Genomic DNA, 57,671 nt, shown 5'->3' on the forward strand with positions numbered 1-57,671 from the left:
CAAGCAATTGGGTAACCCAGTTACACCATTCCAGGCCTGTTTGTGCATTCATTAACCCTTTTTGTACCAGGATGTAGCTTCCAAAGTCTCGGTTGCCTACACGAAGATTATCCAGAGGTATACGTGACTTCAGTTCCTCGAAATAACGTATGCGTTCCATAAACCAGCTTTTACGCTCGTTAAGAATGCGTCTCATGCTTCCGTCTTCCGCAATGCCAACACACAAGATACGCAAATTAAACTCATCGCGTGTAACCGGTGCGGTAACAGGAGTAATCATCCATTCCAAGAGCTTTTCAATGCCTTTTTCCGTAACTGCGTACATTTTCTTGTCCGGTTTGTCAGACTGTTGTACCCAGCGGGAGGCCAATAACTCATCGTTTTCCATCTTGGACAGGAGTGGGTAGATCTGGCTGTGTTTGGCCTGCCAATGCGGCTGAATCTTCAGCATCAGATCATAGCCCGATGACTCCTCGCGGGTAAGCAGCCCGAGCAATCCGTAGGAAAGTATGTTCATGCACATGTCTCCTTAATATTAGGGCTGGATCAGAGAAAACAATCAATTTTGATTTCTTTGACCGCTTTCATAAAAGTGTACACTGAAACTGTATGGTTTGACAACCTGACAGAACAACTGCCTTAATTTAGACAAAAAAAGTGCGGACCATAAGGTCCGCACTCCAAACCATTTAGAGAGATTCCTGTTGTCCATACCCCTCAGCGACAAGATCAAGCTCACCTGTGGCAGAATCGATAACCATGCCGTGGACGGGTACATTGGGAGGAAGTAAAGGATGCTTCTTGATCACTTCCACAGTATGTTTTACCCCTTCTTCGACGCTGTCAAACCCGCGCAACCACTTTTGCAAACGGATGCCGGAGTTCTCCAGGGTTGTCATGACTTCTTCAGATACGCCACGCTCAACCATATGTCCAATCATTGTCTCTGCGTGAAGGGAAGCCATACCACATTCCGTATGTCCCACAACCAGGACTTCATCTGCACCCAGTTCATAGATGGCGACAAGCACACTACGCATTACACTGCCGAAAGGCTGAGAGATAATCGCGCCTGCGTTTTTGATGATTTTCACATCACCGTTCTTCAGATTCATGGCCTTGGGCAGCATTTCCACCAGACGTGTATCCATACAAGTGATGATAACCATCTTTTTGGTTGGAAACTTGCCAGCCGTATACTTTTCGTATTCTTTGGTCTCGACAAATGATTTGTTGTAAGCCAAAATCTCTTGAATGTTGTTCATGTCCATTGCCTCCTGTTATCCAATACGACGAGCACGGCCACTTGCAATCGATGCAGCTTGTCCTACGCGCCTTTGCTTTTTTGGTATATCACCGTCAGCAGACGGCATTACTCCAACCTTTTTAGAGGTTGTTCAAAAAGTCCACTTTTGATTACGAATCATGCCTTGGGCATCATCAGCATCGAAGATGAAATTCAGCTGAAATGTCCGTTGCTCACGTAGTTTTCCTACGCTCCGCTACTCCATTTCTTCTTCATTCCATCTTCTCGGTACTGAAAACCAGACTTTTTGAACACTCACTTGTAGTAGAATAATGCAATTTGCCTCTGTTAAAAGTTGATTATACTCAATGGGAAAAGTATCATCAATAGGTGTATAAACTTTTTTTGAAGAGGTGGACGTTAACAATGGATAAACAAACACAGGAACATTTGGATTCCTTCCGTAATTTGGCTCGTAAAATTAAGAGTTATCATGAAGCCATTGGTTTGCTTCACTGGGATTTGCGCACAGGTGCGCCGAAAAAAGGCGTTCCGACTCGTTCGGAGACGCTGGGTATGTTGTCCACCGAAGCATTCAAATTGCAAACTTCGGCTGACATGAAGACCTACCTGGATGCATTAACTGCTCCAGCGGTATTGGAACAACTCGAAGATATAGATCGTCGTCTGGTTGAAGATTGCAAGAAAGAATATGATCGCAGTCAGTCCGTACCACCGGAAAAAGTACAAGCCTATACTGTGCTTACAGCCAAGTCGGAAACGGCATGGGAAGATGCCAAACATAACAGTGATTTCGCAGGGTTCTCACCCTATCTGACAGATATCGTTAAGCTTAAACAAGAGTTTATTGATTATTGGGGTGTGAAAGATACTCGTTATGATACGCTGCTTGATATGTATGAGCCGGATCTGACGGTTGAAAAAGTGGATGCTGTGTTCGCTCGCCTCAAAGCACGTTTGGTGCCTTTGCAAGAGAAGATTAATGCTTCGGACCACAAGCCGAATACAGAGTTTTTGAACCAGCTGTTTGACACCGAACAACAGCAAAAGTTCAGCCTGTTCATCCTGGAACAGATGGGCTATGACTTTGAGGCAGGACGTTTGGACGAGAGCGTTCATCCTTTTGCAACAGGCCTTAACCCGGGTGATGTGCGGATCACCACACACTATCTGCAGGATGATGTAGCAAGCGCAGTCTTCAGTTCACTGCATGAGGGCGGACATGCCCTGTATGAGCAAAATATTGATGACAGTCTGGCGGGCACCCTTCTTGCCGAAGGAACTTCGATGGGTATTCATGAGTCTCAGTCTCGTCTATGGGAAAATATGATTGGTCGCAGCCTGCCATTCTGGACACGCTATTACAAGGATTTGCAGCAGCATTTCCCGCAACTGAACGAGGTTGAACTGGAAGACTTCTATCGTGCAATCAACCGGGTGGAAAGCTCGCTGATTCGGATTGAAGCCGATGAACTGACCTACAACCTGCACATTATTATTCGCTATGAGATTGAGAAAATGCTGTTTAACGATGGTCTTGAAGTGAAGGATCTGCCAGAGACCTGGAATGCAAAATACAAGGAATACCTCGGTATTATGCCAACGAATGATGGAGAAGGCGTTCTTCAGGATGTTCACTGGTCCGGTGGTGACTTCGGTTACTTTGCTTCGTATTCTCTGGGTAACATGTATGCAGCTCAAATTCTACATACATTGCGCAAGGAAATGCCGGAGTTTGATATCCATATTGCCGAAGGTAATCTGATTCCAATCAAAGAATGGCTTACAGACAAGATCTATCGCTATGGCAAAAGTCGTACACCTTCCGAATTGATTGTTGCCGTAACGGGCGAAGAATTGAACCCGGATTATCTGGCCGATTATTTGGAAGCCAAATATGCCGAGATTTACAAGCTGTAGTATCCAATAAACACTATATTGAATAGCATTTAGAAGAGCTGAAGAGTCGGACATCATTGCCCGGCTCTTTTTTGTATTTAAGTTCTTAACCTTTTGTTGGGCAGCGGCATATCCATAATAGAGAGAAACTGCTGAAACCAATGAAGGAGGGAAAGATCATGAAATACACGCCATGGTTCGTCCGGGGCATTGTTATTCTGCTGATTATCATTGTGGCGCTCACCAGCTGTAATAAGGAAGAGAATGAAGCCAAGATTACGATAGGCGAAGTGACTCGTTCGGTATTTTACGCACCGGAGTATGTGGCCGTGGCTCAAGGTTTTTTTGAGGAGCAGGGACTTGAGGTGGACATTCAGACGACGGCTGGCGGTGACAAAACGATGGCGGCATTGCTCGCAGGTTCGGTGGACATTGCGCTGGTAGGAGCGGAGACGTCCATATACGTCTATCAGCAGGGAGCAGAAGATCCAGTCATTAACTTTGCCCAGCTCACCCAGACGGATGGTACTTTTCTGTTCGCTCGTAATCCGGAAGGTAGCTTTGATTGGGATCAACTGAATCAGAGTGTCTTCCTTGGACAGAGAAAGGGCGGAATGCCGCAAATGGCAGGTGAGTTCACGCTGAACAAACATGGTATTGATCCGCAAAGTGATCTGGAGCTGATTCAGAATGTGGACTTCGCCAACATTGCTTCTGCTTTCGCTTCAGGCACGGGAGATTATGTACAGCTGTTTGAACCGCAGGCCTCCATCTTTGAACAAGAAGGTCGGGGCAAGGTTGTTGCATCGTTTGGAAAAGAAGGTGGTCACCTGCCCTATACCGTCTTCATGACGAAACAGAGCTATCTTAACGACAATAAGAATATCGTGCAGAAGTTTACGAATGGTCTGCACAAAGCGCAAGCATGGGTAGATTCTCATACGGCTGAAGAGATTGCGGAAGTCATTACTCCTTTTTTCAAAGACATTGATCCAGCCATTCTGGTCAGTAGTGTGAACCGTTATAAGGAACAGGGCACCTATGCAACGGACCCGATCATTGATGAGACAGAGTGGAACAATCTGCTTGATGTCATGAGTGCTGCCGGGGAATTGAAACAACGCGTGGACTTGAATGCAATTGTGGATAATGCCTTCGCGGAAGAAGCCACGACATCGAAGTAATGGGTATTCAGGAAAGGGAGTGAGCAGAATGCCTGAATCCGAAAGTGTGATCCGACTGGAAGGAATATCTCAAGTCTACGTTAGCGAGCGGGAAGCTTCATTGGTCATTGAAGACTTGAGTCTGGAGATCCAAAAAGGGGAGTTCGTGAGTCTGGTAGGACCGAGCGGATGCGGTAAAACGACGTTGTTGTCGATCATTGCCGGTCTGCTCACGCCTACCCGAGGAGAGGTTAAGGTTAAAGGCAAGCTTGTTGGCGGCCCTTCATCGCAGATTGGTTATATGCTCCAGCAGGACTATCTGTTTCCCTGGCGGACCATTCTGGATAACGCATTGATCGGACTTGAGCTGACAGGCAGATTGGATGAACGGAGTCGTGCGCGTGTACGTGAACTTCTGGTAAGTATGGGTCTGGCAGGAACGGAGAATCAGTACCCTTCAGAACTTTCAGGAGGAATGAGACAGCGAGTGGCGCTTGTGCGCACGCTGGCAACCGATCCGGGAATTCTATTGTTGGATGAACCATTTTCAGCGCTCGATTATCAAACCAAGCTGCAACTGGAGGATCTGGTTTCGGATACGTTAAAACAGTTTGGCAAAACCTCTGTACTCGTCACCCATGACTTGTCTGAAGCCATAGCGGTCAGTGACCGAGTCATTGTACTTGATCGCAATCCTGGCCGCATCCGTCGTGAATTTGTCATTCCCGATGGAATACGCAATTCTCAGCCGTTCCATGCCAGGGAGCAAGAAGGATTCAATGAGCTGTTTCAGGCGTTATGGAGTGAACTGGACCAGTTCGGGGGAGGTGAGAAAGACGCGTGAATCAAACGAATCCGAAGCAGGAAAAGCGTGACGAATGGATGGGGCAGCTGCATCGGAATCACATTCAGGAGGTGGCCAGATGGCGACATCAAGTGCTTGCTGTACAGTTATCCATGCTGGTATCTATGTTTTTGTTGTGGGAACTGGCAGGCAGACTTCGCTGGATTGATGTGCTGCTGTTCAGTTACCCAAGTAAAGTTTTTGCTCAGATCGGCAAGGACATCGCCAGCGGCGAGTTGTGGGCGCATGTTGCGGTAACCGTAGGGGAAACGGCAGTCGGTTTTTTGTTGGGAACACTCGTTGGAACCTTGCTTGCCGTTCTAATTTGGTGGTCTCCTTTTTTGTCCAAAGTGCTGGACCCCTATATGGTTGTGTTCAACAGTATGCCAAAGGTAGCACTCGGCCCAATCTTTATCGTTATGTTCGGCGCAGGTTTTACAGCCATTGTCATGACCACGTTGTCCATCACGGTCATTATCACGACATTGGTCGTGTATAACAGCTTCAATGAAGTGGATCCCAATTATATTAAAGTGATTCGTACGTTTGGTGGAGAACGTTCCGAGATTTTTGCGAAAGTCGTATTGCCAGCTTCTTTTCCAGCGATTGTATCGACCTTGAAAGTCAACGTGGGCATGGCCTGGGTGGGTGTAATCGTGGGTGAGTTTCTGGTCGCGAAACAGGGGCTCGGTTATCTGATTATCTACGGATTCCAGGTGTTTAACTTCACGCTCGTATTATCGAGTTTGTTAATTATCGCTGCAGTTGCCACAGCAATGTATCAACTGGTTGTGTATGCAGAGCGGAAATTGCTGGCTGGGCGCAGGTGATTTAATCGTGTTTAACTGATGATATTTTCGTTTATGATATGTATACAATTTCACAAGGGGTGTCACGTTGCCCGATACCGTAAAATCAAGTACCATATTTAGTATGAATATTCCGCGGAGATCCGGAATGAATGCGATGATTGGAGAAGAGGGCCTTGAGGTTCTGTCGCAACGATCTAACTTGCCAGCGTCCCTCATTCGGGGCGTGTTGCTGTGACCGGCATGCATGCGCATGTCGGTTGATGTCGTCTAGTTTACAGTTGGATGAGTCATACTAGTCATGATGGTTCGTATCCGAAGATCTCGTCAGAGATCAGACGATCGGACAAGTAGTTCATATGAATGAGGCGATGAGCTGGCTAAGAACTTTTTTGCAGCTTAGAGGAGATGGAATGTTAAATGGGTTTTAGGGTAATTAAAACCGCAATCGCCGCATTAATGGCCGTATTGATTGCGGACTGGTGCCGCTTGCCGGGACCGACATCAGCGGGATTGCTTGCTATTCTTGGCGTGGATGTAACGAGAAAAAGAAGTATCCGCACCATATCAGCGAGATTCTTCGCTTCAGTGGTCGGACTTTTATTTGCAAGTGTACTTTTTCACTTTCTAGGCTTTCATTACTGGGTGCTGGCCGTATACATATTGATCGCATTTCCGGTGATTGTCCGGGTAGGTTTCAAGGAAGGCATTGTGACAGGTTCAGTCGTGGTGTTTCGGGTGTTTGGCGGCGGGGAGATGGACATTCATGTCATTCTCGTGCAAATTGCATTGCTGCTGATTGGCCTTGGTTCGGCAATGGCGGTTAACCTGGCCTATATGCCGGCAGCAGATCCACAGATGCTGCGCATTCGCAAACGAATCGATGAACTTTTCTCGAAGATCTTCAAGGAATTCGCGGCGACGCTGCGTAATCCTAATGAAGCGTGGGCGGGGAGAGAACTGATTGAAGCAGATAAAGCGATTTTGGGCGGCATCGAAGCAGCCAAGCGTTCTCTGGAGAATCAGGTAATTCATCCGAATGAGGAATGGAGTGTCTACTTCTATATGCGCAAAACGCAACTGGACTCCATCCAGCACATGATGCATCTGGTATCCCAGATATATGAGAAGATGCCCCATGCGGAAATGGTATCGGAGCTGTTCGATCAACTTAGTCAGGATGTACTTACTGAATCCTATACCGGACGAACTGAAAAACTTCTTGCGGATGTGCAGGAAGAATTCAAACGTATGGAGTTGCCGGATACAAGGGAAGAATTCGAGATTCGTTCCGCAATTCTCCAGCTGTGCCGTGAACTCGCGCTGTATCTGAAAGTCGCGAAGAAGGACAAAGCACCGTCCCCAATCTCGGACCGGTCCCAATCTACAAACGAATAATAGAAAATAGTTGTCACCCTAGACGGATGCCCTGCATACACTTGTAGTGAATGATTGTATGGAGGAGGTTTAAAGATGTCATTGAGTCATAAACATCAATGTAGAGAGATTATCACGAAGGCGATCTGCGGCAAGGGTCGTAAGTTCTCTACCGTAACACATACCGTGACTCCGCCAAATGGTCCGACCAGTATTTTGGGGGCTTGGATTATCAACCACCAATATGAAGCCGTATCAGCGGGTGACGGAATTGAAGTTATTGGTACTTACGATATCAACATTTGGTATTCTTATGACAAGAATTCGCAGACGGATGTAGCCAAAGAAACGGTGTCGTATGTAGAACATGTGCCTTTGTCCTATCTGGACCCGAAACACCGGACTTCCACTGTAGAGGTATCTGCGGATGCAACGCAGGAACCTAGCTGTGTGGAAGCCACAGTATCAGCAGGTGGAAGCAGTGTAATTATCCGGGTAGAACGGGAATTCGCTGTGGAACTCGTTGCCGAGACTAAAGTTTGTGTGAAAGTCTGCACAGATGGTTGCGGTGATTACGAAGACAAGGACTATGACTTTGGCAGTGGCGATGGAGATTATGACGATCTCGATCCCGATCTGCTCGACGATGAGCTGTGAGATTGACGCCTGCATTTAATAACCTAAGGTATCATATGCGCCAGAAGGCGCGGTGAAGAGGGCGTAAGCCCTCTTTCTTCTTAATTAGTGAAAAATGGGTGGTAATGAGCCTCGCAAAGTGCCTGGAATACCTTTCACGAGAAGGCTCCGCATTGCGGGGTTATTTTTATTTTAGTTGGGTGAACCGGGAGGAGGGACGTAATGAATGTGATGGAACAAGCGGAGGAAGCAATACGCCAATATGAAAATATGACCTCAGGTGAACGTACAGAACGGTTGAAACAGGCAGGCATTGAAGTATTGTCATTGCGGGATCGTCGCAAGCGTGAACCGGGTTTGCGTGTACGCTATGATGTGGAGATAAGCTGTCTGCAAGCGATCCGGATCAAACGCAAAGATACTAGCGGCATGGGAGGAACAGAGGAAAGTCTGTTGGAGCGTGAGGGGAGTTCAACCTTGTTCAAGCGTGTTGAACGTCTTGCGATCAAAACGCTGTATACGTTAGGACTGGATCATGGGGCTGTTCGAATGGAATCCTCCGGAAGCGGTGGCTGTGCAGTAATTTCGATCGACCCGTGTCCATGGAAAGGTGTGACCAACCTTGCTGCTACCTACAGAGAAAGCTGGAGGCAGCAGCAAGGGCTTCTGGATGAGGAGCGGAGTCACAGACCCACGCCCATACTCGGGATGGACCCGGAGTTTCTTCTGGTACAGATGCCAGAATCCAAAATCGTACCCGCCTCCAGATTTCTTGAACGCACAGGAATTGCAGGTTGTGATTCCGTGACGGTTGGTGGGCGGCGTATATATCCGGTTGCCGAATTGCGGCCCGCGCCCAGCTCTGAACCGCGTGAGCTACTGGCTCACCTGATGAGGGCATTCGCAGCGGCTTCACGCAGCATCAGTGATCACTCGCTCATCTGGCAGGCAGGAGGGATGCCACAACGGGGGTTACCTCTAGGTGGTCATATTCATTTTAGCGGGGTGAATCTTACAGGGGAACTACTCCGCGCACTGGACAATTATCTGGCATTGCCACTGGCATTTCTTCAGGACCCGCGTGGATCGGGAAGACGGCCCCGTTATGGAGCGCTTGGTGACTTTCGCCTGAAATCCTATGGTGGTTTTGAGTATCGAACGTTACCCAGCTTTCTTGTGTCGCCCCTTGTTGCGAAAGGCGTAGTGGCCTTGGCAGGTCTGATCGCAAGCGGTTATACTCAATTACGGCAGCGTCCGTTGGAGAAGGCCGAGGTGCATACCGCTTTTTATGAAGGAAGACGCGAAGTAATCCAGGAACACATCCCAACTCTGGTAGATGATCTGAAGAGATTGGATGGATATGCACGTTATGAACGATATGCAACCCCGTTAATCCTTCAATTAAAACTGGGGAGAACCTGGGATGAGAGCCGGGATATTCGCAAACTCTGGAATATTCGGGCAGGTTCATGAAGAGTGGACGTTTTTTTGATATAATAAGAAACAAGTCTGTTTAAGTGCGTGTTCAAAAAGAACGGTTTTCAGTACCGAGAAGATGGGATGAAGCTAGAAATGGAGTAGCGGAGCGTAGGAAAACTACGTGAGCAACGGACATTTCGGCTGAATGCCATATTCGATGCTGATGATGCCACTAGGCATCCTTCGTAATCAAAAGCGAACTTTTTGAACAACCTTTTTAAGTAATAGCTACGGAAGATATGGAGCAGCAACCTTTGAAGGAAGTGGCGTATAGCCAACACATAAGGCGGAGGCGCAAATACAGTGCCTGACCGTCTTATTGTCCTTCCAGGGAGCGTTTCTTCCTGACATCATAGGAACGGGATGGAGGATATTCATCATGGCTCAATATACGCCAATGATTCAACAATATTTGCAAGTGAAGGCCGAAGCGCAGGACGCTTTTTTATTTTTTAGATTGGGTGACTTCTATGAAATGTTCTTCGAGGATGCGATTAATGCTGCCCGTGAACTTGAGATCACGCTGACCGCACGTAATGGTGGAGCGGATGACAAAATTCCGATGTGCGGTGTGCCTTATCATTCGGCTGACAATTACATACAGCGTCTGATTGAAAAAGGATATAAAGTTGCGATTTGCGAACAGATGGAAGATGCAAGTGTTACCAAAGGCATGGTACGACGTGAAATTGTACGTGTGGTCACACCCGGAACGGTGATGGAAGGCAAAACCCTGGGAGACAAGTCCAACAACTACATGGTTTGCCTGACAGGTAATCAGAATACGCTGGCGCTGGCAGCTTGTGATCTGTCCACGGGTGAGTTGTATGTGACATCGGTACCGTATTCCAAGGAATGGCTCAAGGACGAGATCGGCATCTATGAACCATCGGAGCTGGTTGGGGATGCAGCACTGCTTGAAACGGTAGAAGCCGAGGCATCTCCAATCGGTCGCCCAGTGGTGTACACATCGTGGACAAAGAATAAGGAAGATCTGGTCCGTCAGCAGTTTGGCGAGGCCGTGTGGGCCAGATTGGAGCCTGAGCGTCAAGCATGTATTGCACGACTTTTCTCCTATCTGAGTGAGACTCAGAAACGTTCTCTTGGGCAATTAACACAGATCTCAACCTATGAGCCGGATCATTATATGATTTTGGACCCGTTTACCCGTAGGAACCTGGAATTAGTGGAAACCGTGCGTGAACGCTCCAAAAAAGGTTCATTACTCTGGTTGCTTGATCGGACGGAGACATCCATGGGTGCGAGAATGCTACGTCGTTGGGTTGATAAGCCATTGCTACAAAAAGGGAAAATCAATGAGCGTCTGGAAGCGGTAGATACGCTGTACAACCAGTTTATACTGCGTGAGGATCTGCGCGCAGAGCTCAAAGACATCTATGATCTGGAGCGCTTGGTAGGCCGTATTGCTTTTGGTAATGCCAATGGTCGTGATCTGAATGCGCTCAAGTCATCGCTGGAGAAAATTCCAGGGCTACGCCAGCATTGCGCAGGATCATCCTCTGCAACACTGCAGCATATTGCCGAAACGATGGATGATTGCAATGATCTGCGTGAAGCGATCGGGCTAGCCATTGTGGACGAGCCGCCGGTATCGGTAAGGGACGGAGGTCTGATTCGTGAAGGATACCATGAACGTCTGGATGAATTGCGTGAGGCTTCGGTCAACGGGAAACAGTGGATTGCGGAGCTGGAAGCACGGGAGCGTGAGGCGACAGGCATTCGATCGCTGAAGATTGGATATAACAAAGTGTTTGGTTATTATATCGAGATCACCAAGTCCAATCTATCCTCGTTGCCAGAGGGGCGTTATGAACGTAAACAGACGCTTGCCAATGCAGAACGATACATTACGCCTGAATTGAAGGAAAAAGAGACGCTGATTCTTGAAGCTCAGGACAAAATGATTGATATTGAGTATGGGCTGTTCGCAGAGCTGCGCGAGCGACTGAACAAAGAGATCGCAAGACTGCAGAAGCTGGCCGAACAGGTTGCAGAGATTGATGTGTATCAATCTTTTGCGGTGATTAGTGCAGAAAGCAATTTTGTACGCCCTACGCTGACCGACGGTTATGATCTGGTTGTGGAAGAAGGACGCCATCCGGTCGTTGAGGCTGTCATGCGAGATGGTGCATTTATTGCCAATCACACCGCAATGACCAAGGAAGAGGCGCGTATTCTGCTGATTACCGGTCCGAATATGGCTGGTAAGAGCACGTATATGCGACAGGTGGCTTTAATCTCCATTCTGGCGCAAGTGGGTTGTTTTGTGCCTGCGGGTCAGGCGGAAGTGCCGATCATGGATCGCATTTTCACACGGATTGGTGCCGCGGATGATCTCATTGGCGGACAAAGCACATTCATGGTGGAGATGGCCGACATTCAGGTCATGACGGACAAAGCGACACCGCGCAGCCTGATTATTATTGATGAACTGGGACGGGGAACGTCGACCAGCGAAGGTATGGCGATTGCTCAGTCTGTCATTGAATATGTGCATGATATTATCGGTTGTAAGGCTCTCGTATCGACTCATTTCCATGAGCTTGCTCATCTGGAGGAGAGTCTGGACAAGCTAGCCAACTACTCGATGGCGGTACAGGAGAGCGGCGATAAGGTTAATTTCCTGCGCAAATTGATTGCCGGAGCTGCCAGCAGCAGTTATGGTATCTATTGCGCGCGCCTGGCAGGTCTGCCTGATAGCATTATTGAGCGGGCGAATGGACTGTTGCACGGGTTTGAACATGCGGCTGCTCAAGTAGCGGTGGGCAGTGAATACATCGGAAACGAGAAGCAGGAAGCAGGCCTGAATGGAAAAGGCGTAGAATTCCAGCACACGGACTCGGCGCCAATGATCCGGGAGCATGATACTGCGGAAAGTCCAGATTACACATCTTCTATTGAAGATTCGACCGCGAAGCCGCATGCCAAGAAACCAAACAGCAAGGTACAGTCCAGTGCGAGCCATTCGGATGTGGTACAACTGTCCATCTTTGGCGATGATGAGCCGAACGTGCCAACGAAACCGGACGTAATTACAGTGGATAAGCCAGCACGAGAATTCATCCGTACGATGAAAGATATCGATGTCATGAATATAACGCCTCTTCAGGCGATGCAGCTATTGAATGATCTCAAAGTGAAGGCACAGCAATTATCCTGAGTATATGGGAGGGGGAAAACCTGTGGCGAAAATACATGTACTAGATGAACATATTGCCAACCAGATCGCGGCGGGTGAGGTGGTCGAACGGCCTGCTTCAGTCGTCAAGGAGTTGCTTGAAAACTCGGTGGATGCAGGCGCCACCAAGATTGAAGTGACGGTGGAAGAGGGTGGACTCCTTAGTATTCGTGTCAAAGACAATGGTTCAGGTATTGAGCCAGAGGATATGGAAACCGCCTTTTATCGTCATGCGACCAGCAAAATAGCTAATGGCCGAGATCTGTTCCAGATCACAAGTCTTGGATTCCGCGGAGAAGCCTTGGCAAGTATTGCCGCGGTATCCAAGGTAGAGGTGTTATCGGCAAGTGGCAATGACGGGCGAGGGCGCCGCATCGTGATTGAAGGCGGGAACCTTGTCTCTCATGAAGATGCAACCTCACCCCAAGGTACTGATTTTGCAGTGAAAGAACTATTTTACAACACACCAGCCAGACTTAAATATATGAAAACGATCCAGACGGAGCTGGGACATATTTCAGATGTCCTATACCGGATGGCGATGTCTCATCCCAACATTTCGTTCCGACTGCGCCATAATGAGAATGTGTTGCTTCAGACGTTGGGCAACGGCGATTTGCTGCAAGTGGTTGCCGCGATCTATGGTACAAGTGCAGCAAAAGCGATGCTCCCCATCCAGGGAGAAAGTCTGGATTACCGAGTGAGTGGGCTGATCAGCCTGCCAGAATGGACACGGGCGAATCGTGGTGGCATGTCGACGATTGTTAATGGGCGATTTGTTCGCAATTACGGTCTCAATCAGGCGATTCTCAAAGCCTACCATACCTTGCTGCCTATTAACCGCTTCCCACTTGTCGTGGTGCAACTGGAGATGCACCCATCGCTTGTGGATGTGAACGTGCATCCGGCCAAGTTGGAGGTTCGCTTCAGCAAGGAACCAGAGCTGTATGAATTCGTAGAGACGACCTTGCGGGGAATACTCCGTCAGGAGGTATTGATCCCACAGGTCAAAAAGCAGCAGATCCGACGCGGAGACGATAGTTCGTTTATCCAGGAACAATTCCTCTTCCCGCGTGGTCCTCTGAAAGATCAATCTGATGCGGAAGGATATGGGCAACAAGGTCCACTCGGGAAATCTGCTTCTGCACCGGTGAAATTGATTGCGGAAGATGATGATCTGGACTTGGATGCTCCGGCGGATGTGTCCACAGTTCAGGGGGTATCTGAACAGGGTCAGTCGGTGCCATTGCCCGAAGCTCCACCTGAGATTACACACCCCCCTGAGCAGTTAGAAAGTTGGAACGGAGATATTTTGCAGAAGAGTGCTCGTAATGACGGAGGGTACACATCTGATAACGTGCAAGAAGGCACTAAGGATGTAAGTACAAGTTCAAGTACAAGTTCTACCGAAACTTTTCCCAGAACTGACCTCTCTTCTCAAGATGGTGGAGGTCGTGGAGCTACAGAAGAACCGCTGGCTGAGGGCACGCCGGCTACGTATCGTTCCGATTCGATGAATTCACCGGTTAGAGAAGCTCGTTCGTCGTATAATCCGTCTTCGGTTACGCGAAGTGAACGGACGTGGAAAAGTTCAGGATTTCCGGATGCTACTAAACTTGCTGCTGCCATTAAATCAGATGCATCCATGCCTGCTTTTCCAGAGCTGAGTCTGATTGGACAGCATCATGGTACGTATTTGATCGCGCAAAATGACCAAGGTTTATATTTGATCGATCAGCATGCTGCTCATGAACGCGTGAATTATGAGTACTATTACGAGAAATTCGGTAACCCTGCCCAGGCCTCACAAGAGTTACTGCTGCCTATTACGCTGGAGTATACACCTTCGGAGACGGAAAAGCTGAAAACAAGGCTGGCCTGGTTCGAGCAGGCAGGTGTATATTTGGAGCATTTCGGTGGACAGACGTTCCGTGTGCGTTCCCACCCTTTCTGGTTCCCCAAAGGGGACGAAAAAGACATTATCGAAGAGATGTCCGAATGGGTTCTGAGCGAACGCAGCATAGATGTTGCCAAGATGCGAGAAGCTGCATCGATCATGTGCTCCTGCAAGGCGTCCATCAAAGCCAACCAGAAGCTGACGGATCAGGAGGCAGAAATGCTGATTCAGCGTCTGGGTTCATGTCGACAGCCCTACACTTGTCCACATGGGCGGCCGATTGTGGTTTCATTTTCAACGTATGATCTGGAAAAATTATTTAAACGAGTGATGTAGCTATTTAGGGGGACATTATGTACATTACAACCGGTGACAAGGAGATTGCCTCTCAGGTGGAGCGTGCGCGTAAGCTCGCCGAAACGACAGGAGGTACCTACGTACCGCGCAATAGAACGTCTTTACCCAAACTGATTGAACATTATGGTATCAACGAAATCCTGGTCGTGCTCAACGGCAGAGCGCGCTTGTTTCGCAAAGATGCAACGGAACTGGAGTTTCACCCCAGTATGGGATTTGTTCGCGCAAAACGTGTTCTAAGAGGGGAAGCCGACCCCATGCTGGAAGCTGGCTCGGTACTTGAAGGCGACACAATTGTTGATTGTACCGCTGGACTCGGTTCAGATGCTCTGGTATTTTCGGTTGCGGCTGGTAAGAGTGGACGAGTCATCGCATGTGAGAGCTCTCAACCGCTCTATACATTGCTGCTGGAGGGCATGTCCCATTATAAGAGCAATCAACCTTTAGTGGATGAGGCTTTCCGGCGCATTGATCTGCGACATGTAGATCATCTTGAGTTGCTGCGGTCCATGCCGGATCGAAGCTGTGATACCGTATACTTTGACCCCATGTTCCGTGAACCGATGATGGATTCAAGTGCTATACAGCCGTTGCGAGATTATGCGAATGCACATGCACTGGATGAACAGAGCATCATGGAAGCGAGACGGGTCGCCCGTAAACGTGTAGTGATGAAAGAAAAGCGCGGCAGCGCGGAGTTTGACCGGCTCGGATTTAAAATACTTGATCGGGCGAATGCAAAAACCCTGTACGGAGTGATTAATGTTGAAAGTGGAAGTTAAACCAAAACCTAAACTGCTTGTGCTGGTTGGACCAACAGCAGTAGGCAAAACGAGAATGAGCATCGAGCTTGCCCAAGCATTCAATTGTGAGATTATCTCAGGCGATTCGATGCAGGTATATCGTGAAATGGATATTGGAACAGCCAAGATTACCTCTGAAGAAATGAAGGGTGTACCCCATCATCTCATTGATATCCATGAACCGGAGTACCCGTATTCTGTGGCCGAGTTTCAGGAGAGTTGCACACGATTGATTAGTGAGATCCATGAACGTGGTAAAATGCCTTTTATTGTAGGTGGGACTGGTCTGTACGTGGAATCGGTATGTTACGGCTTCCAATTTTCGGATAGCGGTTCGGATGAAGCGTTCAGAGAGCAACAATTCAGCTATGCGGAGCAACATGGAACACAGGCCCTTCATGATCGATTGAGGGAAGTTGACCCGGCAAGTGCGGATCGTCTGCATCCGAATGATCAACGGCGAATTGTACGTGCGCTTGAGATCCATCATCTCACAGGAGAGAAGTGGTCTGATCAGCTGGCAGTACAGAAGAAAGAATCGCCTTATGATCTTCTTATTGTTGGCTTGACAATGGATCGCCAGAAGTTATATGCCCGGGTAGAAGAGCGGATTGATCTCATGATCGAACAAGGTCTGGTGGATGAGGTGAAATCCCTGTTGGAACGCGGAGTGGCCAGAGGTCATATTTCCATGCAAGGGCTGGGGTATAAGGAAATTGCAGCATTCTTGCAAGGAGAAGTGAGCTGGGAAGCCGCAGTAGAGTGGTTGAAGAGAGACACGCGTCGTTTTGCCAAACGGCAGCTCTCCTGGTTCCGGCATATGAAGGATATTGAATGGGTGGACATGACGGATACCGAGGATTTTGAAGGCAATTTCAAGCAGGTAAGTGACTTGATTACACGAAAATTTAACTGATTTGAGCAATGAATAGTATTGATCTGACCACTTGGAAAGATCGTGACATATGAACCTCTATCTTTTTGCAATTTAAAAAGGGTAGAGGTTTTTGTATATAACTACAACTGATGGAAGAGTTGGAGGGTTCATCAAACAAGCAAGGAATGTGTTTGGAAACGAAGAATTTGTGCCTCTTTTGCAAATCTGGCAAGCGGTGTATAATGGATAAGTCTTCTAGTTATGCACCACGTCAAGATTGGGTGAAAACAGCAGGCAAGGGGTTTTTGTGGATTATATGAAACTGTTCATGATATAATAGCACGAAAGCTACTCAGCGATATTGAATATTACTCGAACACAATTCAAATGAACCAATGGGGGTACGGCTAATGAACAAGTCCATCAACATCCAAGATACGTTCTTGAACCAACTGCGGAAAGAAAATATTCCAGCTACGGTCTATCTGACTAACGGCTTCCAAATCCGCGGGACGATCAAGGCATTTGACAATTTTACGATCGTCATTGACAGCGACGGACGCCAGCAAATGGTCTACAAGCATGCCATCTCCACGTTCACGCCGCAACGCAGCGTATCGCTGATGCAGCAAGATAACAGCGGCGAAGCTTAAAAAATTACGAAACCTTTTCACCAACCATTTCGTCTACAAGTATAGGCAGTGAAACAGAGCAACCTGAATAAAGGGTTGTTCTTTTCATTCCGGGCAAAATATGTTTAATATATGTCTGAGCCTAGAGACGAATAGAAATTACGCAACCGAAAGGGAGTCAGGAGGTAACATGCCAAACGATCCGTTGTCGAGGTCTAACAATCGCAACAACAATAACAAGTCACCCAAAAAAGCGAAACCAAAGACCTCTAAAAAGAAAAAAATTACGGGTAAACGCGTTGGATGGACACTGTTTTTCACAATGGCAATCGCCATATTCTGTGCACTTGGCGGATATTTATTTATTATGGTGAGTGGCGAAAATCTGCTCAAAGCCAACATGGATAAAACCACAATTAATGAAACTTCAAAAGTATATGATCGCAATGGCCAATTAATGGGGGAGCTGTCCATTCAGAAGCTGGAACCCGTCAAAGAAGATGATATTCCTGAGCTGGTGAAGCAAGCCTTCATCGCAACGGAAGATAAACGATTCTACGATCATCAGGGTGTGGATATCTGGTCCATTGGGCGTGCGGCGGTTAAAGACGTCATGGCCCGTTCCATGGTGGAAGGTGGTAGTACACTCACCCAACAGCTTGCCAAGAACATGTTCTTGTCTCGTGACAAGACGTTCTTCCGGAAAGCAACGGAAGTTTCGATTGCAATGGCATTAGAGCGCAAGTACACAAAAGACGAGATCCTGACGATGTACCTGAACCGGATATTCTTCGGTCATCAGCGTTACGGGATTAAAGCAGCATCTGAATTTTATTTTGGAGAAAAAGATCTGAATAATCTTGAATTATGGGAAATTGCCACACTCGCCGCGATGCCCAAGGGGCCTTCTGCCTACAATCCGGTGAGTAATCCGAACGATTCCAAGGCACGCCGTGGCGTTGTTCTCCAGCTGATGTATGAACAAGGATACATCACGAAAGAAGAGATGGATAAAGCTAAAGCGGTAGATTATAACTACAAGCGACCAGAGAAAGAGAAGAAGTATCAGGCCTTTATCGATTATGTACTTCGTGAAGCTGAGCGAGTAACAGGCAAAACGGAAGATGATCTGAATATCGGCGGATACAAAATCTATACAACCATGGATGCTCAGGCTCAAACAGCGATGGAAACTGCCTTCACAGATGACAGTCTGTTTGAGGCAAGTAAAGATGATCAACAGGTCCAAGGCTCCATGGTTATTATGAACCACGAGAATGGCAGTCTCGTTGCCCTCCTGGGTGGACGGGATTATCAGACCAAAGGCTATAGTCGTGTAACGCAGAGTCGAAGACAACCAGGTTCAGCTTTTAAACCGATTGTGTCTTATGCACCGGCTCTTGAATCAGGCAATTACAGTGCCAACTCACCGCTAAGTAATGCGAAGCAATGTTTTGGTAACTACTGTCCTGGTAACCTGCATGGATATTCTTCAACGATCAGTATGACGGAAGCCATTACGAAGTCGGAAAATATTCCTGCGGTTTGGTTACTTGATAAAATAGGCGTTAACACAGGCATTAATTTTGCCAAGAGTGTAGGCATACAGCTGACGGATGAAGACAAAAACCTGGCGATTGCCCTCGGTGGTCTAAGTAAAGGTACAAATACACTGGAGATGGCGCAAGCCTATAGTGCATTTGCCAACCTCGGAGAATACCGACAAGCCTATGCGATTAAAGAAATTAAGGATAGCGCAGGCAAAACCACTTACAAACATGATAACTCGGACACAACGCGTGTCATGAGTGAGCAAAATGCATATCAGTTGACACAGATGCTGCAAAACGTCGTTAATGACGGTACGGGACGTTCAGCGCGTCTGGATCGTCCTGTAGCGGGTAAAACAGGAACTGTTCAAAGTGGCATCTCTGGCAACAGTGCCAACCGTGATGTATGGTTTGTTGGATATACACCGGAATGGACTGCCGCAGTTTGGATGGGGTATGACAATCCGGATGCAAATCATATGCTTAAGAACAGTAGCAAGCTGTCGGCATCTTTCTTTGCCAAAGTCATGGGAGATGCATTGAAAGGCGTACCTGTGAAGCAATTCAAAGCACCAGCTGGGGGGCAGGCACCTCCGCCAGTAGAAGAACCAGAGCAACCGGCTCTGTCCGTTAGTGGGCTGAGTGGATCATATGATCCAACTGCACAAACCGTCTCACTGAATTGGACTGGAACGGGTGACGGGAGCACACAATATCGGGTGTATCGTAAAGAAACCTCTGAAGCCCAGTTCAGTCATCTCATTGATGCAATAGGAGCGACCAACGCACAAGATTTAAGTGCGTTGCCTGGTCTAACCTATGAGTACTATGTGACAGCTTACGACTTGGCATCAGGACTGGAGACGGATCCTTCCAATACCATTTCTCTGATGATTGAAGCGCAGGAAATGCCACCGGAGGAACCTGATCCGGGTATAGACCCAGGAACAGAGACAGATCCTGAGCAGCCAGGTACAGAGAATCCGGACAATGGTTCACCGGATAATGGCAACTCGAACGGTAATAACGGTAACGGTAATGGGAATGAAAATGGCAACAGCGGAAGTGGAAATGGAAATGGTAATAACGGAAACAATGGAAATAACGGTGGAGCTGGTCAAGGAAACGGTCAACCTGGGGGAGGCAACACGCCCCCACCTGATCAGGGTACAACGGAACCAGGAGGCACCGGAGAAGGTTCCGATGATGGGTCCGTAACGACGCCAGGCGAGGTTGTAACCCCGGACAGCGGAACGAATGGTGATACTGGAGGAACAGATACACCTGCAGATTCTCAAGCTGGAACTGGCGGCTAAGCCATCTGAAACACTAAATAGTTACACCAAAAAACTGCTTCCCGAAATATCGGTGAAGCAGTTTTTTTGTACTATACGGAACCTCTTTAGTAGAAGCTGATTTGACGAATAGGTGGGACAAAGGTTGATTTTGAGTGTATACCTTAAATATGGTAAGCTGTAACTATTCGTAATACGTTGTGCAGGCAGGTCCAGAGCGCTGGAGGCTATCATGCGGATGTTATTACATTGTTCACCAATATCAGAGCAGGTCACGGACCTGTAGTCGGCAAAGAGGGGTTCGTATGAAACGGAAATTCGGGGACCGCGCGAACTGGCGCCGGATTACGAACCGACAATTCACATGCCGGTTCGTTCAATCCAAGATTTTCACAGGTTATATTACGTTGTACACCATACAGGATTTGAAAGAACCTCTGTGGAAAACATATGGAGGCAGTACCTTCTGTATCGCAGATAAAGGTTACTCTTGGCTGCAATATTATCCGAAGGGAGAGCACTTCGTGGTTACGGCGATGTTTGACGATCAGGAACGGATTGTGGAGTGGTACATTGATACATGTCGTAGTCAGGGGATAACTGATCAGGGTGTCCCTTGGTTTGATGACCTGTATCTGGATGTCGTTGTACTGAAAGATGGAGAAGTATTTTTGTTGGATGAAGATGAGCTTGAAGATGCACTGTCACGGAAGCATATTACGACGGGTGATTATGACTTGGCGAACAAGACAGCAAAGGAACTGCTGCATGCCATTGACGCACATGTATTTCCGTACTTTCATTTATCACTGAAACACAGGCAGAGTTTGTTTGAGAACGGAGAGTTTCGAAAAAACATTCAGATTTGAGACATGTACTTCGCCGCAGAATTCTTCTTCTTGATCCTTCTAATATTGGAGCACCTGATAGAATACATTAATAATCAGGAGAGTTCAGCCCGATAAAATAGAGGTGATGGCGAATGAACGGACGGGTCATGGCTGCAGGAGAGCAACCAGGAGGCAGACCATCCAGACAAATTAATATTGTGTTGCGTAACCAGGAACCTCAGATGTTGGTCAAAGATGAAGCGGCGGCAGTCCAGGCAGCTAAGAGTATAACCAAACATACGCACTTCCAGGAGATACAGGGTGAATTGGAGCAACTGGTTGGACTTGAAAATATCAAAGACTTGGTATTTGAAATCTATGCTTTCTTACAGATTGCTCAGATGCGTACTGAAGCAGGTTTACTTAGTGGTGCGCACGTGTATCATATGATCTTCAAAGGCAATCCGGGAACTGGCAAGACCACCGTTGCCAGGATCGTTGCCAAACTCTTTCAAAAGATGGGTGTGTTGAGTAAAGGACATCTTATTGAAGTAGAGCGTGCGGATCTGGTTGGAGAATATATTGGTCACACGGCTCAGAAAACAAGGGACCTGGTCAAAAAGGCGCTCGGTGGGATCTTGTTTATCGATGAGGCATACAGTTTGGCTCGCGGTGGTGAGAAGGATTTCGGTAAAGAAGCAATCGATACGCTGGTGAAATCCATGGAAGATAATAAAAATCAGTTTATACTGATTCTTGCCGGGTACTCAGAAGAAATTGATTTTTTTCTCCAGACGAATCCTGGATTACCTTCCCGCTTCCCCATTCAAGTGGAGTTTCCAGACTATAGCATTGACCAGTTAATTCAAATCTCTGAGATTATGGCCAAAGAGCGTGACTATATTCTAATGCCACAGACCATACTCAAACTAAAGCAGCATTTGCTTCAGGAAAAAAATGATTCACTGCATGCTTTCAGCAACGCCAGGTACGTTCGTAATGCCATTGAGCGCTCGATTAGGCATCAGGCAGTTCGATTATTGGAACAATATACGGAGGGCAGTCCAGGAAAACTGGAGCTGATGACAATCCGAACAGAGGATTTGAACTTTGAGCGAAAGTAAGCGATAATATAGTTTTTACACCAGCCGGCCGGGCCAACCGGTTCGGCTTAAGGCATGCAATGGCATATTCGTGGCAATGAATATCAACAGATAAGCAATTAGAGGGAGTGAACATATACATGACAAATGGTACACATGATACAGATATGGTCAAAAAAGATCGCGCCGTCTTGGTGAGTTTAGTTACGGATGATGTAAAACGTACAGGCATCAATCCAGAGTACTCTTTAGAGGAACTGGTGAAACTTGCCGAGACAGCCGGAGTGGAAGTCTTAAGTGTACTTTCTCAGAACAGGGAAAAACGGGATACTAAATGGTTTATTGGTAAAGGCAAAGTGGAAGAACTCCGTGCGATTGCAGAGGAACTCGGAGCAACTACAGCTATTTTTGATCAGGAATTGTCAGGTGCACAGGTTCGTAATCTGGAAGAGACCCTGGATCTTAAGATTATTGACCGTACGCAATTGATTTTGGACATCTTCGCACAGCGTGCCAACACAAGAGAAGGTATCATTCAAGTGGAATTGGCTCAACATAGCTACTTGCTGCCACGTTTGTCGGGTCATGGCAAGAACCTGTCCAGACTCGGTGGCGGAATTGGAACCAGAGGTCCGGGTGAAAGTAAGCTGGAGACCGACCGTCGTCACATCCGTGGTCGCATCGATGATCTGAAACGTCATCTGGAAGAACTGACACGTCATCGTAAATTGCATCGTGAACGCCGTAAAAAGACAGGTATTGTTCAGGTGGCTCTTGTTGGTTATACCAATGCTGGCAAATCAACATTGCTCAAGCAGTTGACTGCTGCAGATGTTTATATTCAAGATCAGTTATTTGCTACACTGGATCCAACATCACGTACCATGGAGCTTCCGAGTGGCAAAGAAATCGTACTTACCGACACGGTTGGATTTATTCAAAATCTTCCGCATGATCTAATTGCAGCTTTCCGGGCAACGCTGGAGGAAGTAAATGAAGCAGATCTCATCCTGCATGTTGTGGATGCCTCATCGGCAATGCGTGAAGATCAGATGCGAACGGTTAACACGATTCTGCAAGAACTTGGTTCAGGGGACAAGCCACAGCTTGTGCTTTATAACAAAAAAGATGCATGCACACCTGAACAGCTTGAGATGCTTCCATTGGATAAAGACCACATCAAAGTAAGCGCATTAGACTCAGAGGATCTGCTTAAAATCCGCGAATTGATTCAGACAGAGCTTACAGGTGACACGAAGCGCTTCCGGATACCGGCAGAACGTGGTGATCTTACGTCCGTACTCTACAAAATTGGTGATGTAGTGGATACCAGCTTTGAAGAAAATGATGTGATTTATGAAGTGGAACTGCAAAAAGGTGAGTATGAGAAATTTGGTCATATGCTTGAAGATTTCATTGAATTGTAATACTCATGACATATTGATGTGATAAGTTGACACGATAATAGATATTTAACGTCAGATTCGTGCTATGAAGGGGAATGAAGTAAGATGGTAAGCTTTGATTCAGAAATATCTGAACTTCAACATCAAGTGGAGCGTCAGATTGAAGGACAACTACAACAGATTGATCGGATCACGGATCACAACCAATGGAAGGTCATTCATGCTTTTCAACAGCGAAAAGTAAGTGATTTCCACTTTGCAGGTTCAACAGGTTACGCGTATAACGATCGTGGGCGTGAAGTGCTTGATGAAGTATATGCTGATGTTTTCGGTGCGGAAGCGGCGTTGGTACGTCCTCATTTTGCTTCAGGTACACATACGATTAGTACAGCTCTTTTTGGAGTGTTGCGCCCAGGCGACGAATTATTGTACATCACGGGTAAGCCTTATGACACATTGCATAAAGTTATTGGCAAACCCGGCGATGGTACAGGTTCGTTACGCGATTTTGGCATCGGTTACCGGGAGACGGCCTTAACTGCTGAAGGTAGAGTGGACTGGGCAGAAGTTGAGAAAAGCATCACACCGGCTACGAAAGTCATTGGAATTCAACGTTCACGTGGTTATGACTGGCGCTCCTCCTTCTGCGTAGCCGAGATCGCTGAGATGGTTACACGTGTTAAAGCGCTGAAGGAAGATGTCATTGTGTTCGTGGATAATTGTTATGGTGAATTCACGGAGGAACGTGAACCGACCGAAGTTGGGGTTGACCTGATGGCCGGATCACTGATCAAGAATCCTGGTGGAGGCATTGCGGAAACCGGTGGATACATATGTGGGAAAGAACAGTACGTACAGCTGGCAGCCTATCGTCTGACGGCCCCGGGAATTGGGGGAGAGGTGGGAGCGATGCTAGGGACAACACGTGGCATCTACCAAGGACTTTACATGGCTCCGACAATTGTAGGACAAGCTATCAAAGGAAGTACGTTTGCTGCAGCGATGTTTGCTGAGTCCGGATTTGTAACCAAACCGGCTTGGAATGAAGCTCGTACAGATCTGATCCAGGCTGTTCAGTTCAGCTCTGCTGAGCATCTGATTGCCTTCGTGCAGGGCATTCAGCGTGCAGCAGCTGTGGATAGCCATGTGGTTCCTGAACCATGGGACATGCCTGGTTATGAGCATCCTGTCATTATGGCGGCAGGTACATTCATTCAGGGCGGAAGTCTGGAATTATCAGCCGATGCACCTATTCGGGAGCCTTATATCGGGTATATGCAAGGCGGGCTAACGTACTCTCATGTCAAATATGGCGTTTTAATGGCGTTACAGACCATGAAAGATCGTAAATTATTGTGAGTTTATCTAACACATCATTGACACTTGGTAACAACTAAATGTACAATAGGGTGAAGAATAGATGACTGGAAGGTTGATGAACATGGGTGATGAAATTCGCAGAAATATGGCCTTATTCCCGATTGGTATCGTAATGAAACTTACGGATCTGTCCGCACGGCAGATTCGTTATTATGAGCAACACAGCTTGATTGTTCCTGCGAGAACGTCAGGTAATCAACGTTTGTTCTCTTTTAATGACGTAGAGAGATTGCTAGAAATCAAGGCTTTGATTGAAAAAGGAGTTAACATCGCAGGGATCAAACAAGTGATGAATCCTGTTTCAAAAGAATCCGAGGAAGCTACAGTTATCACGCCAGATACTGAAGTCAAACGCAGAGAGCTGTCCGATACGCAGTTGCACCGCTTGCTGAAGCAGCAGCTAGTATCAGGTAAGAGACCTGGACAAGTATCTCTCATTCAGGGAGAGCTTTCCCGTTTCTTTAATAAATAGTAAGTTCGCATAACTTGGCGAGTGAGGCGAAATCATGCACTTGTGATGGCAGACTCCTTGACCCGTGGAACTTTCTAATGTACAAATATAACAGGCAAGCTAAATTACGCAGATAAGAAAGGGAGAGGTTATAGTGAGTTATACAAAAGAAGACATTCTCCGCATTTCGAAAGAAGAAAACGTACGATTCATTCGATTGCAATTTACCGATTTGCTTGGAGCTATCAAAAACGTTGAGATTCCTGTGAGCCAGTTGACTAAGGCTCTGGATAACAAAATGATGTTCGATGGATCTTCCATTGAAGGTTATGTACGTATTGAAGAGTCCGACATGTACCTCTATCCAGATCTAGATTCTTGGCTTATTTTCCCATGGGTTGCAGAGAACCGTGTTGCACGCCTGATTTGCGACGTATATCTTCCGGATGGTAATCCGTTCCCAGGAGATCCACGTGGCATCTTGAAACGAAACCTGAAAGAAGCCCAAGATATGGGATTCACTTCCTTCAACGTCGGTCCTGAACCCGAGTTCTTCCTGTTCAAAACAGACGAAAAAGGAAACCCAACTAACGAACTGAATGACCAAGGTGGTTATTTCGACCTTGCGCCTACGGATCTTGGTGAAAACTGTCGTCGTGACATCGTTATCACACTTGAAGAAATGGGCTTTGAAATCGAAGCTTCCCACCATGAGGTAGCTCCAGGTCAGCATGAGATCGACTTCAAATATGCTGATGCTCTGAAAGCAGCTGACCAGATCCAAACGTTCAAACTCGTTGTTAAAACGATTGCACGTCAGCATGGTTTACATGCAACATTCATGCCGAAACCGCTGTTTGGTATGAACGGATCCGGTATGCATTGTAACCAATCCTTGTTCAAAGGCAATGAGAACGCATTCGTTGACGAGTCGGACGAGTTGGGTCTGAGCAAAACTGCACGTCACTTCATGGCTGGAACTCTGAAGCATGCGCGTGCGTTTGCAGCAATTACTAACCCAACTGTGAACTCATACAAACGTCTTGTACCAGGTTATGAAGCACCTTGTTATGTAGCATGGTCTGCTAGTAACCGTAGCCCAATGATCCGTATTCCAGCTTCCCGTGGCCTGAGCACACGCGTTGAAGTTCGTAACCCGGATCCGGCTGCTAACCCTTACCTGGCTTTGGCTGTTTTGTTGAAAGCAGGTCTGGACGGAATCAAACGTGAGCTTTCCTTACCAGCTCCAATTGACCGTAACATCTACATCATGTCAGAAGAAGAGCGTGTAGAAGAAGGCATTCCAAGCTTGCCAGCTGACCTGAAAGAAGCATTGAATGAATTGATCCGCAGCGAAGTAATCTGTGATGCTCTCGGCGACCACGCCTTGGCTCACTTCTATGAGCTGAAAGAAATTGAGTGGGATATGTACCGTACACAAGTCCACCAATGGGAACGCGATCAATATATTACTTTGTATTAATAGCTTAATCCCTTGGCGCTCTAGCGCTGAGGGTTTTTTCTTTTTGTTGGCGGGAGTAGATCAAATCAACGAAAAAATAAAGTACCCACAGAATCCCCCGAATTATTCTTCAGCGGCCAATATAACTTTTCAATATTTTGTCTGTCACCAAGGCTAACATGTTTATCACAAAATCCAGTAGATCGTTGATTTAGATCATTGTAAAACTTCCTTTTATAGAAGGGGAACTTTCCTATGTTTTACTTAAGGTCTGCATTTGATAAGTGGTATCTCAACAAGTTTTTTATACTGCATTACAATACTCACCTGTCTTGTAACCTATTAAAGAGAAAAAGAAGTTAGCCTTATTTTTAAAGCGCAAAAAACTCGAACTGAATTGGAAGTGAGAGACTTACATAAACCTTCTAAGGCAACCTGATATACATGAAATAGAAAGAATAGTACCTTTCCCACTCTATTAAAACTCCAATCAACTTTTAAATAATTTCAAAACAATGTTTCGTATGTATGTTGAAAGTTTCATATAGAAGAGGTATGCTTTAATTAAATTTTGGAAAATTCAATTTTAAATAATTAACTGGAGATGTTGATATGGATCAAGCAAAACAACTGGTGACAGCACAACGTGCATTCTTTTATACAGGACAAACCAAGAATATCGACTATAGGATTAATGCTCTTCAGGAGCTTAGAAAAGGAATTGAAAAGTATCAGCAACGGATTCAAGATGCACTTCGGGCTGATCTGAACAAATCTGAGGCGGAAGCTTACGGTTCCGAGATTCGCATTGTGTTGGGTGAACTGGATTTTGCATTAGAACACCTGCAGGAATGGGCTGCACCAAGACAAGTTCCAACCAATTCGGCTATGCCGGATGGGGTGAGTACCATTTACCCTGAACCATACGGAGTGGCTCTTATTATTGCACCTTGGAACTATCCTTTCCAATTGGCTTTTGGTCCGCTGATTGGAGCAATTGCAGCCGGTAACTGTGCAGTTATCAAGCCTTCCGAATTAACACCGTCCGTATCTCGTCTGACGTATGATCTGATTCAGGAGATCTTCCCTCAAGAGTATATTGCCGTTATGGAAGGTGAAGTTGAGGCTAGCACAGCATTGTTAAAAGAGAAGTTTGATTATATTTTCTTCACAGGCAGCACGGGGGTTGGGCGCATTGTTATGAAGGCAGCAGCAGAGCATCTGACTCCTGTAACCCTGGAGCTAGGGGGTAAGAGTCCGGCTATAGTTCATAGCGATGCAGATCTGAAGCTGGCAGCACAGCGTCTTGTTCGCGGTAAGTTCCTGAATGCGGGGCAAACTTGTGTTGCTCCGGATTACTTGCTCGTGCATGAACAAGTTCATGATGAACTGATCGATCTGATTGGTGCAGAGATCAAAGATAAATTTGGAGATGATGTGCTACAGAACGCTGATTTTCCGCATATTGTCAACGCACGTAACTTTGATCGATTGTCGAAATTCCTTAATGATGGTAAAACGCTAATTGGTGGACGTTCTGTGCGCGAGCAGTTGCTTATTGAGCCGACTGTACTTGGAGATGTGAACTGGGAATCACATGTCATGCAAGAAGAGATATTCGGTCCGATTCTTCCTGTATTTACGTACTGTGACCTGAACCCGATGCTGGATGAGATCGTCCGCCGTCCAAAACCATTGGCGTTATATCTCTTCACACAGGACGAGCAGCTGGAGAATCAGGTTCTGAATCAAGTATCCTTCGGTGGGGGATGTATTAATGACACACTTTCTCATATGACATCTCATTATCTCCCGTTTGGTGGTGTAGGAGAGAGCGGTATGGGCTCATATCACGGACAACAGAGTTTTGATGTGTTCTCTCATCACAAGAGTGTTCTGAAACGCAGTGAATAATTAGCCGATAAAACAACATAAAACAAGCAAAGAGGTTGTCCTGTTCGTTAGGGCAACCTCTTTGCTTGTTTTATTCCATTGCATCTAGTTTTGTTACTCATGTTTAATGAATATCTCGGAAAAGGCCAATGACTTTACCCAGAATACTAACGTGTTTCAAACGTAAAGGTTCGAAGGTCGCATTCTCCGGTTGAAGGCGAATATGATCTTTCTCTTTGTAGAACGTTTTCACTGTAGCTTCATCGTCTTCAGTCATTGCAACGACGATATCCCCGTTATCAGCAGTTTGCTGTTGACGGACAATAACATAATCCCCGTTAACGATTCCAGCTTCGACCATACTATCTCCGACTACCGAAAGCATAAACACTTTCTGTTCGCCTACATAGTGCGTAGGAAGAGGGAAGTAGTCTTCAATGTTCTCGGTTGCAGTGATGGGAACCCCGGCTGTAACCTTACCAACGACAGGAATACGTGCAACGCTATGAGCAAATTGATGAGAATGCTCAGATTCTTCCTGGCTCAAAAGCTCAATAGCTCTTGGCTTGGTAGGGTCGCGTCGGATCAACCCTTTTTTCTCCAAACGATCCAAATGTCCATGTACTGTTGAGCTGGAAGCCAGTCCAACCGCTTCACCAATTTCCCGTACGGAAGGAGGATACCCCTTCAACCGGACTTCATTTCGTATAAACTCCAGAATAGCCTGCTGCCTGCTGGATATCTTCGACATACCGTATCAACCCCATTTTAGTAACGTTTGGGAAAATTATAACATAGAACCTCCGTTCGTACAAACATAAGTTCTAAATAAAATGGCATTAAATCAGTGTTTTTTAACTTTCAGAACAGAATTTGTACAAAAGTTAGAGCAGAATACTACAAATACTGTGCAAGAGACATTAAATAAGGATGTCTCTCCTTCAAAAAAAGAAGCGAACAATTGTTCTAAAAAGCTATTGAACAAAACAAGTGTTCGTGTTATATTGATTCCAACAGATAGGAACAAACGTTTGGAGGCGGGTATTAAATGAGATATTCTACTTATCAAAGCATTTATGAACCAATGAATTCGGAACTGGTGAAGTCCAACATAGGGAACTACAAGAAGGTTTTAACACGTTTCAAGATTTCTTCATGGATGTTAAAGGTGGCCATTACCTCTTTGATTATATTTATTGGATGTAGCACTGTTTTAACTGTATTTGCTGGCAATGAGAATGATGTTCTTCCAGGAGGAAAGGTAGCCATTTCAGAAGGGGAAACATTATGGAGTATTTCTTTGGAACACAAACCGTCGAATATGGATACACGTGTTTATATAGAAGCAATTAAGAAAGTGAATCAACTTCATACGACTTCGATCCAAGTGGGTCAGGTATTAGCTCTACCGCAATTTGCAGAATAAAATACACATTACTGCGTCTTAGCGCGTGTCAGCTTGACAAGCTGCCTTTATCATGGCAAAGTTAATATGACTTTGTATTTTTGGAGGGGACAAGCTTGGATATAGATAGTCTGGTAGCACGCATAAACGAATTGGCTCGTAAGCAAAAGTCCACTGGATTGTCGGAGGAAGAACTTACTGAACGTGCCGAGCTAAGAGAGATTTATTTAAGTAATATTCGCAGCAATTTCAGACAACAACTGGATACCATTGAGATTGTTGATGATGAGAATGACAAAGGCCACCAAGGCAAACTCAAACACTAACGAAACCTAATGATATCATTATGATATTTAGGTTTCTTCCTGTTATTTTGAGGGTGCAATCTATAGGGGGAAATATTGGTTTATAGTTATGTAAGCCGATACAAAGACACATAAGGGGGATTCTCATGTCGCGTTCGTTCGAGAGAACGGTTAAGAAAAATTCCAAGCAGTTAAATCAGCAACGCAAAAAAAGTGGTCAACCAATCACAGGTACACCAGGTGAAGAAGTCTTTAAAGGACGCAGCCTGTTGTTCCCTATATTTTTGATCGGTCTTGCCTTTTTGTATCTGTTTATGAGCACATTCCTTGTACAAGCTCCAATGACAACCTGGGACTGGGTGACTATGCTGCTTTACGTATTTTTGGCAGTCATCTTCATGCTTCGTCGTCCGTATATCAAGATTAGCAGTAATCGGATTATAACGACGAAGGGGAATCGTGAACGCTCAATCGGGGTTGATGACATCATCAAATTCAGAATTGAACCAGGTACAGTTGTTATCGAACATAACAGTCGCGGGAAAAGATGGGTGTTTACCAAGTTATTGAACCGTTACGATACAGATGCGATTGCAGAACGTTTACTGAAGTTTGCGAAAGCACACCAGATCACCGTGGAAACCGTCGGAAAGTAATTATTGTATAAAGGGGTAGATGATCGGAATGGCGTTAAAAGCGATTTTGTTCGACCTGGATGATACTTTATTATGGGATGAGCGTAGTGTTCGAGAAGCTTTTCATGAGACTTGTCTAATCGCAGCGAAAGAGACTGGGGTTAAACCGGAAGAACTTGAAGAAGCCGTTCGGAACGAGGCACGCGGACTGTATGAATCATATGAAACCTTTCCTTTTACCAAAATGATTGGAATTAATCCGTTTGAAGGCCTATGGGCTAACTTTACCGGTGGAGATCAACCTGAGTTCCGTCAGTTGGAACAACTTGCTCCTGTTTACCGTAAAGAATCCTGGCGTCGTGGCTTGTTGAAGTTGGGTGTAGATCGGGAAGATCTTGCTGAACAACTGGCTTCGCAGTTTGGCGTAGAACGGAGATCCAGACCCCATGTGTACGAAGAAACGATTGATACCTTACGTCAATTACAAGGCAAGTACAAACTGTTGCTGTTAACGAACGGTTGTCCAGCTTTGCAACAAGAGAAGTTGGACGGTGTGCCTGAATTGACTCCTTTCTTTGATGAGATTATTATCTCGGGTAACTTTGGAAAAGGAAAGCCGGATCCTTCGATTTTTGAACATGCCTTGAGTAAACTGGGAGTTAAACCGGAAGAGAGCATGATGGTGGGAGACAAGTTGACGACGGATATTCGTGGTGCGTTATCAACTGGCATCCAATCCGTATGGATTAACCGTGAACATAAGACCAACAATGAAACGTATGCGCCTGACCATGAAATAACGCATTTATCGGAATTAGATCAGCTTATTGCTAATTTCTGAGCAGATCAGCTATAACATCTTACCTCAGCACCCTGAAACATTGGAGGCTTCACTGAACGATAATGTCGTTCGTGAAGTTGCCAATGTTTTTTTATTGGGCACTATTGGCTAATTTACCTTGTTAAATGAGATAATATTTTTTTTTGCTAAAAGTTATTGAAATTAAGGGGAAGCTGGATTAGAATATAACTAACATACTAGTATGACTAGTATATAGATTGTCCTCAAGCAATTTCTTTTGACTTAATTCATCGAATGGAAGCAGGAGTTGTTGCTTATTATTTTTGGTTTATTGTAAGCGCTTCACCTGTTTAAAGACCTTCTTTCGATTTGGAGATCACACCACCTGGCAAGTGCTAATTCATGATGTGAAGCACCTTGGATTGTGTGATTCTACATAACACACTAAAATGGTATCGCTTACATTCGGCTATTATCTATTTTGTAGTGGGGGTGAAGTTGAAGGAGTTGTTGTCTTCTACAACAGGAGAAACAATGGGGTTGTACATGAATTACTCTTACTTATCAAGTCCTGGATCGGAGTGAAAACACATGGAGTCGGAAACCGCTAAAACAACGTTAACCATGACATCTTTACGTAAAGAGAGCAGATTACGAACGGCAGCAACCTTGTTTCGCAAAGACTGGCAGCTGTATTCACTATTGATCCTTCCCATCATCTATCTCCTTATTTTCAAATATGGACCGATGATTGGTAATGTGATTGCGTTCAGACGTTTTGTTCCTGGGGGAAGTATATTTGGAGAAACGTGGGTTGGATTACGATACTTCAAAATGTTCATTGAGGACCCTACCTTCTGGAGAGTATTCGGTAATACGCTGATGTTGGGTGGACTTGCGTTACTCTTTACATTCCCGGTTCCAATTATTTTTGCCTTGATGCTTAACGAAGTGAAAAGTAAACGATTCAAAAAGTTTGTACAGACCGCGTCTTATCTGCCTCATTTTCTGTCCATCGTTATCGTTGCGGGTATGATCCTGCAACTGACAGCAGTGAATGGTTCCATTAATGGACTGGTGGCTTTCTTCACCGGAGACAGTATTCCTTTTATGCAGCGGGCTGAATGGTTCAGAACAATCTATATCACTTCAGAGGTATGGCAGGGTATGGGTTGGGGAGCGATATTGTATCTGGCTGCACTGACAACCATTGATGATTCTTTGTATGAAGCTGCGCGTATTGATGGAGCCAATCGCTGGAAGCAAACGATTTATGTAACGCTTCCAGGTATCTTGCCAACCATTGTGACGTTATTGATTTTGAACATGGGTAATTTCCTGGCTGTTGGATTTGAAAAGATTTTGCTCTTGTACAATCCGCTTATTTATGAGACATCTGATGTAATCTCCACTTACCTGTATCGGGTCGGACTGGAATCCAGTAACTTCAGTTATGCTACCGCAATTGGCTTATTCGAATCGCTGATCGGTCTGATTCTGGTGTTCTCCGTAAATGCCATCTCACGCAGACTGACACAAAGAAGCTTATGGTAAAGGAGGAGCATCATGCAGGAATCCAGATCTTATAAGGTATTTAAAGTTTTTAATGTCATTTTTCTGCTATTCGTGGTATTTATAACGCTCTATCCATTCTTGAATGTCGTGGCACAATCCTTCAGCAGTGAATCTTATATTAATTCGGGCAAGGTTAGTCTGTTTCCAAGAGGATTCAATGTGGAGACGTATAAGACCATCTCACGTGACAGCATGTTCTGGACCAATTATAAAAATACGATTATTTACACCGTGGTAGGTACGTTAATCTCCATGTTCATGACGACTATTTTCGCATATGCCCTGTCCAAAAAGAGGTTGATGGGTCGCAAGTTTCTGACGATGTTCGCCGTGTTCACGATGTTCTTCAGTGGTGGACTGATTCCAAACTATGTCTTGATTAATTCTCTTGGCTTCAACAACACCATGTGGGCACTTGTTGTTCCTGGCGCAATTAGCATATACAACATGCTGATCATGAAGTCATTTTTTGAGAATATGCCTGAAGAACTGGAGGAAGCTGCCTCTATTGACGGGTTGAACACCTACGGGATCTTGTTACGCATTATATTGCCGTTGAGTAAAGCGGTTATGGCAACCATGGTGCTGTTCTACGCAGTGGGCCATTGGAATTCATGGTTCCCAGCCTTTCTGTATTTGGACAAAAAAGAACTGTTCCCAGTCACCATTTATTTGCGCAATATGATTGCAGGAGCGACCAGCGGGGCATCTGCCGGTGCAACCTCAGCTGATAACCTGACACAGATTGCTGCCAATATTAAATCTGTAACGATGGTATTAACCATCTTGCCGATACTCACGATCTATCCATTTGTTCAAAGATACTTTGTAACCGGTATCATGTTAGGGTCTGTTAAACAGTAATACGTAGCAGCTATATAAATTGAACTAAAGATGATTTACACGGAACACTCCGCTGACAGAATAACCTTCCAATCGCTGTTATCCCCAGATTTTTTCGATTCCCTGTTTAAAAGGGAAAATCCGGTGATAAAGGCGAGCGCTACGCTTTTTCAGGTTTTTTCTGTCCTCTTCGTTTTGTGTAAATGAATTGTTCAATTTATAAAGAATGATTCACATGATTAACTTTTAGAGGTATTTAAAAAGTTTTAAGGCAAGTCAACCTAAACCAAATTCAGGGGGATAACCTAAATGAATCAAAAGCCACGTAAGTTTGTCGGTAAAATGGTTTTGGCAACAATGATGACCGTCGTTCTGGCAGCATGTAGCAGCGGTACTGGAACTGGAGGTGACGTCACAGAAGTTCAGACCAACGCTGCGATGGAGACGTACAATGTAGGGGACACATTTAAAGCGACAGAGCCATTTAATCTTTCCATACTATATAGTGATCAACCTAGTTATCCATATAAAAAAGACTGGTTACTTTTTGATAAAATCACCGAACTGACGGGTGTTACGCTTGAGCCAACGATTGTACCTATGAGCGACTACTCTCAGAAGAGATCTCTGTTGATTAGTTCTGGTGATGCACCACTGGTTATTCCTAAAACGTACCCAGGTGAAGAGTCTGCATTTGTATCTTCCGGTGCGATTTTGCCGATTAGCGACTATATTGATTTGATGCCGAACTTCAAGGATAAAGTGGAAAAATGGGGATTGGAAGATGAACTCGAAGGACTTCGACAGGAAGATGGAAAGTACTATGTACTTCCGGGTCTTCATGAAGAAGTATGGCCAGATTACACACTACTTGTAAGAACAGATGTTTTTGAGGAAAATAACATTGCCATCCCGACCACATGGGACGAATTGTATGATGCAGCCAAAAAGCTAAAAGAGATCTATCCGGATTCCATTCCGTTTTCGGACCGATTCCAATTCAATAGTACGTTGAACATCGCTGCTACCGGTTTTGGCACCAAGGCTGGATGGGGTTTTGGTAATGGACTGACGTATAAAGAAGATCAGGATCAATTTGTGTACACGGCTACTACACCGGAGTATAAGGAAATGCTAACGTACTTTAACAAATTGGTATCCGAAGGGCTGCTCGATAAGGAGAGTTTTACACAGGATGATGATCAGGCTGTACAGAAATTTGTATCCGGCAAATCATTCATGATTAATGGTAATTCCCAAACGGTGGTGTTGCACCGAAATGATATGAACAAAACGCTGGGAGAGGGTAAATTCTCGGTTGCGAAGATTACAGTACCTGGTGGACCAAAAGGACAGCTGATGTCCGGGTCGAGACTTGAAAACGGTGTCATGATTTCCGGGAAAATTCAAAAGAGCGAAAATTTCAAAGCCATTATGCAATTCGTTGATTGGCTGTACTACAGTGATGAGGGGCAAGAGTTCGCCAAGTGGGGCGTAGAAGGTGAAACATTCACCAAAGAAGATGGGAAACGTAAATTGGCAGAGGACGTTAACTACAATGGTTTGAATCCGAAAGGAACGAAGGATTTGCGTATTGACTATGGCTTCTCTGGTGGTGTATTTGCCTATGGGGGTACTACAGATCTGCTGCAATCCATGTTTAGTGAAGAAGAGTTGAAATTCCAGCAAGATATGAAGGATACCAAAGAAGTTATCCCGGCAGAACCACCAATTCCATACTCTTCTGAAGATCGTGAACGGGTGACACTTCTGAGTACACCACTGAAAGATTATTCGGACCAGAATACACTTAAATTTATCTTGGGTGAGCGTGACTTGTCTGAATTCGATACTTTCGCCAAAGAACTGGACAGTCAAGGATTATCTAATTATCTGAAGCTGGCAAATGATACGTATAAAGCCTACAAAGAAAACAAGCAATAACATAGTTGATGCTGGCCGGATTACCGTTTCACTCCGATATTTAAGTGGAACGGTAATTTGTGCTAAGATGAATGAATACGGCTGAGAGAAAGAGGTCAAGGCATGTCACTTAATCAAAAAATTAGAGGCTCGACCCGGGCATATTCATATAATCTGTTAAAAGAACGAATTCTTCATCTGGAACTTAAGCCTGGTACCAAGATTTCAGAGAAAGAGATTGCAGATGAACTGCAGGTGAGCAGAACCCCCGTGCGGGAAGCATTCATGAAGCTTGCTGAAGAAGAACTGCTGGACATTATTCCACAGAGTGGAACCATAGTCTCTCATATCAACTTGGAGCATGTGGAAGAAGGCAGATTTATGCGGGAGAAGATGGAGAAGGAAATCGTGACTTTGGCTTGTGTTTCGTTTCCTGAGGAGTTTCGATTCAGACTCGAAACCAACATTGCAATGCAGGAAGTATGTATAGGGAAAAACAATTTCTATCGACTGTTCGAACTGGATGAAGAGTTTCATCAGATTTTGTTTCAGGGCACAGGGAAGCTTAGAACGTGGAAAATGTTGCAACAGCTGAATATCCCGTTTAATCGGTTACGTTTATTACGTCTAGCGGAGGATTCCAACCTGGAGGTCATTATCTCGCAACATAAAGAGATTTATCGACTTATTACAGAGCGTAAGACGGAGCAAGCGGTTCAGGTGATGGAAGCTCATCTCAGACTTGTCGTGATTGAACAGGAATCGATAAAAGCAAAATACCCACATTATTTTATCTAGTACGCAGATGTTGTAAAATACGCTCCATGCCAAAAGCCCTGTTCAAATGAACAGGGCTTTTGGTTTATTGAATCGCAACAAGGGAGTCTTAGCCTTGTTTGATAAACGTAGGATCAGGATACGGATCTGCAATCCATCCATCCTTTTCGATGAACAGACGTACAGCTATGATTTGTTTGTTCTCCATTAAAGTGAAGAAGTGCGGTGTATTCTCCGGTACGGAGATGACGTCTCCAGGAGACAGTTCTACATTAAAGTATCCTACATCATCTGTAGCTTTGATAACAAAGATTCCTTTACCGGCAACAATTGCACGGATCTCATCTTCAGCGTGGGTGTGGATCTCTTCGAACTTGGCCAGTTTCTCTTCGATATCTGGTGTCTGTTCGGACAACGTGATGACATCCCAGATCTGATATCCGCGACGTGCAGCCAAATCTCTGATTTCATAATCGTAAGTTTCCAAAACCTCGGTTTTCTGATCATCAGTCAATCCAAAGTTATTTTGCAGATCAGTGTTCAGTTTGGATGCGTCCCACTTCTCATATAATACTTCGTATTTGTTCAAGAAATTTCGAACGTTTTCGTCACCAGTGATGCGTTCGTTCGTATTTCGGATTACAATTTCAGCCATGTTCTTTCCCTCTTTTCCACTTGGTTTAATTGAATTATATCGGATTGCTCTGTTTTTGTCGATTCTCAAATTCCGTTCATATTCGAGCAAACCCGCCATCTTACGGGAGCAAAACCGATCTTTCACATTAAGTTAGTTTCTGTTAAACTAAGATTTAACGTTTTGCGGGGGTGAAGATATTGGATAAGATTAGTCTACACGATGCATTAAAACAACGAATATTAATCCTCGACGGTGCAATGGGGACCATGATTCAACAAGTTGATCTGACTGGTGAAGATTTTGGCGGCGAAGATCTGGATGGATGTAATGAAATGTTAGTGCTTACTCGTCCAGAGCTAATCCAGCGCATTCATGAAGAATATCTTGAAGCTGGCGCTGATCTGATTGAAACTAACACATTTGGTGCAACATCAGTCGTACTTGCTGAATACGATATTCAGGATCGTGCACGGGAGATCAACCTGGAAGCAGCCAGAATTGCGAAAGCTGCAGTTGATCGTTTTTCTACACCAGAATCTCCACGTTATGTGGTAGGTGCGATGGGACCAACAACCAAAACACTGTCTGTTACTGGGGGAGTGACGTTCCAGGAACTGATCGACAGTTATTTGGAGCAAGCGCTTGCTTTAATAGAGGGAGGCGTTGATGCGCTACTGCTTGAAACCTCACAGGATACCCTCAATGTAAAAGCAGGCAGCATTGGAATTCAGCAGGCCTTTGAACAGAGTGGCATTACCCTGCCACTGATGATATCAGGAACAATAGAACCCATGGGTACGACCCTTGCAGGTCAGAACATCGAATCCTTTTATATATCCTTAGAACACCTTAACCCAATTTCGGTAGGACTAAACTGTGCTACAGGTCCAGAGTTCATGCGTGATCACATTCGCTCGCTTTCTGGAATGGCATCGGTTGCCGTTAGTTGTTACCCGAACGCGGGTCTTCCAGATGAGAATGGTAATTATCACGAGTCCCCAGATTCTCTTGCTCAGAAAATTGGTGCTTTTGCCGAACAGGGTTGGTTGAATATTGCTGGTGGATGTTGCGGAACAACTCCCGCACATATTCGGGCCATGCGGGATACACTAGCCCAGTACCCCCCAAGAGAAATGAACGGAACACACCCACCTGCACTGTCAGGTATAGAACCGATCTACATCGAACAGGACAATCGCCCATATATGGTCGGAGAGCGTACGAACGTGCTGGGATCACGGAAGTTCAAACGGCTTATTGTTGAAGGCAAATATGAAGAAGCTTCGGAAATAGCTCGTGCTCAAGTGAAAAACGGAGCGCACATTGTCGATGTATGTGTACAAGACCCAGACCGTGAAGAGTCTGAAGACATGGTGAAGTTCCTTGAACTCGTTGTGAAAAAAGTAAAAGTTCCACTCATGATCGATACGACAGATGCTTCAGTAATTGATCTGGCCCTCCAGTACTGCCAGGGTAAAGCAATAATTAACTCCATTAACCTTGAGGATGGCGAAGAGAAATTTGAGCTGATCACGCCATTGCTGCATAAATATGGTGGTGCGGTTGTCGTCGGAACGATTGATGAACGCGGTCAGGCGATTAGTCGGGAGGACAAGCTTGACGTAGCCAAGCGCTCTTACGATCTACTGGTGAACAAATATGGACTCAAACCAGAAGACCTGATTTTTGATACGTTGGTGTTCCCGGTAGGTACGGGAGATGAACAGTACATCGGTTCAGCGAAAGAAACCATTGAAGGTATAAGAGTGATCAAGGAAGCGATGCCTGAATGTCATACGATACTCGGGATCAGTAACATTTCATTCGGACTGCCTGAAGCAGGTCGTGAAGTGCTGAACTCTGTATTTTTGTATGAATGTACCAAAGCAGGTCTCGACTATGCGATCGTGAATACAGAGAAACTGGAGCGTTATGCCTCCATTCCGGAAGAAGAACGCAGACTTTCGGAAGAGCTTTTATATAATACCAATGACGAAACACTGGCGGCGTTTGTAGCGGCGTTCCGCAACAAGAAGGTTGAGAAGAAGGAAAAAATCTCGAACCTTTCATTAGAAGAGCGTCTCGCTTCATATGTTGTGGAAGGAAGTAAAGAGGGATTGCTGCCGGATCTCGAACAGGCACTTGCCAAATATACGGCACTTCAAGTGATTAACGGTCCACTGATGCGGGGGATGGAGGAAGTAGGCCGTCTCTTTAACAACAATGAGTTGATTGTAGCTGAGGTGTTGCAGAGTGCGGAGGTTATGAAGGCTTCTGTGGCATATTTGGAGCAATTCATGGAGAAGAACGAGACTTCTGTTAAAGGCAAGATCATTCTGGCTACGGTCAAGGGTGATGTTCATGACATCGGTAAGAATCTGGTAGAGATCATCCTGTCCAATAACGGTTACCGGATCATTAATTTGGGTATAAAAGTACCACCAGAACGTATCATTGAGGCATACCGAGAAGAAAAAGTCGATGCAATCGGCCTCTCGGGTCTATTGGTAAAATCAGCGCAGCAGATGATTCTTACCGCTCAGGATTTACGAACAGCAGGTATTGATGTGCCTATTATGGTTGGCGGAGCGGCGCTGACACGTAAATTCACCAAAAATCGTATACGTCCTGAATATAACGGAATGGTTGTATATGCGAAAGATGCAATGGATGGGCTGGATCTGGCGAACAAATTGATGAATCCCGTTACACGTGAAGCGATGCAACTGGAGATGGAAGCTGAGAAAGAAGCTGATGCTTCGGGGGCTGTAGCCGTTCAGACTCTTCCAGAGCTTACACGGGTGGAGCGTTCGGATATCGCCTTAGATAATCCGGTTCTTGTACCGCCTGATTTGGATCGGCATATCATGCGCAACTACCCATTATCACACATCCTGCCATACGTGAACATGCAGATGTTGCTTGGACATCATCTGGGGTTGCGCGGTTCAGTTGAACAACTGCTTGCTTCAGGTGATAAGAAGGCTACTGATCTGAAAGCAGTAGTGGATGATATCATGCAAGAGGCTGTTCGTGACGGAATTATTCAGGCGCATGCCATGTATCGTTTCTTCCCTGCTCAGTCCAGTGGTAACAGCATCATCATCTATGATCCAAAGGACACAAGTAATATCTTGCATACTTTTACGTTCCCACGTCAAAAAGTCGAGCCGTTCCTGTGCCTGTCCGACTTCCTGAAGCCTGTTGAATCCGGTCAGATGGATTACGTTGGTTTCATGGTTGTTACGGCTGGACACGGTGTGCGTGAACTATCCACTGCGTGGAAAGATAAAGGGGATTACCTTCGCTCGCATGCTCTGCAATCCGTAGCGCTCGAAGTAGCAGAGGGATTAGCTGAACGTGTGCATCATATGATGAGAGACATCTGGGGATTCCCGGATTCTGCTCAGATGACCATGAAGCAACGTCACGGTGCACGCTATCAAGGGATTAGGGTATCCTTTGGATATCCGGCTTGTCCGGATCTGGAAGACCAAGGGCCGCTGTTCAAGTTGCTGCAGCCTGAGGATATCGGTGTGGAATTGACGGAAGGTTTCATGATGGAACCTGAAGCTTCCGTATCAGCGATGGTATTCAGCCATCCGCAAGCTAAGTATTTTAACGTAGAAAAGGCATAAATCAGTAGAGTGTCAGGCAAAGCCCTCCGCATTGTCGGAGGTTTTTTGCTGGCAACAGAAAGAGGTGCGATCCAGAATGGAACTATATTTCCTGGGAACTAATGCTGGTGTACCTACGCTACAGCGGAATGTAACTTCCATTGGGCTACGCATGTTGGATGAGCGCAGAGCTTTGTGGTTGTTTGACTGCGGGGAAGGAACGCAGCACCAGATTTTAAGTTCTCCGCTTAAACTAAGCAAATTGGAGAAAATATTCATTACTCACCTGCATGGTGATCATGTATTTGGACTTCCAGGGCTGCTTTCGAGCAGAGCCTATCAGGGTGGAACTACACCATTAACGGTATATGGTCCCCCAGGTACGGAACGAATGATAAGTACAACAATGGAGCTTAGCCAATCCAGGGTTAATTATGATTTGAATATCGTTGAACATACGGGCGGAGTCCTATTTGAAGATGACAGTTTTATCGTGGAAGCAGCTTTGCTTGAGCACCGGATTGACAGCTATGGGTACCGGATCACGGAAAAAGATCGTCCAGGCAGCCTGGACCCAGCCAAACTGGCGGAATATGGTTTGAAACCAGGGCCATTGTTCGGTCGGCTGAAACGTGGAGAAACCATTACGCTCGATAACGGCCATTCGCTTCGTCCTGAAGATGTATTGGGAGCCCCAAAACGCGGCATGGTGATTACCATATTGGGTGACACACGTCCATGTGACAATGTACATCCGCTTTCCTTAAATGCAGATGTACTTGTACATGAAGCTACATTCATGCATGATCTGGCCGATACAGCGCATGAGTACTATCATAGTACTTCAAAACAAGCGGCAGAAGCGGCTAGAGCAGCCAATGTAGGGCAACTGATCATGACTCACTTTAGCTCACGTTATAAGGATGAAGATCAACTGCAGCCACTTTTGGAAGAGGCGCAGTCTGTATTCCCAAATACAAGACTTGCCAATGAACATCAACTTATTCCTGTCGTGCATCGCAAGCAAGAATCTTAACCATGACTGCGAACCAGGGCACGGCTAAACACGTCACATGAAGAACCGGGAAATTGCACGGGACTGAGGGAGAGGAACTCCCGCGGTCCCTTTTGCAATCTGGTCAGAAAGCGTGTAGGATGGGCAATATGAAGAGGGAAATGATTCAAATTATTTTCCGGGAAAGCGCAGGAAATGACAAGCTTGTACAGAAGGCGCGCGAGTTAAACCGTCGGTGTTCGATCTGGTTCGACTTGTTGCGTGCATATGCCAGCAAGCCCATATTTTTTGCCTGAATACATAGGTTCGCGTTAAAGTTTGAGATAAATGATTAAGGACATGAAATGTTAATGGAATAAAGAAAGGAAGTGCTGTGTGTGATTAAGGCCTATCTGATTGACTTGGATGGTACGCTCTATCATGGCAGACATCGTATCGAAGGAGCCGATCAGCTTATTCGAACACTGCAAGAGCTAGGGAAACCGTATTTATTTGTAACGAATAACTCTTCCCGTACCCCACAAGGCGTGGCAGATCATCTGAACGGGATGGGGATACCTGCGGATGCGTCTGAAGTATGTACTTCTGCAGTGGCAGCTGCTGAATACGTTGCAGAAGAGTCACCGGGTGCGAAAGTGGCCTGTATTGGAGAAACAGGACTGCTGCAAGCCATAAAAGAAGCAGGGCTACAGTTGACGGAAGATGCCCCAGATTACGTCATACAAGGGATTGATCGTGAATTTTCCTATCAGAAATTGACCAAGGCTCTCCGGTGGATTAATGAGGGATCAAAATTCATCATGACCAACCCGGACTTGCAGCTCCCTTCGGATGATGGGCTGACACCCGGAGCTGGAACGATCGGAGCAGCAATTGAAGCCGCAACCGGCGTTCATCCTACCGTTATTGGCAAGCCATCGAGCGTTATAATGAAGTCAGCCATTAGCCGGCTGAACTTGGCGTCTCATGAAGTGGCAGTAATCGGAGACAATATGCGTACCGATATTGCAGCGGGGGTGGCAGCAGGATGTGAGACATTGCTGGTTCTTACCGGTGTGACAACACGGGATAATATGGATGGACACATTCAAGCAGCCAAGGCTCGACCTGATCATGTGTTTGAAGATTTGCATAAATTGATGGAGTGGCTGTCGCAACAGACAGACCAAGCTTCCAAAAAGGGGTAATGTATGATGCCGGAACTGCCGGAAATGGAAAATTACCGGGCCTTGCTGTCCGAGAAAATACTTGATCTACCGATTACAGGTGTTGTAATTAATCGCGATAAAACGATAAATACGGAACCTGATCTGTTCATCAGTGAACTTACAGGCAATCGCATCATATTTGTTGAGCGCCGAGCGAAGCATCTGATTTTCCACTTGGCCAATGGCAAACGTCTGGTCCTGCACCTCATGTTGGGCGGTATGATTTTCTGGGGCACGGAAGAGGAGCGCCCTGATCGTTCCACACAGGTGGAAATCCAGTTTGGAGATCACATTTTATTCTTCATCGGTCTGCGCTTGGGGTACTTACATCTGCTTACCTCAAAAGAAACCGAAGAAGCGATGTCTGATCTTGGACCTGAACCTCTGGATCGACGGATGAGCGTTGAACGTTTTGCTTCTCTGTTAAAAGGTCGTCGGGGTACGCTTAAGACGACTTTGGTGAACCAGCATATTATTGCGGGGATCGGCAACTGTTATTCCGATGAGATTGCTTTTGCTGCAGGTCTGAGACCAAGCTCCAAAACGCAGAACATTGCGAGTTCGCCGGAGCTGACGGAGCGCTTGTTCCATTCGATGCAGTCCGTGCTTCGCGAAGCAGCTTCTGAGGGTGGTTATATGGAAATGCCACTGATGCAAGGGGACACCAAAACAGGAAGCTTTGACGAGCAATGTCGGGTGTACGACCGTGAAGGGGAGACTTGTCCACGTTGTGGGGGAACCATTGAACGAGTGGAAATTACGGGCAAGAAGGCATTCTTCTGTCCGAAATGCCAGCATGAGGCCTAGATCCGGAATCGGGGCACATGTCAGTACCAGAGGCGGATTTCTTCAGGCTGCCAAAAGAGCACATGCGATGGGGGCAACGGCATTTCAGTATTTTCCGAAAAACCCGCGTAGTCTCAGCCTGAAAAGTCTGGATCTCAAGGATGCTGAGCAGTGCAGGGATTGGTGTGAACAGCAGGGACTTGCTTCCATTGCACATTCCCCCTATCCCACGAATCCGGCGTTGGGCATGACCCGTGGAGAGGCGGGGTTTCATGCTACGATAGCATCTATTCGCAATGACCTTGAAATTTCAAATGCTTGCGGTTCTGTCGGGACGGTGGTCCATTTTGGACATATCAAAACGAGCGATCCGCTGGAGGGCTATCAAAACCTGATACATTGTCTGGATACCGCCTTGGAAAATTGGGATGGTCATTCGAAAGTGCTGCTTGAAAATCAGGCAGGTGATCATGGCCCGATGGGCACTACAATGGAGGAAATGATACAGATTCGCAAATTAAGCCGATATCCGGAGCATATTGCTTTTTGTTTTGACACATGCCATGCTTTTGCTTCAGGTTTGTGGTCTTCAGGCAACGAAGCGGCGATGCTCGATAAGGGCAGGGTGCTGGGATACTGGGATGATGTTGCTGCTGTACATTTTAATGATTCCAAATATGCGTCTGGTTCGTGTAAGGATAGACATGCGAGGATCGGACAGGGTTATCTCGGGTACGATTCGATGAAAGCATTGTTAAATGCACCTGAGTTCCGAAAGGCGGTTGTTGTGCTCGAAACCGAAGCGGGCGAAGATGGAACGCACCGTGATGATATAGCGCTCATGCGTTCCTGGTTATAATAGGGAGAGGAGCGATTGTATGCATGTTTTTTTGGATGACTATCGGGCGTGTCCGAAAGGATTTGTTCTGGCAACGAATGCAGAAGAGTGCTTGATGCTGCTAAGAGAAGGTGACGTGGACATTTTGTCTCTGGATTATGAGCTTGGTCCGGATTCACCGAGTGGCGGTGAGGTTGCGGCATCCATAGTACGAGAAGGGTTGTTTCCGCGCGAGATCTATTTGCATACGTCCAGTATGTTTGGGAAACGTCAGATGTACGAGATGTTATATAGCAATAAACCCGATTCGGTAACCATTCATAATGGTCCAATGACGGGTGAGGTCATGCTGCGTGTTGCTGCGGGAGAAGAAAGCTAATGAAGCCAATTACATCCAAAATGTTAATGCGCGGCGTATGGGAAGGCATGCCACAGGCTGTATTTATATATACACCTTTATGTGGGACATGTGCGGCAGCCCGTCGGATGTTGGAGGTCGTTGAGCACATGCTGCCAGAAGGTATTTTATCCGAAATGAACATTCATGACATTCCTGAACTTGTACAACAATTTCAAATTTCAAGCGTACCAGCCGTGATGCTGTTTGACGGCCAGCAAGATGTTCCAAAAATGGTTTATCGGATGAGCTCTGTAGAGCACTTGCTCTCTGAGATCCGGAAGGCGGTGCTGAAATGAGTATAATTTCAATGGAACATGTCTCACTTAGACGAGAAGAGAATCAGATTTTGGATAACGTACATTTGCGCATCGAACAAGGTGAACATTGGGTTATTCTAGGTCGGAATGGTTCTGGCAAAACAACATTACTGGAAATGATGAACGGATATATGTTTCCAAGCCAGGGACGTATTGAAGTACTTGGTAATCTGTATGGACAATGTGACGTCAGGGAAGTTCGTAAGGAAATCGGTTATATCAGCCAAACGTTGATTGAGAAATTAACACCCCGAGATCCGGTATGGGAGGTCGTCGCTACAGGAGCGTACGCTTTTTTGCGTTTTTATCAGACGATTCCTGATGAAGTGAAAGCCAAGGCGATGAGTTTGTTGGATGATATGGGCTTTGCCAACCTGGCTAACAACCCGCTTGGAACGTTATCCCAGGGAGAGCGCAAAAAAGTCATGCTTGCTCGTTCATTAATGGCTGAGCCAAAATTGCTGATTATGGACGAGCCTTGTGCCGGGCTAGACTTATATGAACGTGAGAAAATGCTGGCCGAGATTGATCGTCTGCGCCAGCGTAACATTACAGTTGTGTATGTAACACATCATGTTGAAGAGATCGTACCTTTGTTTACGCATGTGGCCTTGATCCGCGATGGACGTATTGCTGCGGCAGGCCCCAAGCATGAAGTTTTGACACAAGATACAATTAAGCATACGTACGATGTCCCGGTCGATATCCAGTGGGATGACGGTCGTCCGTGGATACGCGTACGTTCTGGAGGGTAACACAATTTGAGTACACAATCGTCTTGGGAAGAAGGCAACTTCTCCCGTTTTATATGCACAGCCAATCATGGCTTTGCCCCTTATGCTCAGGAAGAGTTGCGCCGCACGTTTGGTGCGGTCAAGAGCACGGTACTCGTACCAGGAGAAATTTTGCTTGCGGGTCTGCCTGTAGCGGAAGAAGAAGTTGCAAGTAAGCTGTGGGAAGAGTATCCAACGTTTTTACGTCATATTCAGCCTGTTCAGTTTCAGGAGAATACAGAAGATTCGGAACAGTCTATTGAGAAATTGATTGCATTCGTTCTGAATCATAAGGAATTGTCCGGCATCCCTGTCGTACTGCAGGTACGGAAGACAGAAGGATCCTTTTGGCAAGAAAATGCGGCCTCATTGAAGCAATTGCTGACAGAAAAGCTGGATGAGCTAGGTTGTGAATGGGTCGTACGTGATGCTGAATATGTCATTTCCGTATTTGCTGCGAATGATATGTTGTATGCTGGCGTATCCAGACCTGAACAGAATCTGTCAGACTGGAACGGGGGAGCCGTACGTTTTCAAAAAGAAGACGGACAGATTTCGCGGGCTAAGTTCAAATTACTTGAAGCTGAGCAAACGTTTGGTATTGACTTTACTTCCTTTCATAAAGCACTCGATATCGGTGCAGCACCAGGCGGATGGACCTCGTTCCTGCTTGAACGCGGGCTTGAAGTAACGGCGGTAGATCCGGCGAAGATGGATCCGACCCTGCTGGCATCACCCAAACTGACTTTCTTGAAAAAAAATGCAGGGGATGTTCGTTTCCGCGAAGGAGAATTCGATTTGCTCGTATGTGATATGAGTTGGAGTCCCAAACTGATGAGCCGACTTGTATCGGATCTTCTGTATAGCCTGCAGCCCGGGGGAACAGCCATCGTTACCGTGAAGTTATTGCATAAAAAGCCGCTCGCGCTCATTAAAGATGTAATTGATACATTTGAGCGTTCACGAATGCAGATTCAACGTTCTAAGCAGTTGTTCCATAACCGCGAAGAGATTACACTTTATATGGTCAAATATTAAGAAATTGATTCGATTAAGCTCATTAAATTTTGTGCTTTACAATCTATTCCTGCCTATACTATAATGATACCAATATTAACCATAACAAACCTGAGGGAAAGCATCCCGAAGTGAACGAAACCGGATATCCGGTCTGTTCTTCTTCGGTGAAGCTTTCCCTTTTTTGTTGTGTATTGAAGGAGGAATTAATATGAGACATCCGGCGAGGCTGGAACAAGGAAGCCTGCTGGGAGGTAGATATCGTATCGTATCCATTCTGGGTACAGGCGGAATGAGCCATGTATACGAGGCGGAGGATCTGAAGTTGCCAGGCAAGATTTGGGCAATTAAAGAAAGCGTAACGGATATGCCATATGAAGGCAGTATGGAGACGGAGGCAGCGCTGCTGACATCTCTTCGCCATCCAAGATTGCCGCAAATCGTTGATTTTTTTGTCCCGGATGAAGATGGGTACACGTACTTGGTGATGGAATACATCGAAGGATTAACGCTCAGTGAGTATTTCAAGCAGTGTCGTGGGAAGATCCCGATGGAGCAGTTGACGGAGCTTGTCCTTCAATTGCTGGATGTGTTGAGTTATCTGCATAATCTGAATCCGCCTGTGATCTATAGGGATCTGAAACCATCAAACATCATGATCACGCCGGAACATGAAGTAAGATTAATTGATTTTGGCATCGCCAGAAGCTACAAAAAACAAAGTGTAGAAGATACGGTCAAGTTGGGAACAGCTGGTTTCGCCGCACCTGAACAATATGGCTCAGGTCAGACCGATGCCCGTTCAGATCTATACGGACTTGGTGCATTGCTCCTGTATCTTATGACAAGTGGGGCGTATACGGAATGGATTCAGGGTGTGGAAAGCTCTATCCGAAGTGATGTTCCGCGGACATACATCCCTGTGGCGAGAAGACTGTTAAGGTATAATGCCGAAGAGCGATTCCAATCTGCCGATGAGGTACGGAAGGAACTGCTCCGAATACCCGGGGGAATAACGCCCAGTGGAGATACGACGATGACCTTGAATGGCGGAACAAGAGTTATTGCCCTGACTGGTGCTTCACCTGGTGTAGGGGTTACTCACACAGCCATAGCTATTAGTCATTATCTAGAAAGGAAAAACTTCAAAGTAGCTGTGATTGAAATGTCACCTCGTTCTCAATCCTTTGCAAGAATCCAACAAATCGCACAAGCGGGTAAACCGGTGCCTGTAGGCAGACAGTTTGCAGTGGATGGTGTGCATTATTGGAAACAATCCGGACGAGCGGATATTTTATCTTTGCTTGGGGGGAGCTATCAATTCATCGTGATGGACCTCGGCAGTGGTCAGGACCAGAATAGGTTGGAAGAATTCCTGCGTGCAGATCTACCGATTGTTATAGGCTCAGGTGCCGAATGGAGACAGGCGGAGATTGGCGCTTTTGTTCGATCCCATCATCGGTATCCACGAGATAAATGGATATATTGTCTGCCCCTGGCAGCAAGTGAAGCTGTTCAGCGTATTCGTAAAGCACTGGACACAACAAGTGTATACGGTTTGCCGTTACACATTGATCCTTTTGACAAGGACGTACAGATGGATAAAGTGTTTTCTCATATTTTAACGCATATGATGGCACAGCAGCCCAAGAAACGTTCGTTCTTTTCACGAAGGAAAGTACATGATTAGAGGAGATTACGAAAGGAGAGCCTCTGTTGTCTAAATTAAGAAAACAAAGCCGTCAACTGATCTATGCCGGGCTTATCGGAGCAGGAACTATAGGGTTGGTGTTCGGAGGATATGTTATTTATAATGTCAAAACGATGGGTGATGTCAGGTCAGCCGTAGAAGCCCGTTATTTATCAGCATATGAGGAAAAGGAAGCTGAATTAAAGCAGCAATGGAATTCGGGAGCACAAGGCTGGGTTACGATTCGGGATATCGAAGCAGGTGAACCGATATTGCCTGAAGATCTGAAGCTTCTTGCAGTCCCGGACGCACAGGCGCCGCGAAACCTCTGGTCCAGTACCAAGCAAATGGAAGGCCAAGTGGCCAAAATAGAGTTGAAAAAGGGAACAGCCATTACCACCGAAATGGTATATGAGGATACGCCGGCTCCGCCTGATTTAAGAAATCGAGAGCTGCAAGTTGTCCTACTGCCGTCTTCACTCGTTAAAGGAGATATTATTGATGTGCGTATCCAGTTCCCCACAGGACAAGATTATGTTCTCTTATCGAAGAAGAAAGTGGAACGACTAAACGCAGCTACCTTATGGATTACGATGACGGAGGAAGAGATTCTGTCACTCTCAAGTGCAATAGTAGATGCCTATTTACATAAAGCTTCAATCTATGCCTTAACCTATGTAGAACCACAATTTCAGACACCTGCAATCGCGACGTACCCTGCCAATTCAGAAGTGTTAAAACTGCTGGAGAGTGATCCGAATATTGTTCGACGAGCCGAGCAGGAGTTATCCAGACAGGTTCGAAGTTCGCTTGAAAGTTCTCTGGCTGCCTCCATGACAGCACCGTCAAAAGGGGTAGAACAGGATGTGGCACAATCCTCAGTTACTTATAACAGTCGTCCATCAGCGAATAATCCGGCAACATCAGATGGAGTGATGTGGAATGATGGATCAGGAAACGGAGCAGGGGCTGTTACGGAAAGCATGGATAATTCTGCTCAAGCTTCACAATCAGATGAACAGCAGAGTCTGCTAACGGGTGGAGAGTAGGCACCCATACGAAGATTTCACTGAGTAATTCATATAACAAAGAGTTTGAGAAAAGAAAGGGAGTTAAGCATACATGCATACATGGATCTTTGCAGGTTTATGTGAGAAGAATGATCTGATGCTGTATCTGTGCAAGATATTGGCTTCGACAGGCAACAAGGTCTTGCTTGTAGATGGAACCTTACAACAGAAGTATGGGCACGGTGTAGGGGACAGTCAGCAATCTTTGCGAATTACGGAATTTGAAGGATTTGATATCGCTTGTCATTTTGTCACTTCATCGGCAGTAGAGAATCATCTTGAAGTAAATGGCGAGCGATTGGATAGTTATGACTATGTGTTATATGACATGGAGACCTCCCACTTTGCTTCGCGCAATCTTTGGTTAAGCGCCGATGTAAGAGTCTGGGTGAGTGATTATGAGCGTTACAATCTGGAACGTGGCAAAGGCTGGTTAAAACGGTTGCTTGAAGAACAGTCATTACCTGTTGAGTTGTCATTCCAGCGTATTTTGATCAATGGGGTAGACTGCAAGCTTGAAGCTCGTTATCTGTGGGCGTATCTGGAAGGTAGCCCGTTTGGTTGGACAGGAGAATCTTTAGTGCTTCCGTGGGATGAGTTAACAGCGGCGGTTAAGCTTGAGAATGAGCATCATCGCAGAGTTCTTCTTGGTCCTCTATCCCGAAATTACAAAAAGTCGTTATGTCGCGTGGTCGAGCAGTTAACAGGTTGGGAAAGTGTTCGCAGTCGTCGGGCAATGAAAGAAGCAGAAAGGATGAGAGCATGAGTACCATTACCTTTTGGAGTCCTTTTGCAGGATCAGGTTGCACCTCAAGCACATTAATTAGTGCCTATGCAATGGCACTTCACTATAGGACAAGGGTGTTACTTGTTAATGCAGGCCTTGTCGGAACTGGCACAGAAGCTGCTCTGCCATCTAATGAGACGGATTCCACAGATTCTGTGTTTACCTTCGAAGAGGGCGGCTGGGATGCGGTTGAACGGCTGCATTCGAGCGGAAGTCTGAACAAGCACAATCTCAGGGATTATACCAAGCCACTTCTGAAGGAAAGACTTGATTTCCTGACTGGAAGAATGAATGAGATGGAACGTTCTCCGCAGGAACATGGTGAGACGGTGAAAAAGTTACTGAACGTAGCTAACGAATATTATGATCTGGTTCTTCTGGATGCGGATCAATCCGGTGTGGACTCGCAGCTCATGCTGCAACAGGCGGACTATGTTGTAATAAACCTTGATCAAAATATGCGAAATTTGGAGTTGTTTTTTGAAAAGATCCTGCCAGAACGAATGAACTATCAGAATATGCATGTTGTAATTAACAAATACGATCCGCATTCACGTGCAACCATTTCCAATATTCGACGCCGATTCAAATACAAGGGGACGATATCTGCTATACCGTATACAACCGGATATCTGGATGCAATGAACCGGCGAGATGTTGCTAAGTACTTGCAGTTGGAGAGTTTGAGTGAAAATAAGGATACTCGCAAAGGGAGCTTCGCTGCAAGCATGAGCGGACTCGCTCGCCTGATTATGGACGGCGCAGGTATGCGCACGGTTCTGAAGAGGCTGGAAAGGGGAGCCTGAACCTCCGATGATCTGGAATACCATATGGATAAGTTTAATTTTGATTCTATGCCTGACATACCTCTGGTTTAAGTATAGAACTTTTCTTCGTGAAAAGAATGCTCGTGTTCCTGAACAGGAATCATTCACAATTGACATATTGATTGAGAAGGTGAAGAACTCACTTCATGAGCTTAGTCATAGTCAACTCGCGGATGCAGGTCTGCACGAAGAAGAATATCGTCGAAGAATCAATCAACGTGCCGAGATGAGAAAAGCCCTGAAAGGCTGTGTCTCCGGCAGTATCAGCGACAAAACATATGTCAAAAACCTGATAGGAGATCTGTTGATTCGAAGTATAGGTCTGAACAAATCGAATGTAGATGAAGTTATTTTGTTCGCTGAACCTGATTTGTTGACGATCCGGGACCGATTTGAAATTGTGTTCTATCTGTACCGACAGCAATTCGGTGTGGATGCTCTTTCCCGAATGATTGATACCTACGATCTTGGCAGGCTGAGAATGGAGGAAGGTTCAGACGATGGAGGGAGTTATTATATCTCCGAAGAGGATATTCAGTATGTGTTCGAGTGCGAATATCGAGAGCTTGGATTCAGAGAAAAGACAGATATCATTGTGCAACGTATCTATCAACATTACAAAGGGTTCTCGATTGTTGATGAAATAAGGGACCAACGTATTGACGGCGTTAGCGGTGGTGTCAGCGGTATGCTGGATACTGTTCATAATATGGGACTTCGAATACCGGCATCATGGAATGATTTGCTGGACCAAGGACTCGAGGATGATGCACATGAAGAACCACTGAGTGGGATGGAAAGTGTCTGGATTTTTTATAAAGGTAAGTCCATCCACCTGTCCTTTCTGTCATTCGGCAGCATTAGGGAACTGAAACGGGTCTGCCAGAACATATACAAATACAATTATCCGGGACAGTTGTCGGAAGCGAGTGGGTACAAGGTGAACGAGATGAAAGACGGCTCACGAGTCGTAGTGGTTCGTCCTCCTTTTGCAGAATCCTGGGCATTCTTCGTCCGAAAGTTCGATATTCCGAATGCTTCACTTGAACAACTGATTACGGGTAACAACGCAGAACTGCCAATAATATTGCTTCAATATCTGATGAAAGGAAGCCGGATTACAGCTGTAACCGGGGCACAGGGGTCTGGCAAAACAACGTTGCTTATGGCTATGGTCAAACACATCTATGCATCGTATACCCTTCGGGTTCAGGAGATGGCGTTCGAACTTCAATTAAGACGGATCTACAGCCGACGTAATATTTTGAGTTTCCGAGAGACCGAACATATTTCAGGTCAACAAGGGCTTGATTTGCAGAAAAAAACGGATGGTACCGTAAATATTCTTGGTGAGGTTGCGAGTGATGAAGTGGCTGCATGGATGATTCAAATGTCCCAGGTTGCCAGTCTGTTCACCCTGTTTACACACCATGCCAAAACTTTTCGGGATCTGGTCTTCTCCCTCCGTAATTCCTTGCTCAAGACAGGCATGTTCCAACATGAACATATTGCTGAGGAGCAGGTTGTAAGTGTCATTAATTTCGATGTTCATATGAAGAAAGATGCTGAGGGACGAAGATATATTGAACGTATTACGGAGTGTCTTCCTCGTGCGAATCAAGGTGACAGCGTGGAAGACAGGGCAGGTTTTGCGTTTCGTAATGTTGTGGAGTGCAGAGATGGAGCGTATGTTGCGACAGCCCCTATCTCTTCGGAAAGTATAATCGACATGCGAGAACAGATGACATTGCAGGATGCCGAGAAGTTTGAACAATTTATGGAGCAACATTGGGGTGATCAGGATGACCATTAAATGGATTCTGCTCCTCGTATTAAGTATTTGTGCAGGAGGGTTGCTGATCACGCTCTTGGTGTTAAGCTTGCTACGTCGCAGAGGAGGTGGCTCAACAAGTCAATCCGGCGTTATTCTTACGCCCAACGTGAAGGGATTCAAGGGACTGGGATCACTCTTGTTGCAGTCTTACCGCTTTGGCATGAAAGTCCCACTGCTATCATCCTATATTTTACAAGTGCAGAAGCGTATTTCATTCCGTCACGTGGGGGATGAGCCGTCACTTCGAAGAATGACGATGACAGTGGTTCTGATTATTCTGGGAGGCTATGGAGGCATAAGTGTCATTCTGTTTCTTCTGCAGCCGGGTATCGCTTTTGTAATATTGTCCGTGCTCTGTGCTGTGGTGCTAAACAGTCTAGTGCTGGATATGTGCCTCAGTCGAATGGAGAAGAGGTTGCTGGTGCAGATGTTGGACCTGTTTGCAGATGTAAGGCATCGATATCATCAGCATGGCATGGTTGAGGAAGCGCTCTATGAAGCGGCTGAAGCAGGTACAGGAGAAGCGGCTGAACAGGTCAGACTGATCTACGAAGCTCTAACTTCTCCAGATCCGAATGAAGCACTGGAGCGTTATTATGAAGTAGCTCCCAACCGTTTTCTCAAAGGATTCGCAGGTGTTTCCTATATGGTCATGGAGTTCGGAGATAAGGACAGGGCACAAGGTTCTATCTATCTTAAAGGACTGGGGAACCTGACTCAGGAGATTCATTTGGAGATTTTGCGGCGTGATAAATTAGATTATCTGCTCAAAGGACTCAACATCATCGCGCTCGCCCCTGTATTGTTCACCGCTCCAATCGAACGTTGGGCCAGAGTCAGTTTCCCAACAATGGATGAATTTTATCGCAGCAAAATCGGTTTTGTTACCAAAATATCGATCTATGTCATCATCATTCTTGCCTATTTGCTTCTGCAAAGGCTCCAGCAATACGATGAGACCCGTTACCGTTCAGGGCATAAGCATTCATGGTTGGATCAGTTTCTGTACAAGCAAACTTTCATACGGAAATTGGCGATGTTGTTTGCAGCGAAACCTGGCAGTACACAGTACAGCCAAATGATACGCCTGATGAGGGAGGGTAGTTCGGAGTTAAAATACGAATGGCTCGCCATTCGTCGAGTGATGTTATTCGCAGGTTGTTTGGTCCTTACGATGGGCTGCATCTTGCTGTTGCACCAGGTTGAACGTAATCACATCTTGTATGATCCGATAAGGGATGACCGAATGTTTGGCGCAATGGCTGAAGCGGATCTCAGGAAGGCTGAGGAAAAAACAGCGTTGGATCAATCCGTGCTGGAAAGTGTAGAAATGAACCGAGGGGCTACATACGAAGACATCTCCATAGCGTTACAGCAGTTATCTCCCGTTCAGTTGGACCACGATACACAGACTGAGACGATCACGCGGATTTTGCAGAAGCTAGAGGTGTATAACAAGCAATATGTACGCTGGTGGGAAATGATTTTAGCGATTGTCATGGGTGTAGCAGGTTATTACATGCCTGTCTGGTTGATGTTATTTCAGCGGAAAATGCGGCGTATGGATATGCGACATGAAATCTATCAATTCCAGACGGTGATTTCCATATTGCGTGAGATGGACCGGATGTCCGTCGAAGAGATATTGGAGTGGCTTAATCGATTTGCCGTCATTTTTAAACGTCCGCTGCAAAAATGTTTGTTGCATTTTGAACATGGGCCAGAGCACGCACTTGAACAATTAAAGGAAGAGGCGGGCTTGCCCGAGTTCCAGCGACTGGTTGATAAATTGCAGCTTGCCCTTGGCAAAATCTCAATCCGTGAAGCCTTCGATGATCTTGAGAGCATGATGGCCTTCTATTTTGAACAGCGCAAGCAGGAGTACAGCAAAATGATTGATGTCAAAGCATCATGGGGGAGAACCATCGGATTTACACCTATGTATGCCCTTATCTTCTTGTATCTGGTCATTCCATTGGTCGGTATGAGCTTCTTGCAAATGAACATTTATTATGAACAAATTCAGAAACTGTAACACAGTCCCTCTGTGTGGAGTCTGAAATATATTTATAACTTGGGAGGATTTAACATGAACAATGCATCAAGCGCTTTAAAGGTGGCAGCAGGGATATTTTTGACGATCGCTTTGATCACAATTGTAGTTCTGTTGTTTATTTCGGCTCAGGAGGCAACCAAGACGGCCCAGAACAATTTTGCTGATATTCAAACCGAGTTGTCCCAGGCAGCATTTACGGTATATGACGGAACAACCATCAGTGGATCACAGGTAACCAATGCGCTGCGTAAATACGCGGACAAGGATCAGTTCGGTATTCAAGTTATTACGGGTAAAAATAAAGCAGGTCAATGGTATGGCAATCAATTGAACATTTCACAGGATCTCAATAATGCGGATTACGGTTCGGTTATTGCACCTGACGATAAAGTGGGGATTATTAACCAGACCATGAGTGAAAAAGATAATCAATATGTCAATCCAAGTGGTAAATTCAAAGCGATTATCGTGAAAGACCGATCTAATGTGGTAAGAGGGCTGATCTTCCAGCAATCCTGACAGGAGTTGGTTTAAGATGTCCCCAAATACCCAGCATCTCATGTTGTTTTGTACGGCGGTTGTCCTGTTTGTGACAGCCTGCCTGTACGGGCAACAGAATGTTACGATTTTATCAGTGGCCTTAAAGGATAGAGTACAGACAACAGCAGGTATGGAAGGTCGGCTTATTACAACACTGCGTACAACCAATCCAGATCAGTATAGTGGTGCGGAAGTGCTGCACACCGTAAGGCAGATGACGGGCACAGGCATCCCTGTGGAAGTAGAAGGAAATGCGTATTTGATTGATCCGCTTGTCAATAAAGCAGCTACTATTCCTGTCCAACTCAATGCTACCTACAGACCTGAGTTTATACGAAGTGAAACTGGAGAACTGCTCAAAATTGTTTTTTGGAAGGAGGCGAGTATGAATTGATTAATGCCGCATCCAAGCTGCTTGCTGTGTTACTCGCAGTCCTTCTGCTCTATGTGTATCCAGCTGCTGAAACTGCTGATCGGCAGGATGATATAGCACGTATGACGGCTGTTCAGAATGTAACACGTCTTGTTGATGCTGTCCGAACGAAAGGGTACATTTCACCACGAATGTTGGCTGAGTTTGAGGAGCAATTGGCTCAGACGGGCAATGTGTATGAGGTGTCGATGGAACATTTGCATAAAAAATATGTACCTCATTATACGGACCCTATGGACAATAACAGTTTTACCGGGACCTACGAGGTTGTACAGGATGGATATTATTCTGCTCAGATTCGAGAGCGACTATTTCCGTCCTCAGTTGTGTTACCGGCTGATCATCCCGGCCGAAGATATACGTTGACGACAGGGGATTTTTTCACCGTGACGCTCCAAAATACAAATCGTACACCTTCCATGCTCATTCGTGAATGGCTAAGTGGTACAGCTCAGGCTTCGGCGATATTTGTCACATATGGAGGTATGGTCCTCAATGAAGATTACTGAGCTATCTATTGTATTCGTGCTGATCTTTTTTCCGCTCTTCTGGATCATCTCGCTCCATACCCAGGATGCTGAAGAGGCCCAATATCTAGGTCATCGATACAGAGCTGCACTTCAAACCGCAGTCATGGATGCAGGTGCAGTGATGCATCAGAATGAGAAGCAAAATGATGAAGCGGGTTATGATTCAACCAAGTTTGTTAAAGCGGACAAAGAGCTTGCCTTGTTAACATTTACTCAGACGTTGGCTTTAAATATGGGGATTCAGGATGATCCCGCAGCCATTCGAAGTATGTTTAATTACATTCCGGCTTTAGTTATCCTGGATTACGACGGCTATTATATGTTTTCCACAGAAATAGAGATGACAGGTAACCGCGAAGATTTTTTTCGGCAAGTATGGAGTCCCAAGAAACCTTATACATATTCCGATTCAAACGGTAGCA

At 45.8% G+C, this 57,671-nt stretch carries 52 protein-coding genes (2 of these 52 only partly in view); 48 read left to right on the forward strand and 4 right to left on the reverse strand.

From position 1 onward, the window contains the following. Positions 1 to 517, reverse strand: partial view of a PadR family transcriptional regulator gene (locus AC4G47_RS11960; protein WP_458122923.1) — the 5' portion only. Its footprint begins 50 nt before the window's first position; the window shows 517 of its 567 coding nt (coding positions 1–517); the start codon lies at positions 515 to 517; the stop codon falls past the left edge of the window. A gap of 172 nt (positions 518 to 689) precedes the next feature. Beyond that, the gene (locus AC4G47_RS11965) at positions 690 to 1,265 is read right to left on the reverse strand and encodes a beta-class carbonic anhydrase (protein ID WP_458122922.1); all 576 of its coding nucleotides are present in this window, start codon (positions 1,263 to 1,265) and stop codon (positions 690 to 692) included. Positions 1,266 to 1,672: 407 nt separating this feature from the next. Between AC4G47_RS11965 and AC4G47_RS11970 the strand changes: the two genes are divergently transcribed. The 20 genes from AC4G47_RS11970 to AC4G47_RS12065 all read left to right on the forward strand — a co-directional run bounded on the left by AC4G47_RS11970 (position 1,673) and on the right by AC4G47_RS12065 (position 28,630). Beyond that, complete coding sequence (locus AC4G47_RS11970) at positions 1,673 to 3,187, forward strand: carboxypeptidase M32 (RefSeq protein ID WP_491106140.1); 1,515 nt, start codon at positions 1,673 to 1,675, stop codon at positions 3,185 to 3,187. Between the two features lie 158 nt (positions 3,188 to 3,345). After that, positions 3,346 to 4,350 (forward strand): ABC transporter substrate-binding protein, encoded by a 1,005-nt coding sequence (locus AC4G47_RS11975; protein ID WP_491106141.1) that lies wholly within the window; start codon positions 3,346 to 3,348, stop codon positions 4,348 to 4,350. Positions 4,351 to 4,378: 28 nt separating this feature from the next. Further along, entirely contained in the window at positions 4,379 to 5,173 is a 795-nt protein-coding gene (locus AC4G47_RS11980) for an ABC transporter ATP-binding protein (protein ID WP_458122919.1), read from the forward strand. A gap of 38 nt (positions 5,174 to 5,211) precedes the next feature. Continuing rightward, positions 5,212 to 6,003, forward strand: a complete 792-nt coding sequence (locus tag AC4G47_RS11985) for an ABC transporter permease (RefSeq protein ID WP_491106688.1) — start codon at positions 5,212 to 5,214, stop codon at positions 6,001 to 6,003. A gap of 399 nt (positions 6,004 to 6,402) precedes the next feature. Next, the gene (locus tag AC4G47_RS11990; RefSeq protein ID WP_145322142.1) at positions 6,403 to 7,380 is read left to right on the forward strand and encodes an aromatic acid exporter family protein; all 978 of its coding nucleotides are present in this window, start codon (positions 6,403 to 6,405) and stop codon (positions 7,378 to 7,380) included. A gap of 75 nt (positions 7,381 to 7,455) precedes the next feature. Beyond that, positions 7,456 to 8,016 carry an outer spore coat protein CotE gene (locus AC4G47_RS11995; protein WP_062835006.1) on the forward strand — a complete coding sequence of 187 codons (561 nt, stop codon included), beginning with the start codon at positions 7,456 to 7,458 and terminating at the stop codon, positions 8,014 to 8,016. A gap of 201 nt (positions 8,017 to 8,217) precedes the next feature. Next, positions 8,218 to 9,468, forward strand: a complete 1,251-nt coding sequence (locus AC4G47_RS12000; RefSeq protein ID WP_491106142.1) for a putative amidoligase domain-containing protein — start codon at positions 8,218 to 8,220, stop codon at positions 9,466 to 9,468. Positions 9,469 to 9,853: 385 nt separating this feature from the next. After that, positions 9,854 to 12,655 carry a DNA mismatch repair protein MutS gene (gene mutS / locus AC4G47_RS12005; protein ID WP_491106143.1) on the forward strand — a complete coding sequence of 934 codons (2,802 nt, stop codon included), beginning with the start codon at positions 9,854 to 9,856 and terminating at the stop codon, positions 12,653 to 12,655. Positions 12,656 to 12,677: 22 nt separating this feature from the next. Next, complete coding sequence (gene mutL / locus AC4G47_RS12010) at positions 12,678 to 14,906, forward strand: DNA mismatch repair endonuclease MutL (RefSeq protein WP_491106144.1); 2,229 nt, start codon at positions 12,678 to 12,680, stop codon at positions 14,904 to 14,906. Between the two features lie 17 nt (positions 14,907 to 14,923). Beyond that, entirely contained in the window at positions 14,924 to 15,709 is a 786-nt protein-coding gene (locus tag AC4G47_RS12015) for a class I SAM-dependent methyltransferase (protein ID WP_491106145.1), read from the forward strand. After that, positions 15,699 to 16,646, forward strand: a complete 948-nt coding sequence (gene miaA / locus AC4G47_RS12020; protein WP_491106689.1) for a tRNA (adenosine(37)-N6)-dimethylallyltransferase MiaA — start codon at positions 15,699 to 15,701, stop codon at positions 16,644 to 16,646. Before AC4G47_RS12015 ends, miaA begins: the two co-directional genes overlap by 11 nt. 371 nt (positions 16,647 to 17,017) lie before the next feature. Beyond that, complete coding sequence (gene hfq / locus AC4G47_RS12025) at positions 17,018 to 17,260, forward strand: RNA chaperone Hfq (protein WP_017687918.1); 243 nt, start codon at positions 17,018 to 17,020, stop codon at positions 17,258 to 17,260. A gap of 169 nt (positions 17,261 to 17,429) precedes the next feature. Continuing rightward, positions 17,430 to 20,105, forward strand: coding sequence for a transglycosylase domain-containing protein (locus tag AC4G47_RS12030; RefSeq protein ID WP_491106146.1), 2,676 nt, complete (start codon positions 17,430 to 17,432; stop codon positions 20,103 to 20,105). A gap of 284 nt (positions 20,106 to 20,389) precedes the next feature. After that, the gene (locus AC4G47_RS12035) at positions 20,390 to 20,953 is read left to right on the forward strand and encodes a ribonuclease FAU-1 family protein (RefSeq protein ID WP_145322132.1); all 564 of its coding nucleotides are present in this window, start codon (positions 20,390 to 20,392) and stop codon (positions 20,951 to 20,953) included. Between the two features lie 113 nt (positions 20,954 to 21,066). Beyond that, entirely contained in the window at positions 21,067 to 22,038 is a 972-nt protein-coding gene (locus tag AC4G47_RS12040; protein WP_458122913.1) for an AAA family ATPase, read from the forward strand. A gap of 119 nt (positions 22,039 to 22,157) precedes the next feature. Then, positions 22,158 to 23,444 carry a GTPase HflX gene (gene hflX, locus AC4G47_RS12045; RefSeq protein WP_458122912.1) on the forward strand — a complete coding sequence of 429 codons (1,287 nt, stop codon included), beginning with the start codon at positions 22,158 to 22,160 and terminating at the stop codon, positions 23,442 to 23,444. 84 nt (positions 23,445 to 23,528) lie between these two features. Next, on the forward strand, positions 23,529 to 24,782 hold the full coding sequence (locus AC4G47_RS12050; RefSeq protein ID WP_491106147.1) for a methionine gamma-lyase family protein: 1,254 nt from the start codon (positions 23,529 to 23,531) through the stop codon (positions 24,780 to 24,782). 82 nt (positions 24,783 to 24,864) lie between these two features. Further along, positions 24,865 to 25,275: a MerR family transcriptional regulator gene (locus AC4G47_RS12055; RefSeq protein WP_111273725.1), complete on the forward strand. Its 411-nt coding sequence runs from the start codon at positions 24,865 to 24,867 to the stop codon at positions 25,273 to 25,275. A 133-nt stretch (positions 25,276 to 25,408) separates the two neighbouring features. Next, entirely contained in the window at positions 25,409 to 26,737 is a 1,329-nt protein-coding gene (glnA, locus tag AC4G47_RS12060; RefSeq protein WP_091029299.1) for a type I glutamate--ammonia ligase, read from the forward strand. A gap of 591 nt (positions 26,738 to 27,328) precedes the next feature. Continuing rightward, positions 27,329 to 28,630, forward strand: coding sequence for an aldehyde dehydrogenase (locus tag AC4G47_RS12065; protein WP_491106148.1), 1,302 nt, complete (start codon positions 27,329 to 27,331; stop codon positions 28,628 to 28,630). A 103-nt stretch (positions 28,631 to 28,733) separates the two neighbouring features. Here AC4G47_RS12065 and lexA read toward each other — a convergent pair whose 3' ends face one another. After that, positions 28,734 to 29,360, reverse strand: a complete 627-nt coding sequence (gene lexA, locus AC4G47_RS12070; RefSeq protein ID WP_017688034.1) for a transcriptional repressor LexA — start codon at positions 29,358 to 29,360, stop codon at positions 28,734 to 28,736. Between the two features lie 297 nt (positions 29,361 to 29,657). Between lexA and AC4G47_RS12075 the strand changes: the two genes are divergently transcribed. The 8 genes from AC4G47_RS12075 (at position 29,658) to AC4G47_RS12110 (ending at position 36,895) form a co-directional block, all read left to right on the forward strand. Then, complete coding sequence (locus AC4G47_RS12075) at positions 29,658 to 30,035, forward strand: LysM peptidoglycan-binding domain-containing protein (RefSeq protein ID WP_491106149.1); 378 nt, start codon at positions 29,658 to 29,660, stop codon at positions 30,033 to 30,035. Positions 30,036 to 30,130: 95 nt separating this feature from the next. Continuing rightward, positions 30,131 to 30,340 carry a DUF896 domain-containing protein gene (locus AC4G47_RS12080; protein ID WP_458122908.1) on the forward strand — a complete coding sequence of 70 codons (210 nt, stop codon included), beginning with the start codon at positions 30,131 to 30,133 and terminating at the stop codon, positions 30,338 to 30,340. Positions 30,341 to 30,465: 125 nt separating this feature from the next. Beyond that, positions 30,466 to 30,975: a hypothetical protein gene (locus tag AC4G47_RS12085; RefSeq protein ID WP_491106150.1), complete on the forward strand. Its 510-nt coding sequence runs from the start codon at positions 30,466 to 30,468 to the stop codon at positions 30,973 to 30,975. Between the two features lie 28 nt (positions 30,976 to 31,003). Beyond that, on the forward strand, positions 31,004 to 31,795 hold the full coding sequence (locus AC4G47_RS12090) for an HAD family hydrolase (RefSeq protein WP_491106151.1): 792 nt from the start codon (positions 31,004 to 31,006) through the stop codon (positions 31,793 to 31,795). 585 nt (positions 31,796 to 32,380) lie between these two features. Next, positions 32,381 to 33,310 carry an ABC transporter permease gene (locus AC4G47_RS12095; RefSeq protein ID WP_458127279.1) on the forward strand — a complete coding sequence of 310 codons (930 nt, stop codon included), beginning with the start codon at positions 32,381 to 32,383 and terminating at the stop codon, positions 33,308 to 33,310. Positions 33,311 to 33,322: 12 nt separating this feature from the next. Further along, complete coding sequence (locus AC4G47_RS12100; RefSeq protein ID WP_036613592.1) at positions 33,323 to 34,195, forward strand: carbohydrate ABC transporter permease; 873 nt, start codon at positions 33,323 to 33,325, stop codon at positions 34,193 to 34,195. Between the two features lie 288 nt (positions 34,196 to 34,483). After that, a complete protein-coding gene (locus AC4G47_RS12105; RefSeq protein WP_491106152.1) occupies positions 34,484 to 36,118 on the forward strand; it encodes an ABC transporter substrate-binding protein in 1,635 nt (544 codons plus the stop codon). Between the two features lie 102 nt (positions 36,119 to 36,220). After that, positions 36,221 to 36,895, forward strand: a complete 675-nt coding sequence (locus AC4G47_RS12110) for a GntR family transcriptional regulator (RefSeq protein ID WP_145322120.1) — start codon at positions 36,221 to 36,223, stop codon at positions 36,893 to 36,895. A gap of 88 nt (positions 36,896 to 36,983) precedes the next feature. Here AC4G47_RS12110 and AC4G47_RS12115 read toward each other — a convergent pair whose 3' ends face one another. Further along, positions 36,984 to 37,529, reverse strand: a complete 546-nt coding sequence (locus AC4G47_RS12115; RefSeq protein ID WP_458122904.1) for an acireductone dioxygenase — start codon at positions 37,527 to 37,529, stop codon at positions 36,984 to 36,986. Between the two features lie 179 nt (positions 37,530 to 37,708). Here AC4G47_RS12115 and metH point away from each other — a divergent pair, with 179 nt between their 5' ends. The 20 genes from metH to AC4G47_RS12215 form a co-directional block, all read left to right on the forward strand. Next, on the forward strand, positions 37,709 to 41,149 hold the full coding sequence (gene metH / locus AC4G47_RS12120; protein WP_491106153.1) for a methionine synthase: 3,441 nt from the start codon (positions 37,709 to 37,711) through the stop codon (positions 41,147 to 41,149). 76 nt (positions 41,150 to 41,225) lie between these two features. Beyond that, positions 41,226 to 42,164, forward strand: a complete 939-nt coding sequence (rnz, locus tag AC4G47_RS12125) for a ribonuclease Z (protein ID WP_458122902.1) — start codon at positions 41,226 to 41,228, stop codon at positions 42,162 to 42,164. Between the two features lie 128 nt (positions 42,165 to 42,292). Next, complete coding sequence (locus tag AC4G47_RS12130) at positions 42,293 to 42,439, forward strand: hypothetical protein (RefSeq protein ID WP_186327799.1); 147 nt, start codon at positions 42,293 to 42,295, stop codon at positions 42,437 to 42,439. Positions 42,440 to 42,520: 81 nt separating this feature from the next. Then, positions 42,521 to 43,330, forward strand: a complete 810-nt coding sequence (locus AC4G47_RS12135) for a TIGR01457 family HAD-type hydrolase (RefSeq protein ID WP_491106154.1) — start codon at positions 42,521 to 42,523, stop codon at positions 43,328 to 43,330. A gap of 6 nt (positions 43,331 to 43,336) precedes the next feature. Then, positions 43,337 to 44,158 carry an Fpg/Nei family DNA glycosylase gene (locus AC4G47_RS12140; protein ID WP_491106690.1) on the forward strand — a complete coding sequence of 274 codons (822 nt, stop codon included), beginning with the start codon at positions 43,337 to 43,339 and terminating at the stop codon, positions 44,156 to 44,158. Further along, complete coding sequence (locus AC4G47_RS12145; RefSeq protein WP_491106691.1) at positions 44,148 to 44,996, forward strand: deoxyribonuclease IV; 849 nt, start codon at positions 44,148 to 44,150, stop codon at positions 44,994 to 44,996. Before AC4G47_RS12140 ends, AC4G47_RS12145 begins: the two co-directional genes overlap by 11 nt. Positions 44,997 to 45,015: 19 nt before the next feature. After that, complete coding sequence (locus AC4G47_RS12150; protein ID WP_124115277.1) at positions 45,016 to 45,354, forward strand: cyclic-phosphate processing receiver domain-containing protein; 339 nt, start codon at positions 45,016 to 45,018, stop codon at positions 45,352 to 45,354. Further along, positions 45,354 to 45,671: a thioredoxin family protein gene (locus AC4G47_RS12155; RefSeq protein WP_062834898.1), complete on the forward strand. Its 318-nt coding sequence runs from the start codon at positions 45,354 to 45,356 to the stop codon at positions 45,669 to 45,671. The genes AC4G47_RS12150 and AC4G47_RS12155 overlap by 1 nt, the downstream gene beginning before the upstream one ends. Before the next feature lie 2 nt (positions 45,672 to 45,673). Further along, entirely contained in the window at positions 45,674 to 46,447 is a 774-nt protein-coding gene (locus AC4G47_RS12160) for an ABC transporter ATP-binding protein (protein ID WP_338594986.1), read from the forward strand. A 6-nt stretch (positions 46,448 to 46,453) separates the two neighbouring features. Beyond that, positions 46,454 to 47,503 carry a 23S rRNA (cytidine(2498)-2'-O)-methyltransferase RlmM gene (locus AC4G47_RS12165; protein WP_491106155.1) on the forward strand — a complete coding sequence of 350 codons (1,050 nt, stop codon included), beginning with the start codon at positions 46,454 to 46,456 and terminating at the stop codon, positions 47,501 to 47,503. Positions 47,504 to 47,693: 190 nt separating this feature from the next. Beyond that, positions 47,694 to 49,172: a serine/threonine protein kinase gene (locus tag AC4G47_RS12170; protein WP_491106156.1), complete on the forward strand. Its 1,479-nt coding sequence runs from the start codon at positions 47,694 to 47,696 to the stop codon at positions 49,170 to 49,172. A 26-nt stretch (positions 49,173 to 49,198) separates the two neighbouring features. Continuing rightward, positions 49,199 to 50,221: an SAF domain-containing protein gene (locus AC4G47_RS12175; protein WP_458122897.1), complete on the forward strand. Its 1,023-nt coding sequence runs from the start codon at positions 49,199 to 49,201 to the stop codon at positions 50,219 to 50,221. 73 nt (positions 50,222 to 50,294) lie between these two features. Then, a complete protein-coding gene (locus AC4G47_RS12180) occupies positions 50,295 to 51,008 on the forward strand; it encodes a hypothetical protein (RefSeq protein WP_491106157.1) in 714 nt (237 codons plus the stop codon). Continuing rightward, positions 51,005 to 51,835 (forward strand): CpaE/TadZ family protein, encoded by an 831-nt coding sequence (locus tag AC4G47_RS12185; RefSeq protein ID WP_491106158.1) that lies wholly within the window; start codon positions 51,005 to 51,007, stop codon positions 51,833 to 51,835. Before AC4G47_RS12180 ends, AC4G47_RS12185 begins: the two co-directional genes overlap by 4 nt. 7 nt (positions 51,836 to 51,842) lie before the next feature. Then, on the forward strand, positions 51,843 to 53,669 hold the full coding sequence (locus tag AC4G47_RS12190) for a pilus assembly protein CpaF (protein ID WP_491106159.1): 1,827 nt from the start codon (positions 51,843 to 51,845) through the stop codon (positions 53,667 to 53,669). Then, entirely contained in the window at positions 53,659 to 55,725 is a 2,067-nt protein-coding gene (locus AC4G47_RS12195) for a hypothetical protein (RefSeq protein ID WP_491106160.1), read from the forward strand. The genes AC4G47_RS12190 and AC4G47_RS12195 overlap by 11 nt, the downstream gene beginning before the upstream one ends. A 54-nt stretch (positions 55,726 to 55,779) precedes the next feature. Beyond that, positions 55,780 to 56,265, forward strand: coding sequence for a hypothetical protein (locus AC4G47_RS12200; RefSeq protein ID WP_062834890.1), 486 nt, complete (start codon positions 55,780 to 55,782; stop codon positions 56,263 to 56,265). A 16-nt stretch (positions 56,266 to 56,281) separates the two neighbouring features. After that, positions 56,282 to 56,680, forward strand: coding sequence for a hypothetical protein (locus AC4G47_RS12205; protein ID WP_491106161.1), 399 nt, complete (start codon positions 56,282 to 56,284; stop codon positions 56,678 to 56,680). Then, positions 56,677 to 57,228 carry a hypothetical protein gene (locus AC4G47_RS12210; RefSeq protein ID WP_491106162.1) on the forward strand — a complete coding sequence of 184 codons (552 nt, stop codon included), beginning with the start codon at positions 56,677 to 56,679 and terminating at the stop codon, positions 57,226 to 57,228. Before AC4G47_RS12205 ends, AC4G47_RS12210 begins: the two co-directional genes overlap by 4 nt. Next, a protein-coding gene (locus tag AC4G47_RS12215; RefSeq protein ID WP_491106163.1) for a hypothetical protein crosses the window boundary here: on the forward strand, positions 57,215 to 57,671 show its 5' portion. The gene runs 527 nt beyond the window's last position; 457 of the gene's 984 nt are visible here — the first part of the coding sequence; its start codon is at positions 57,215 to 57,217; its stop codon lies off the right edge, out of view. Before AC4G47_RS12210 ends, AC4G47_RS12215 begins: the two co-directional genes overlap by 14 nt.

Source organism: Paenibacillus sp. Negev47 (assembly GCF_058313655.1).

What these genes read in the sequence shown, in the direction of transcription:
- AC4G47_RS12075 (WP_491106149.1), top strand. Translation starts at nt 29,658, where the DNA reads ATGAGATATTCTACTTATCAAAGCATTTATGAACCAATGAATTCGGAA.
- AC4G47_RS11970 (WP_491106140.1), top strand. Translation starts at nt 1,673, where the DNA reads ATGGATAAACAAACACAGGAACATTTGGATTCCTTCCGTAATTTGGCT.
- AC4G47_RS12190 (WP_491106159.1), top strand. Translation starts at nt 51,843, where the DNA reads ATGATCTGGAATACCATATGGATAAGTTTAATTTTGATTCTATGCCTG.
- hfq (WP_017687918.1), top strand. Translation starts at nt 17,018, where the DNA reads ATGAACAAGTCCATCAACATCCAAGATACGTTCTTGAACCAACTGCGG.
- AC4G47_RS11965 (WP_458122922.1), bottom strand. Translation starts at nt 1,265, where the DNA reads ATGAACAACATTCAAGAGATTTTGGCTTACAACAAATCATTTGTCGAG.
- AC4G47_RS12040 (WP_458122913.1), top strand. Translation starts at nt 21,067, where the DNA reads ATGAACGGACGGGTCATGGCTGCAGGAGAGCAACCAGGAGGCAGACCA.
- AC4G47_RS12200 (WP_062834890.1), top strand. Translation starts at nt 55,780, where the DNA reads ATGAACAATGCATCAAGCGCTTTAAAGGTGGCAGCAGGGATATTTTTG.
- mutS (WP_491106143.1), top strand. Translation starts at nt 9,854, where the DNA reads ATGGCTCAATATACGCCAATGATTCAACAATATTTGCAAGTGAAGGCC.
- AC4G47_RS12050 (WP_491106147.1), top strand. Translation starts at nt 23,529, where the DNA reads ATGGTAAGCTTTGATTCAGAAATATCTGAACTTCAACATCAAGTGGAG.
- hflX (WP_458122912.1), top strand. Translation starts at nt 22,158, where the DNA reads ATGACAAATGGTACACATGATACAGATATGGTCAAAAAAGATCGCGCC.
- AC4G47_RS11980 (WP_458122919.1), top strand. Translation starts at nt 4,379, where the DNA reads ATGCCTGAATCCGAAAGTGTGATCCGACTGGAAGGAATATCTCAAGTC.
- AC4G47_RS12085 (WP_491106150.1), top strand. Translation starts at nt 30,466, where the DNA reads ATGTCGCGTTCGTTCGAGAGAACGGTTAAGAAAAATTCCAAGCAGTTA.
- AC4G47_RS12035 (WP_145322132.1), top strand. Translation starts at nt 20,390, where the DNA reads ATGAAACGGAAATTCGGGGACCGCGCGAACTGGCGCCGGATTACGAAC.
- rnz (WP_458122902.1), top strand. Translation starts at nt 41,226, where the DNA reads ATGGAACTATATTTCCTGGGAACTAATGCTGGTGTACCTACGCTACAG.
- AC4G47_RS12155 (WP_062834898.1), top strand. Translation starts at nt 45,354, where the DNA reads ATGAAGCCAATTACATCCAAAATGTTAATGCGCGGCGTATGGGAAGGC.
- AC4G47_RS12110 (WP_145322120.1), top strand. Translation starts at nt 36,221, where the DNA reads ATGTCACTTAATCAAAAAATTAGAGGCTCGACCCGGGCATATTCATAT.
- AC4G47_RS12105 (WP_491106152.1), top strand. Translation starts at nt 34,484, where the DNA reads ATGAATCAAAAGCCACGTAAGTTTGTCGGTAAAATGGTTTTGGCAACA.
- AC4G47_RS12180 (WP_491106157.1), top strand. Translation starts at nt 50,295, where the DNA reads ATGCATACATGGATCTTTGCAGGTTTATGTGAGAAGAATGATCTGATG.
- lexA (WP_017688034.1), bottom strand. Translation starts at nt 29,360, where the DNA reads ATGTCGAAGATATCCAGCAGGCAGCAGGCTATTCTGGAGTTTATACGA.
- AC4G47_RS12015 (WP_491106145.1), top strand. Translation starts at nt 14,924, where the DNA reads ATGTACATTACAACCGGTGACAAGGAGATTGCCTCTCAGGTGGAGCGT.
- AC4G47_RS12000 (WP_491106142.1), top strand. Translation starts at nt 8,218, where the DNA reads ATGAATGTGATGGAACAAGCGGAGGAAGCAATACGCCAATATGAAAAT.
- AC4G47_RS12090 (WP_491106151.1), top strand. Translation starts at nt 31,004, where the DNA reads ATGGCGTTAAAAGCGATTTTGTTCGACCTGGATGATACTTTATTATGG.
- AC4G47_RS12140 (WP_491106690.1), top strand. Translation starts at nt 43,337, where the DNA reads ATGCCGGAACTGCCGGAAATGGAAAATTACCGGGCCTTGCTGTCCGAG.
- AC4G47_RS12150 (WP_124115277.1), top strand. Translation starts at nt 45,016, where the DNA reads ATGCATGTTTTTTTGGATGACTATCGGGCGTGTCCGAAAGGATTTGTT.
- AC4G47_RS11995 (WP_062835006.1), top strand. Translation starts at nt 7,456, where the DNA reads ATGTCATTGAGTCATAAACATCAATGTAGAGAGATTATCACGAAGGCG.
- AC4G47_RS12205 (WP_491106161.1), top strand. Translation starts at nt 56,282, where the DNA reads ATGTCCCCAAATACCCAGCATCTCATGTTGTTTTGTACGGCGGTTGTC.
- AC4G47_RS12185 (WP_491106158.1), top strand. Translation starts at nt 51,005, where the DNA reads ATGAGTACCATTACCTTTTGGAGTCCTTTTGCAGGATCAGGTTGCACC.
- AC4G47_RS11975 (WP_491106141.1), top strand. Translation starts at nt 3,346, where the DNA reads ATGAAATACACGCCATGGTTCGTCCGGGGCATTGTTATTCTGCTGATT.
- AC4G47_RS12100 (WP_036613592.1), top strand. Translation starts at nt 33,323, where the DNA reads ATGCAGGAATCCAGATCTTATAAGGTATTTAAAGTTTTTAATGTCATT.
- AC4G47_RS12030 (WP_491106146.1), top strand. Translation starts at nt 17,430, where the DNA reads ATGCCAAACGATCCGTTGTCGAGGTCTAACAATCGCAACAACAATAAC.
- AC4G47_RS12115 (WP_458122904.1), bottom strand. Translation starts at nt 37,529, where the DNA reads ATGGCTGAAATTGTAATCCGAAATACGAACGAACGCATCACTGGTGAC.
- AC4G47_RS12170 (WP_491106156.1), top strand. Translation starts at nt 47,694, where the DNA reads ATGAGACATCCGGCGAGGCTGGAACAAGGAAGCCTGCTGGGAGGTAGA.
- AC4G47_RS12195 (WP_491106160.1), top strand. Translation starts at nt 53,659, where the DNA reads ATGACCATTAAATGGATTCTGCTCCTCGTATTAAGTATTTGTGCAGGA.
- AC4G47_RS12095 (WP_458127279.1), top strand. Translation starts at nt 32,381, where the DNA reads ATGACATCTTTACGTAAAGAGAGCAGATTACGAACGGCAGCAACCTTG.
- AC4G47_RS12130 (WP_186327799.1), top strand. Translation starts at nt 42,293, where the DNA reads ATGAAGAGGGAAATGATTCAAATTATTTTCCGGGAAAGCGCAGGAAAT.
- AC4G47_RS12065 (WP_491106148.1), top strand. Translation starts at nt 27,329, where the DNA reads ATGGATCAAGCAAAACAACTGGTGACAGCACAACGTGCATTCTTTTAT.
- AC4G47_RS11990 (WP_145322142.1), top strand. Translation starts at nt 6,403, where the DNA reads ATGGGTTTTAGGGTAATTAAAACCGCAATCGCCGCATTAATGGCCGTA.
- AC4G47_RS12145 (WP_491106691.1), top strand. Translation starts at nt 44,148, where the DNA reads ATGAGGCCTAGATCCGGAATCGGGGCACATGTCAGTACCAGAGGCGGA.
- AC4G47_RS12055 (WP_111273725.1), top strand. Translation starts at nt 24,865, where the DNA reads ATGGGTGATGAAATTCGCAGAAATATGGCCTTATTCCCGATTGGTATC.
- AC4G47_RS11985 (WP_491106688.1), top strand. Translation starts at nt 5,212, where the DNA reads ATGGGGCAGCTGCATCGGAATCACATTCAGGAGGTGGCCAGATGGCGA.